42 protein-coding genes and 1 tRNA gene are annotated in these 46,175 nt (G+C 70.6%); 11 read left to right on the top strand and 32 right to left on the bottom strand.

The genetic code is table 11. From position 1 onward, the window contains the following. Positions 1–118 precede the first annotated feature (118 nt). Together ACLQ2S_RS22160 and ACLQ2S_RS22155 are read left to right on the top strand one after the other, a co-directional pair. A complete protein-coding gene (locus tag ACLQ2S_RS22160; RefSeq protein WP_155221222.1) occupies positions 119–967 on the top strand; it encodes an ABC transporter ATP-binding protein in 849 nt (282 codons plus the stop codon). Next, entirely contained in the window at positions 964–1,812 is an 849-nt protein-coding gene (locus ACLQ2S_RS22155; RefSeq protein ID WP_155221224.1) for an ABC transporter permease, read from the top strand. Before ACLQ2S_RS22160 ends, ACLQ2S_RS22155 begins: the two co-directional genes overlap by 4 nt. Positions 1,813–1,849: 37 nt before the next feature. Here the strand turns inward: ACLQ2S_RS22155 and ACLQ2S_RS22150 are convergent, their stop codons facing one another. Then, the gene (locus ACLQ2S_RS22150; RefSeq protein WP_425702602.1) at positions 1,850–2,698 is read right to left on the bottom strand and encodes a 3-hydroxyacyl-CoA dehydrogenase family protein; all 849 of its coding nucleotides are present in this window, start codon (positions 2,696–2,698) and stop codon (positions 1,850–1,852) included. 74 nt (positions 2,699–2,772) lie between these two features. Further along, a complete protein-coding gene (murA, locus tag ACLQ2S_RS22145) occupies positions 2,773–4,215 on the bottom strand; it encodes a UDP-N-acetylglucosamine 1-carboxyvinyltransferase (RefSeq protein WP_425702600.1) in 1,443 nt (480 codons plus the stop codon). Here murA and ACLQ2S_RS22140 point away from each other — a divergent pair. Both ACLQ2S_RS22140 and ACLQ2S_RS22135 read left to right on the top strand, forming a co-directional pair. Next, positions 4,214–4,786, top strand: coding sequence for a cob(I)yrinic acid a,c-diamide adenosyltransferase (locus ACLQ2S_RS22140; protein ID WP_155221230.1), 573 nt, complete (start codon positions 4,214–4,216; stop codon positions 4,784–4,786). The two genes, murA and ACLQ2S_RS22140, sit on opposite strands and share 2 nt — an antisense overlap. Beyond that, the gene (locus ACLQ2S_RS22135) at positions 4,762–5,178 is read left to right on the top strand and encodes a VOC family protein (RefSeq protein WP_155221232.1); all 417 of its coding nucleotides are present in this window, start codon (positions 4,762–4,764) and stop codon (positions 5,176–5,178) included. Before ACLQ2S_RS22140 ends, ACLQ2S_RS22135 begins: the two co-directional genes overlap by 25 nt. Positions 5,179–5,266: 88 nt before the next feature. Here the strand turns inward: ACLQ2S_RS22135 and ACLQ2S_RS22130 are convergent, their stop codons facing one another. The 15 genes from ACLQ2S_RS22130 to glyA all read right to left on the bottom strand — a co-directional run bounded on the left by ACLQ2S_RS22130 (position 5,267) and on the right by glyA (position 17,996). Beyond that, positions 5,267–5,515 (bottom strand): hypothetical protein, encoded by a 249-nt coding sequence (locus ACLQ2S_RS22130; RefSeq protein ID WP_155221234.1) that lies wholly within the window; start codon positions 5,513–5,515, stop codon positions 5,267–5,269. A 148-nt stretch (positions 5,516–5,663) separates the two neighbouring features. Continuing rightward, complete coding sequence (locus tag ACLQ2S_RS22125; protein ID WP_425702597.1) at positions 5,664–6,251, bottom strand: hypothetical protein; 588 nt, start codon at positions 6,249–6,251, stop codon at positions 5,664–5,666. A gap of 663 nt (positions 6,252–6,914) precedes the next feature. Beyond that, a complete protein-coding gene (locus tag ACLQ2S_RS22120) occupies positions 6,915–7,370 on the bottom strand; it encodes a DUF2550 domain-containing protein (protein WP_155214756.1) in 456 nt (151 codons plus the stop codon). 12 nt (positions 7,371–7,382) lie between these two features. Next, entirely contained in the window at positions 7,383–7,667 is a 285-nt protein-coding gene (locus ACLQ2S_RS22115; protein ID WP_309222576.1) for a F0F1 ATP synthase subunit epsilon, read from the bottom strand. 89 nt (positions 7,668–7,756) lie between these two features. Next, positions 7,757–8,905, bottom strand: coding sequence for an LCP family protein (locus ACLQ2S_RS22110; RefSeq protein ID WP_425702594.1), 1,149 nt, complete (start codon positions 8,903–8,905; stop codon positions 7,757–7,759). Between the two features lie 287 nt (positions 8,906–9,192). Beyond that, entirely contained in the window at positions 9,193–10,647 is a 1,455-nt protein-coding gene (gene atpD / locus ACLQ2S_RS22105) for a F0F1 ATP synthase subunit beta (RefSeq protein ID WP_155214754.1), read from the bottom strand. Continuing rightward, a complete protein-coding gene (locus ACLQ2S_RS22100; protein WP_425702591.1) occupies positions 10,647–11,585 on the bottom strand; it encodes a F0F1 ATP synthase subunit gamma in 939 nt (312 codons plus the stop codon). Before ACLQ2S_RS22100 ends, atpD begins: the two co-directional genes overlap by 1 nt. Positions 11,586–11,594: 9 nt before the next feature. Further along, positions 11,595–13,241 (bottom strand): F0F1 ATP synthase subunit alpha, encoded by a 1,647-nt coding sequence (atpA, locus tag ACLQ2S_RS22095; RefSeq protein ID WP_425702589.1) that lies wholly within the window; start codon positions 13,239–13,241, stop codon positions 11,595–11,597. Between the two features lie 92 nt (positions 13,242–13,333). Further along, entirely contained in the window at positions 13,334–14,155 is an 822-nt protein-coding gene (locus ACLQ2S_RS22090; RefSeq protein ID WP_155214751.1) for a F0F1 ATP synthase subunit delta, read from the bottom strand. Beyond that, entirely contained in the window at positions 14,155–14,685 is a 531-nt protein-coding gene (locus ACLQ2S_RS22085) for a F0F1 ATP synthase subunit B (protein ID WP_155214750.1), read from the bottom strand. The genes ACLQ2S_RS22090 and ACLQ2S_RS22085 overlap by 1 nt, the downstream gene beginning before the upstream one ends. A gap of 29 nt (positions 14,686–14,714) precedes the next feature. After that, positions 14,715–14,936 (bottom strand): ATP synthase F0 subunit C, encoded by a 222-nt coding sequence (atpE, locus tag ACLQ2S_RS22080; protein ID WP_013735640.1) that lies wholly within the window; start codon positions 14,934–14,936, stop codon positions 14,715–14,717. Positions 14,937–15,030: 94 nt separating this feature from the next. Further along, entirely contained in the window at positions 15,031–15,852 is an 822-nt protein-coding gene (gene atpB, locus ACLQ2S_RS22075; RefSeq protein ID WP_425702586.1) for a F0F1 ATP synthase subunit A, read from the bottom strand. Further along, on the bottom strand, positions 15,853–16,074 hold the full coding sequence (locus ACLQ2S_RS22070; protein WP_155214749.1) for a hypothetical protein: 222 nt from the start codon (positions 16,072–16,074) through the stop codon (positions 15,853–15,855). Positions 16,075–16,239: 165 nt separating this feature from the next. Further along, on the bottom strand, positions 16,240–16,713 hold the full coding sequence (locus tag ACLQ2S_RS22065; protein ID WP_155214748.1) for a hypothetical protein: 474 nt from the start codon (positions 16,711–16,713) through the stop codon (positions 16,240–16,242). Continuing rightward, the gene (gene glyA / locus ACLQ2S_RS22060) at positions 16,710–17,996 is read right to left on the bottom strand and encodes a serine hydroxymethyltransferase (RefSeq protein ID WP_425702584.1); all 1,287 of its coding nucleotides are present in this window, start codon (positions 17,994–17,996) and stop codon (positions 16,710–16,712) included. The genes ACLQ2S_RS22065 and glyA overlap by 4 nt, the downstream gene beginning before the upstream one ends. Positions 17,997–18,030: 34 nt before the next feature. Between glyA and ACLQ2S_RS22055 the strand changes: the two genes are divergently transcribed. Next, entirely contained in the window at positions 18,031–19,512 is a 1,482-nt protein-coding gene (locus ACLQ2S_RS22055) for an SDR family oxidoreductase (protein ID WP_425702582.1), read from the top strand. Between the two features lie 21 nt (positions 19,513–19,533). Here the strand turns inward: ACLQ2S_RS22055 and ACLQ2S_RS22050 are convergent, their stop codons facing one another. The 4 genes from ACLQ2S_RS22050 to prmC all read right to left on the bottom strand — a co-directional run bounded on the left by ACLQ2S_RS22050 (position 19,534) and on the right by prmC (position 23,974). Then, the gene (locus ACLQ2S_RS22050) at positions 19,534–21,645 is read right to left on the bottom strand and encodes a transglycosylase domain-containing protein (RefSeq protein WP_155214746.1); all 2,112 of its coding nucleotides are present in this window, start codon (positions 21,643–21,645) and stop codon (positions 19,534–19,536) included. A gap of 95 nt (positions 21,646–21,740) precedes the next feature. Then, a complete protein-coding gene (locus ACLQ2S_RS22045) occupies positions 21,741–22,352 on the bottom strand; it encodes a phosphotyrosine protein phosphatase (RefSeq protein ID WP_425702578.1) in 612 nt (203 codons plus the stop codon). Continuing rightward, positions 22,353–22,997 carry an L-threonylcarbamoyladenylate synthase gene (locus ACLQ2S_RS22040; RefSeq protein ID WP_155214947.1) on the bottom strand — a complete coding sequence of 215 codons (645 nt, stop codon included), beginning with the start codon at positions 22,995–22,997 and terminating at the stop codon, positions 22,353–22,355. It abuts the gene before it with no gap. Next, on the bottom strand, positions 22,997–23,974 hold the full coding sequence (prmC, locus tag ACLQ2S_RS22035) for a peptide chain release factor N(5)-glutamine methyltransferase (RefSeq protein WP_425702576.1): 978 nt from the start codon (positions 23,972–23,974) through the stop codon (positions 22,997–22,999). Before prmC ends, ACLQ2S_RS22040 begins: the two co-directional genes overlap by 1 nt. 67 nt (positions 23,975–24,041) lie before the next feature. Here prmC and ACLQ2S_RS22030 point away from each other — a divergent pair, with 67 nt between their 5' ends. Continuing rightward, the gene (locus ACLQ2S_RS22030) at positions 24,042–25,592 is read left to right on the top strand and encodes a GGDEF domain-containing protein (protein ID WP_309222594.1); all 1,551 of its coding nucleotides are present in this window, start codon (positions 24,042–24,044) and stop codon (positions 25,590–25,592) included. 13 nt (positions 25,593–25,605) lie between these two features. Here the strand turns inward: ACLQ2S_RS22030 and prfA are convergent, their stop codons facing one another. The 7 genes from prfA to ACLQ2S_RS21995 all read right to left on the bottom strand — a co-directional run bounded on the left by prfA (position 25,606) and on the right by ACLQ2S_RS21995 (position 37,083). Further along, a complete protein-coding gene (prfA, locus tag ACLQ2S_RS22025; RefSeq protein WP_155214745.1) occupies positions 25,606–26,694 on the bottom strand; it encodes a peptide chain release factor 1 in 1,089 nt (362 codons plus the stop codon). 94 nt (positions 26,695–26,788) lie between these two features. After that, a complete protein-coding gene (gene rpmE, locus ACLQ2S_RS22020; RefSeq protein WP_155214744.1) occupies positions 26,789–27,013 on the bottom strand; it encodes a 50S ribosomal protein L31 in 225 nt (74 codons plus the stop codon). A 280-nt stretch (positions 27,014–27,293) separates the two neighbouring features. Further along, positions 27,294–29,297, bottom strand: a complete 2,004-nt coding sequence (gene rho / locus ACLQ2S_RS22015) for a transcription termination factor Rho (RefSeq protein ID WP_425702573.1) — start codon at positions 29,295–29,297, stop codon at positions 27,294–27,296. Positions 29,298–29,594: 297 nt separating this feature from the next. Further along, entirely contained in the window at positions 29,595–30,548 is a 954-nt protein-coding gene (gene thrB, locus ACLQ2S_RS22010) for a homoserine kinase (RefSeq protein WP_155214742.1), read from the bottom strand. Between the two features lie 44 nt (positions 30,549–30,592). After that, the gene (locus ACLQ2S_RS22005) at positions 30,593–31,831 is read right to left on the bottom strand and encodes an MFS transporter (protein ID WP_309222569.1); all 1,239 of its coding nucleotides are present in this window, start codon (positions 31,829–31,831) and stop codon (positions 30,593–30,595) included. Between the two features lie 87 nt (positions 31,832–31,918). Continuing rightward, entirely contained in the window at positions 31,919–35,212 is a 3,294-nt protein-coding gene (locus tag ACLQ2S_RS22000) for an efflux RND transporter permease subunit (protein WP_155214740.1), read from the bottom strand. A gap of 8 nt (positions 35,213–35,220) precedes the next feature. Next, positions 35,221–37,083: an ABC transporter ATP-binding protein gene (locus tag ACLQ2S_RS21995; protein ID WP_425702570.1), complete on the bottom strand. Its 1,863-nt coding sequence runs from the start codon at positions 37,081–37,083 to the stop codon at positions 35,221–35,223. Between the two features lie 72 nt (positions 37,084–37,155). On the opposite strand from ACLQ2S_RS21995, the gene ACLQ2S_RS21990 reads away from it, so the two are divergent. Then, positions 37,156–37,722, top strand: a complete 567-nt coding sequence (locus tag ACLQ2S_RS21990; RefSeq protein ID WP_425702568.1) for a TetR/AcrR family transcriptional regulator — start codon at positions 37,156–37,158, stop codon at positions 37,720–37,722. Between the two features lie 34 nt (positions 37,723–37,756). Here the strand turns inward: ACLQ2S_RS21990 and thrC are convergent, their stop codons facing one another. The 4 genes from thrC to argS are packed head-to-tail and all read right to left on the bottom strand — an operon-like array spanning position 37,757 to position 43,269. Beyond that, positions 37,757–38,806: a threonine synthase gene (gene thrC, locus ACLQ2S_RS21985; RefSeq protein ID WP_425702566.1), complete on the bottom strand. Its 1,050-nt coding sequence runs from the start codon at positions 38,804–38,806 to the stop codon at positions 37,757–37,759. Positions 38,807–38,841: 35 nt separating this feature from the next. Then, positions 38,842–40,164: a homoserine dehydrogenase gene (locus ACLQ2S_RS21980; RefSeq protein ID WP_155214737.1), complete on the bottom strand. Its 1,323-nt coding sequence runs from the start codon at positions 40,162–40,164 to the stop codon at positions 38,842–38,844. Then, positions 40,161–41,546, bottom strand: coding sequence for a diaminopimelate decarboxylase (lysA, locus tag ACLQ2S_RS21975; protein ID WP_155214736.1), 1,386 nt, complete (start codon positions 41,544–41,546; stop codon positions 40,161–40,163). Before lysA ends, ACLQ2S_RS21980 begins: the two co-directional genes overlap by 4 nt. A gap of 58 nt (positions 41,547–41,604) precedes the next feature. After that, on the bottom strand, positions 41,605–43,269 hold the full coding sequence (gene argS, locus ACLQ2S_RS21970; RefSeq protein ID WP_309222566.1) for an arginine--tRNA ligase: 1,665 nt from the start codon (positions 43,267–43,269) through the stop codon (positions 41,605–41,607). 100 nt (positions 43,270–43,369) lie between these two features. Between argS and ACLQ2S_RS21965 the strand changes: the two genes are divergently transcribed. The 4 genes from ACLQ2S_RS21965 to ACLQ2S_RS21950 all read left to right on the top strand — a co-directional run bounded on the left by ACLQ2S_RS21965 (position 43,370) and on the right by ACLQ2S_RS21950 (position 45,928). After that, complete coding sequence (locus ACLQ2S_RS21965; protein ID WP_155214735.1) at positions 43,370–44,188, top strand: DUF3105 domain-containing protein; 819 nt, start codon at positions 43,370–43,372, stop codon at positions 44,186–44,188. A gap of 1 nt (position 44,189) precedes the next feature. Next, positions 44,190–44,843: a DUF305 domain-containing protein gene (locus tag ACLQ2S_RS21960; RefSeq protein WP_155214734.1), complete on the top strand. Its 654-nt coding sequence runs from the start codon at positions 44,190–44,192 to the stop codon at positions 44,841–44,843. 171 nt (positions 44,844–45,014) lie between these two features. Further along, a complete protein-coding gene (locus tag ACLQ2S_RS21955; protein WP_309222565.1) occupies positions 45,015–45,707 on the top strand; it encodes a winged helix-turn-helix domain-containing protein in 693 nt (230 codons plus the stop codon). A 149-nt stretch (positions 45,708–45,856) separates the two neighbouring features. Continuing rightward, positions 45,857–45,928, top strand: a tRNA-Arg gene (locus ACLQ2S_RS21950). The last annotated feature ends 247 nt before the right edge of the window (positions 45,929–46,175 follow it).

The raw sequence follows: 46,175 nt of genomic DNA, 5'->3' as shown, positions 1-46,175 counted from the left end.
GCCCAACGGCCATACCAGCCCAAAACGGCGGCCGAACCCCGCCTCGCCGCTTGACACAACCCATAGGGACACCCCCCGGTGCCGACGCCGGATGCGGGTGGGCCGCACACTTGACGGCATGAGTGACGACGCCGCGATCCGCGTCCGAGGGCTGCGCAAGACGTACGGCGAGAGTCTCGCGGTCGCCGGGCTCGACCTGGACGTCCACCGGGGCGAGGTGTTCGCCCTGCTCGGGCCGAACGGCGCCGGCAAGACGACCACCGTCGAGATCCTGGAGGGCTACCGCCAACGCGACGCCGGCGAGGTGCGCGTCCTGGGCGTCGACCCGGCCGACCCGCCCCGCGACTGGCGCGAACGGGTCGGCATCGTGTTCCAGGGCACCGGGGAGTTCGACGAACTCTGCGTCGCCGAGGTGGTACACCATTTCGCCGGCTTCTACGCCGACGCCGACGACCCCGACAAGGTGATCGAGCGGGTCGGACTCTCCGCCAAGGCCCGCGCCCGTACGCACACCCTCTCCGGCGGTCAGAAGCGTCGGCTCGACGTGGCGCTCGGCATCGTCGGCCGCCCGGAGTTGCTCTTCCTCGACGAGCCGACCACCGGCTTCGACCCGGAGGCCCGGCGGGAGTTCTGGGAGCTGATCCGCGACCTCGCGGCGGCCGGCACCACCATCGTGCTGACCACCCACTACCTGGACGAGGCGGAGGCGCTCGCCGACCGGGTGGGGGTGATCGCCGCCGGCCGGCTGGTCGAGGTGGCCGCGCCGAACCGCCTCGGCAACCGGCAGGAGGCGCTGGCCACGGTCTCCTGGCGTACGCCGGAGGGCACCCTGGAGAGCGCGCAGAGCGCGACGCCGACGGCGCTGGTGGCGGAACTCGCCGCGCGCTTCGGCGGTGAGGTGCCCGGCCTGACCGTCACCCGGCCCACCCTTGAGGAGATCTACCTGACGATGATCGGACACCGATGACCACCACGGCGAAACCGGCGCAGCCGGTCACCACGGCCTCACCTGCCCGGCGCCGCGGCGCAGCCGGCCTCGCCCTGCGTCAGGGACGGCTGGAGATCCGGCAGTTCCTACGCAGCCGCGAGTCCGTCGTGTTCACGCTGGGCTTCCCCCTCATCATGGTGCTGATCTTCGCGTCGATCTTCAACGAGGAGATCGCGCCCGGGGTGAGTTACACGCAGTACTTCATCACCGGCATGATCGCGACCGGCCTGATGACCGTCAGCTTCCAGAACCTCGGCATCTGGATCCCGATCGAGCGGGACCGGGGGGTGCTCAAGCGCTATCGCGGCACGCCGATGCCCAAGTGGGTCTGGTTCGCCGGAAAAGTGATCATGGTACTGGTGATCAGCGTGGTGATGACCGCGCTGCTGCTCGCGGTGTCGGTGACGCTGTTCGACCTGGACCTGCCGAGCACCACCACGGCCTGGTTGACCTTCGGCTGGGTCAGCGGGTTGGGCGTGACCGCCTGCACGCTCTGCGGCATCGCCATCTCGTCGCTGGCCCGGACCGCCCGCAGCGGCTCGGCGGTGGTCACCCCGGTCGCGCTGGTGCTCCAGTTCATCTCCGGGGTCTTCTTCGTCTTCACCAACCTGCCGTCCTGGATGCAGCAGGTCGCGGCGTTGTTCCCGCTCAAGTGGATGTGCCAGGGGCTGCGGTCGGTGTTCCTGCCGGAGACCTTCGGGGCGGACGAACCCGGCGGCTCGTTCGAGCTGACCCGCGTCGCCCTGGTGCTGGGCGTCTGGTGCGTGATCGGTCTGGTGCTCTGCCTGACCACCTTCCGCTGGACCACCCGCCGCGACGGCTGAGCCGGGGAGGGCCCGGCCGGGCCCTCCCCGCAGCGGGTCAGTACGAGTAGAAACCCTGGCCGGTCTTGCGGCCCAGGTCACCGGCGGTGGCCATACGCTGCAACAGCTCCGGCGGGAAGAACTTCTCGTCGGCGGTGTCGGTGTAGATGTTGCGGGTCGCGTTGAGCAGCACGTCGACACCGGTCAGGTCGACGGTGGCCAGCGGACCCATCGCGTGCCCGAAGCCGAGCTTGCAGGCGGTGTCCAGGTCCTCGGCGGAGATGACACCCGCCTCGACCAGCTTGACCGCCTCCATGGCCAGGGCACAGATCAGCCGGGTGGTGACGAAACCGGCGATGTCGCGGTTCACCACCACGACGGTCTTGCCGATCCCCTCGGCGAAGGACTTCGCCCGCTCCAGGGTGGCATCGCTGGTCTTGTAGCCGCGAACCAGCTCGCAGAGCTTCATCATCGGCACCGGCGAGAAGAAGTGGGTGCCGACGACCGCCTCCGGACGCTCGGTGGCCGCCGCGATCTGGGTCACCGGGATCGCCGAGGTGTTGGTGGCCAGCACCGCGTCCGCCTGACAGATCTTGTCCAGCGCGCGGAACACCTCGTGCTTGATCTCCAACTTCTCGAAGACCGCCTCGACGACGATGTCCGCGTCGGCGGCTGCCTCCAGCTCGGTGGTGGGGGTGATCCGCCCCAGCGTCGCCTCGACGTCGTCGTCGGAGAGCTTGCCCTTCTCGGCGAACTTCGCCAGCGACCGTCGAATGCCGTCCAGACCGCGCTTCGTCGCCGCGTCGTCCAGGTCCCGCAGTACCACGTGCCAGCCCGCCTGGGCCGCCATCTGGGCGATGCCCGAACCCATCAACCCGGCACCGATGACCGCGAGTCGACCCGCCATGCTGCTTCTCCCTCGCTACGAATGAGTGTCTGTCTGCACCCTAGTCGGCGAGCCTGAACGATAGCTAAGGCAGCTCAGATGGTCAGTTCGGGTTCCTCCGGTGCGGTGGCCCGCTCCACCTCGATGCCGAGCGCCCGCAGGTCGGCCACGAAGTCGGGATATCCCCGGTCGACGTGGTGCACGTGGGACACCTCGGTCACCCCGTCGGCGCAGAGCCCGGCGATGATGAGCCCGGCACCGGCCCGGATGTCGGTCGCGCGTACCGGAGCGCCGGAGAGCCGCTCCCGGCCGCGTACCACCGCGTGATGCCCGTCGGTCTTGATGTCCGCGCCGAGGCGCATCATCTCGTTGGCGAACATGAACCGGCCGTCGAAGATGTTCTCGGTGATCAGCGAGGCGCCCTCGCTGAGCGCGGCGAGGCCGATAGCCATCGGCAACAGGTCGGTAGCGAAGCCCGGATACGGCAGAGTCACCACGTCCACCGCCCGGGGCCGCTCCTCCATGCGTACCCGGAAGGAGTCCGCCCGGGTCTCCACCATGCCGCCGGCCATCACCAGCTTGTCGAGCGCGACCTCCAGGAACGCGGGGTCGACACCGGTCACCGTGACGTCGCCCCGGGTCATCGCCGCACCGAACGCCCAGGTCCCCGCGACGATCCGGTCCCCCACCGTGGCGTGCCGGACCGGGTTCAGCCGGGGTACGCCGACGATGGTGATGGTCGAGGTGCCCTCGCCGTCGATCAAGGCGCCCATCCGCTGGAGCATCGTGCAGATGTCCACGATCTCGGGCTCGCGGGCCGCGTTGTCGATCACGGTGGTGCCCTCGGCCAGCACCGCCGCCATGATGAGGTTCTCGGTCGCCCCGACGCTCGGGAAGTCCAACACGATCTCCGCGCCGCGCAGCCGGTCGGGCGTCGACGCGATCACGAAGCCGTGCTCGCCGGAGATCTCCGCGCCCATCCGGGTCAGCCCGGAGATGTGCATGTCCAGGCCCCGCGAGCCGATCGCGTCACCACCGGGGTGGGCCACCCGCACGTACCCGCGCCGGGCCAGCAGCGGGCCGAGCACGCAGATCGACGCCCGCAGTCGGCGGACCAGGTCGTAGTCGGCCTCGACGCCCGGCTGCTCCGGCACGTCGATGGTGACCGAGCGGGAGCGGGCCACCCCGCCGGCCGTGACCATCGGGTCCACCGGGTCGTCGGCGTCGAACCGTACGTCGCACCCGAGGCGGCGCAGCACCTCACCCATGATGGCGATATCGGTGATCCGTGGCACGTTGGTGATCACACTCCGGCCCGGGGCGAGCAACGCGGCGGCCATCAACTTCAACGCCGAGTTCTTCGCCCCCACCACGTGCACCGTCCCGGCCAGCCGGGCACCACCGTGCACCCGGATGACGTCGACGTCGGTGATCGCGGCGTCACCGGCGTCTCCCGGGCCGACACCCGCAGGCCAACCCGTGCCGGCGTCCGGCCGCGCCGGGATCGTCAGGTCCGGTATCCGTAGGCTGTGCGTCATGGCCGTCCACCTCACGCGCATCTACACCAAGGCCGGCGACGCCGGCATGACCAGGCTGAGCAACAACGAGCAGGTGCCGAAGAACGATCCGCGAATCGCCGCGTACGCCGACGTCGACGAGTGCAACGCCGCGCTCGGCGTGGCACTCGCGCTGGGCCAGCTCGACGACGAGTTGCGCCGGGTGCTGGGGTTGATCCAGAACGACCTGTTCGACGTGGGGGCCGACCTCTCCACCCCCGTCGAACCGGAGCCCAAGTACCCGCCGCTGCGGGTCACGGAGGAGTACGTCGAGCGCCTTGAGGGCTGGTGCGACGAGTACAACGCGCGCCTGAGCAAGCTCGACTCCTTCATCCTCCCCGGCGGCACCGCGGGCGCGGCGCTGCTGCACGCGGCGCGGACGATCGCCCGGCGCGCCGAGCGGTCGGCGTGGGCCCTCGTCGCACACGACCCCGACCGGACCAGCCACCTCCCGGCAAAGTATCTCAACCGCCTGTCAGATCTGCTCTTTATCCTGTCAAGAACGGCAAATCCGGACGGAGACGTGCTATGGGTGCCGGGCGGAGGCCGGTGACGTTCGGTGCGCTGCACCACGTGGAGGTCTGGATACCCGACCTGAACTCGGCAATGCGTAGCTGGGGCTGGCTGCTCGGCGAGTTGGGCTGGACGTCGTTCCAGCAGTGGCCGAACGGCCACTCCTGGCGGCTCGGCTCGACCTATCTCGTGCTGGAGGAGTCACCCGCCCTCTCCGGCCGCCGTCACGACCGGCTCGCCCCGGGCCTCAACCACCTGGCCTTCCACGCGGGCTCGACCACCGTCGTGGACCGGCTGGTCGAGCAGGCACCGGCGTACGGGTGGGAGCTGCTCTTCGCCGACCGGCACCCGTACGCGGGCGGGCCCGACACGTACGCCGGGTACCTGACGGACGGTCAGGGGTACGAGGTGGAGTTGGTCGCCTCGGGCTGAGGTGGCTTGATCGGTGGTTCGGCTGGGGGCGACCTTGGCCAGCCGCTCGCCCGGAGGGCATCGGCCAGCCTGGGCGGTGCGGGTGGGGTCAGTCTGGGGGGCGGTTGCGGGCGAGCTTGATGAGCAGCACCACCAGCAGGCCGATGCCGAAGACCGCCATCAGGCAGCAGTCGACGCCACTGAACCCGGGCTTGGCGGGGCGGGCGTTCTGTCCCGCCCGCACCACGATCTCGCCGCCGCCCGACGATGCCCAGGCCGTGACCGGCATGAACACCGAGAGTCCGGCTGTACCGACGACCGTGCCCAGGCGGCCCCGCCACTTGTCCCACGCAGACATCGCCCCATCCTCGCCGGGACCCGCAACCGGGGCGCACGGCGGATCGGGCCCGCACGGCATGCACCGGCCGTCAGACGCCGAACTGGCCGGACCCCAGGGTGCGGGGTCCGGCCAGTTCGGGTGTTGAGTTCTCACCACGGGGTAGAGGTCAGCTGTTCCAGTGCTCGGCGACCAGGTCGGCGGCCTGCTGTTCCCACTGGGCGTAGTGGTCCGGGTAGGCCGACACCTGCACGGTCTGCGCGGCCTTGGTCAGGGGCATGTCCTGCCAGCCGTCGACCTGCTTGAGGCCCTTGAGGAACGCCAGGGTCGAGTACTCCGGGTCGGTGATCTGCTCGACCGTGCCCCAACCACTGGACGGACGCTGCTGGAACAGACCCTGCGAGTCATGGTCGTTGCGGTCACCCAGATGACCCAGGTTCTCCAACTTCGACTCCTGCAACGCCGTCGCGATCGCCACCACCGCAGCCCGCTCATCCATACCGGCCTTCTTCGTCGCCGCGATGATCGCCTTCACGTTCCCCACCTGCTCATCGTTCAGGTCGACATGCGACTGACCCGCCGGAGCACCATGCGGCAACAGCTTGCCGGTGTCCGGCTTCTCAGCCTGCACCGCAGCGACAGGAGCGGACGCCACCGGGGCGGCGTCAGCGAACGCGGCCACCGGACCGGCGACCAGACCACCGGAGACAGCCAGACCAGCAATACCCAGCACGCTCTTACGCAGCATCGAGTTCATGACAAAGCTCCAATCGGGGGTCACGCGCACACCCAAGGGGGACAGGCACACGCACGCAAGCACCACAACAGGCACCCAAAAGAAGAGGAGAAAAGAAAAAGGGGGGAGACCTTCTCGATCTCGACCCGACACGCGGGGCGTGTATCGCCACATCACGCCGCCGGAACCAGGTACAACGACCGACCGCCCGCCATCATTCCCGACAGCACACACCCACCATGGCGGGCCGTCGTCCTCGGCCGTTCAGGGATATGCAACGACCACCACTCCGCCGTCATTCCCGACGGCACGGGCGCGGTCGTCGGCCGTTCACCCGTCTACAACGCCCCCGACCCGCCACCCATTCCACCCCCAGCCAACCACCGCACCCGCTCCGCACAGCGCCAACCGGACACCCGGACCGACACCGCCCACCACGACCACACCACCACACCACAATCCACAAACCCCGGACACCCAGCCGCACTCGGCCGAAACCGCACACCCGGCACACCGATGCCGAACCCACGCACAACAACCGAGGCGCGGCCCGCCGTGCCCGACGCAGGGATCAAGCCTGACCGCCCGAAGCCGGGCACGGCGGGCCACACCCAAGAGCGCACGTTCGGAAAGACCGCAGCCCACACCCAAGAGCGCGCCCACACCCCTAAAGCGCACACACGGTCAGGCAGCCGGCCAGTCCTGGGAGGCAACAGGCGGCGAGGCCGCCCCCGGAGGGGCGGCCTCGAGCCAGGAGAGGAACCCGGTGACGGTGGATCGCGCCATGGCGATCTCGACCGGGGCGTGCCGACTGGTACAGCGAAGAATGATCCAGTCGGCGGGCATGGACATTCGTTCCTGCCCTTCGGGCAGCCGCCGTCGCTCGACGGTCAGCCCTTTGCGGGAGAGCACCCGCTTGGGGCGTACGGCGAAACTGAACATCCGGTACCAGCGAAGCTCGTCGCCGACGAAACGGCCGAAACCGGGCGACCAGCCACGGCCGTCGAGCATGGTGGTGGTCCGGACACTGAGCCGGATGATGCCACCGCTTCGGGTGACCAGAGCCCGCCGGATGAAGAGAAACAGGATCGCGCCGAGGATCACGGCGACGCCGATTCCGACCCCTTCGACGATCTCCATCGGCGGGTCGGCTCAGTTACCCGTAGCTGCGGCGGCGGGAGTGGCCTCCTCGGCCAGCACGGTCACGCCCCGGTCGCTGACCGAGAGGAAACCGCCCGCCACGTCGTAGGTGAGCTGCTCACCCCCGGCAAGCTTGATGCGTACCTGGCCGGGCTCGGCGAGCTGACCGAGCATGGGCGCGTGCCCCGGCAGCACACCCAGCTCACCTTCGGTCGTCCGGGCCATGACCATATCGGCCTTGCCCGACCAGACCTTCTCCTCGACGGCCACGAGCTGGACGTTTAGCTGCTCTGCCACGCTGTCTCCTTGCTGAGGCGGCGGATTGGGAAAATTCTAGTCGCGCCCCTGACCTGTTCTTCAGGCGGGTGCCAAGACCTGCGCCATGGTCAGCTCCGGTTCACCAGCTTCGGGTGTTCGAGGAGGAACGGGTCGAGTAGTTCCCGCTCCAGGGCGACGAAGAAGTCATCGACCTCGGGCGCGAACCGCTCGCCGCGGTACTTGCCGCCCTCCACCACGGCACCACCCGGCAACTTGATCATCTGGATGTTGCCGGGGCGGATGTCCTTGAGGGCCAGGCCGAAGTCGATCACGCTGTGCCCCCGGCCGCTGAAGATCAACGACTCTCCGGCCGCTCGGAGCACCTTGTCCAACTTCACCGGGTTGGTCACCACGTCGGCGCTCAGCGCCTGCGCCGCCATCGCCTTGACGAACTGCTGCTGGTGCCGCTGCCGACCGTAGTCGCCGTCGGGGACGCCGTTCTCCGGGTACCGCTGGCGGACGTAGTCCAGCGCCTGCCAACCGCTGAGGTGCTGCTTGCCCTTCGGGTAGACGGCCTGGGGCCCGATGTAGCCGTCGCCGTTGGGGTTCCCCTTGCGGTGCTTGCCGTTCGGCTCGCGGTGCTCGGAGCGGACCTCGCGCTCGATGTTCATCGTGACGCCGCCCATGGCGTCGACGATCTTCTTGAAGCCGTTGAAGTTGATGATCGCGCCGGCGTCGAACCGCTTGATGCCGGTGACCTGCTGCACGGTGATGGCGAGCAGCTCGAACCCACGGGCCGGATCCGGCTTGCCGCCCGGCACCCGGCTACCGAACGACATCGCGGCGTTGAGCTTGGTGGTGGCGCCACCGAACTCGGCCTTGGGGAACTGCGGGATATCCACATAGAGGTCGCGCGGAAGGGAGAAGAGGTACGCGCGGTCCATCTCCTTCGGCACGTGCAGGACCATGATCGCGTCGGAGAGCGGCAGGGTGTCGTCGTCTCGGGGGTCGATGCCGACGAGCAGGATGTTGAGCGGTCCCTTGATGTCGCTCTTCCGCGCACTGGCACCGGCCGCCTGGTCGCCGAAGAGATCGGCCTTGCCGATCGCGCCCTCGTAGCGCGCCATCAGCGCCTCCGCGCCCACCAGGCTCGTCCCGCTGAGCACCATCAGGATGACTCCGAAGATGGTGCACACCTGTGCCCAGCGGGGCACGCCCCGCCACACCGATGACCGTCCACCACGCTTGCCGCGCCTGCCGGCCTTACCCACAAGCATCTCCGTTCGTCGCGCCCACGGGGGAATACGGGCACGCGGGTCCGAATGGTTTAACCGACCAACGCCCATCAGGAAATGAGCGCGGCTGTGCGATGTCCAGAAACCTCACCGGGCCGTATGCCGACCCGACGCCGCCGCTGGCATCGCACCTGACGGTATCTCGCGTTCGCCGTGATCGCCGAACACGGGAATCCGGCCAGCGGCGATGGTACGTCGTCGAGATGGGCAGAAGGCCGCCCCGGGGTCACCGGGACGGCCTTCTGTTTCGTGTCTGTGCAGGTGAAGGGTCAGCCCTTCATCAGCTCGGCGGCCTTCTTCTCAAGGTCGTCGAGTCCACCGCACATGAAGAACGCCTGCTCGGGGAAGTGGTCGTACTCCCCCTCGCTGATCTTGCGGAAGGCCTCGATGGTCTCCTTGATCGGGACCGTCGACCCCGGCACGCCGGTGAACTGCTCCGCCGCGTAGGTGTTCTGCGACAGGAAGCGCTCGATCCGCCGGGCCCGCTGGACCGTGATCTTGTCTTCCTCGGAGAGCTCCTCGATACCGAGGATGGCGATGATGTCCTGCAGGTCCTTGTAGCGCTGGAGGATCCGCTTCACCTCGCTGGCCACCTGGAAGTGCTCCTGGCCGACGAACTCGGGGGCCAGGATCCGCGACGAGGAGGCCAGCGGGTCCACCGCCGGGTAGATGCCCTTGTCGGAGATCGACCGCTCCAGGTTGGTGGTCGCGTCCAGGTGGGCGAAGGTGGTGGCCGGAGCCGGGTCGGTGTAGTCGTCCGCCGGCACGTAGATCGCCTGCATCGAGGTGATGGCCTGGCCCCGGACGGAGGTGATCCGCTCCTGGAGCTCGCCCATCTCGTCGGCCAGGGTCGGCTGGTAACCCACCGCGCTGGGCATCCGGCCCAGCAGGGTGGAGACCTCGGAACCGGCCTGGGTGAAGCGGAAGATGTTGTCGATGAAGAGCAGCACCTCCTGCTTCTTCACGTCCCGGAAGTACTCGGCCATGGTCAACGCGGAGAGCGCGACCCGCAGCCGGGTGCCCGGCGGCTCGTCCATCTGGCCGTAGACCAGGGCGGTCTTGTCGATGACGCCGGAGTCGGTCATCTCGTGGATGAGGTCGTTGCCCTCACGGGTGCGCTCACCCACACCGGCGAAGACCGAGGTACCACCGAAGTTACGGGCAACGCGGGTGATCATCTCCTGGATGAGCACCGTCTTGCCCACACCCGCGCCACCGAACAGGCCGATCTTGCCGCCCTTCACGTACGGGGCGAGCAGGTCGATGACCTTGATGCCGGTCTCCAGCATCTCGGTCTTCGGCTCCAGGTCGGCGAAGGCCGGGGCCTTGCGGTGGATGCCCCAGTGGTCGTCAGCCTGGATGGTCTCGCCCTCGGTGAGGTTGAGGCACTCGCCGATGGCGTTGAAGACGTGGCCCTTGACCGCGTCACCGACCGGCACCCGGATCGGGAAGCCGGTGTCCCGCACGTCGGCACCGCGCACCAGGCCGTCGGTCGGCTGCATCGAGATCGCGCGGACCAGGTTGTCACCCAGGTGCTGGGCGACCTCCAGGGTCAGCGTCTTCTGTCCGCCGGACAGGGTCACGTCCACGTGCAGCGCGTTGAACAGGTCCGGCATGGCGTCGCGCGGGAACTCGGCGTCGACGACCGGGCCGATGACCCGGACCACGCGACCCGTGGCCGTCTTGGTCTCAGCTGGTCCACCAGCAACTGCGGATACAGTCATCACACTTCACTTCCCGACGCGGCCAGCGCGTTCGCGCCGCCGACGATCTCACTGATCTCCTGGGTGATCCCGGCCTGGCGGGCCGAGTTCATCTCACGCGTGTACTTGTCGATCATCTCTTCGGCGTTGTCGGTGGCGCTCTTCATCGCCCGCCGACGGGCCGCCGACTCGCTCGCCGCCGACTCCAGCAACGCCGCGTAGATCCGCGTGTTGATGTACTTCGGCAGCAGCGCGTCGAGCAACGCCTCCGGGTCCGGCTCGAACTCGTAGTCCGGCAGCACACCGGATGCCGCCTCCGAGCGGGGCCGCTCCTCGACCTGCAACGGGCCGATGATCCGGGTGACCGGGTTCTGGGTCATCAGGGACTTGAACTCGGTGTAGACGATGTGCAACTCGTCCACCCCGCGTACCCCGTCCGGGCCGGGACCGTCGTCCTCGTCGTCCGCGCCGGAAACGAACGCCTTGATCAGCGTCTCACCGACCTCGCGGGCGTCGACGAAGGACGGCTGCTCGGAGAAGCCCGTCCAACTGGCCTCGATCGGCCGATTCCGGAAGCGGTAGAACGACACCCCCTTGCGACCGACGACGTAGAGCACCGGCTCCTTGCCGTCGGCCCGCAACCGGGCGATCAGCGATTCCGCCGTACGGATCGCGTTCGAGCTGTAGCCACCGGCCAGGCCCCGGTCCGCGGTGACCAGCAGCACGCCCGCCCGCCGCACCCGCTCGCGCGGGGTCAGCATCGGGTGGTCGATCCGCGCGTTGGAGGCCAGCGCCGTGAGGACGCCGGTGATGGCCTGGGCGTACGGCAGGGACGCCTCAACCCGGGCCTGAGCCTTGGCGATCCGGCTCGTCGCCACGAGCTCCATCGCCTTGGTGATCTTCTTCATCCCCTTCGCCGAGCGAATGCGTTGACGAAGAACACGTACCTGCGCCGCCATGGCCCGGCCCTATCGCTTCTCGGCCGGAGCACCGCCGCTGTAGCGAGTGACCGTCTCGTGCTCGGACTCGCCCTCCAGCGGCTCCGCCGGCGCCTCGTTGATCGTGCGCTCGTCCTCGCGGCCGAGGAAGCCCTGCTTGAACTCGGTGACGGCCGCGTCGAGGGTCGCGATGATCTCGTCGTCCCACTTGTTGTCCGCGATCGCCTGGAGGGTGGCGTTGTGCTTGCGCCGCAGATGCTCAAGGAACTGCGTCTCGAAGCGCCGCACATCGCCGACCGGGACGTCGTCGAGCTTGCCCTCGGTGCCGGCCCAGACCGAGACGACCTCCTCCTGCACCGGGTACGGCGAGTAGTTCGGCTGCTTGAGCAACTCCACCAAACGGGCACCCCGCTCCAGCTGGGCACGGGAGGCCTTGTCCAGGTCGGAGGCGAAGGCGGCGAACGCCTCCAGCTCACGGAACTGGGCCAGGTTCAGCCGCAGCGAGCCAGCGACCTTGCGCATCGGCTTCACCTGCGCCGCACCACCGACCCGGGAGACCGAGGTGCCGACGTTGATGGCCGGCCGGACGCCCTGGTTGAACAGGTCGGTCTCCAGGAAGATCTGGCCGTCGGTGATCGAGATGACGTTGGTCGGGATGAAGGCCGAGATGTCGTTGGCCTTCGTCTCGATGATCGGCAGACCGGTCATCGAGCCGCCGCCCATCTCGTCGGAGAGCTTCGCGCAGCGCTCCAGCAGCCGCGAGTGCAGGTAGAAGACGTCACCCGGGTACGCCTCGCGGCCCGGCGGGCGGCGCAGCAACAGCGACACGGCCCGGTACGCCTCGGCCTGCTTGCTCAGGTCGTCGAAGACGACCAGGACGTGCTTGCCGCCGTACATCCAGTGCTGCCCGATGGACGAGCCGGTGTAGGGGGCGAGGTACTTGAAGCCGGCCGGGTCCGAGGCCGGGGAGGCGACGATGGTGGTGTACTCCATCGCGCCCGCCTCCTCCAGCTGCCCCTTGATGGAGGCGATGGTGGAGGCCTTCTGGCCGATGGCGACGTAGATGCAGCGGACCTGCTTCTTCGGGTCGCCGGAGGCCCAGTTCTCCCGCTGGTTGAGGATGGCGTCCAGGGCGACGGTGGTCTTGCCCGTCTTCCGGTCGCCGATGATCAGCTGCCGCTGGCCCCGGCCGATCGGGGTCATCGCGTCGATGGCCTTGATGCCGGTCTGCAGCGGCTCGAAGACGGACTGCCGGGCCATCACGTTGGGAGCCTGCAGCTCCAGCTCGCGGTAGCCCTCGTCGGCGATCTCACCGAGGCCGTCGATCGGCTGGCCGAGCGCGTTGACCACGCGGCCCAGGAAGGCGTCGCCCACCGGCACCGAGAGCACCCGGCCGGTGCGCTTGACGCGCTGCCCCTCCTCGATACCGGCGTAGTCGCCGAGGATAACGACACCGATCTCCCGGACGTCGAGGTTCAGCGCCACGCCAAGCGTGCCGTCCTCGAACTCCAGCAGCTCGTTGGTCATGGTCGAGGGCAGGCCCTCGACGTGGGCGATGCCGTCGCCGGTGTCGGCGACGGTGCCGACCTCCTCACGGGAGACGTCGGGCGAGTAGGAGGAGACGTAGCGCTCCAGAGCGCCGCGGATCTCCTCCGTCGAGATGGTCAGCTCGGCCATCCTCTGCTTCCTTAAGTATCAGGGGCCCGGGATACCTAGTACCGACCGGTCCTCGGGTCGACTGTCTTTCCGGGCGCTTCGCTGGGTGCTGATCAGCGCTTTGCGAGCGCGTTGCGGGTTTCGTTGAGGCGGCGCAGGATCGTCCCGTCGTAGAGGTCCGAACCCACCCGTACGCTCACTCCACCGAGGATCGACGGGTCAACCGTAAGCTTGACAGCAACCGGTCGACCGTATATGGCGGACAGCCGATCGCTCAGTCGCCGCTCCTCTTCCTCGGTGAGCGGTGCGGCGACCGTCACGTACGCGACCTGCCGGTCCCGCCGCTCCGCCGCCAACTCCACCAGCCGGGACAGCGCGGCGGTGAACGAGCGCCCACCGAAGCCGGCAAGCGCCGCCTCCGTCAGCCGCACCGTCACCGGTCGAGCCTTGCCCGTCAGGAGCATCCCGACCAGCTCGGCCCGCTGCGCCACCGGCGCCATCGGGTCGGACAGGGCGTTGGACAGCTGCGGGTCCGCGGCGACCACCTGGCCGAAGCGGAACAGCTCGTCCTCCACCTCGCCCAGCTCGCCGGCGCGGTCGGCGCTGGCGAGCAGGGTCTGCACGCCGAGGCTCTCCGCCCCGTCGAGCAGTTCCGACGGCGCGGACCAGCGACCGGAGACCAGGGCCCCCAGCAGGTCGAGCGTGTCCGCACCGACCTTGCCGGAGAGCACCGTGTTCAGCAGGCCGGTGCGGTCCGCGCCCTCACGGGCCGGGTCGGAGAGTGCCCGACGCAGCCGGACCTCCCGCCGCAGCAGGTCCGCGACGGCGAGCAGCTCCGCGCCGGTGCCGGCCACGGTCGACGGCTCGGCACCGGCGACGTACGCCTCCAGCCGCGCGAGCGCGGCTGCGTAGGACTCCCGGCTGGCGGCCTGCATCAGCGGGCCCCCGCGCTCTCGAGATCGGTGAGGAACCGCTCGACGGTGCCCTTACGGCGAGCCTCGTCAGCGAGCGACTCGCCCACGATCCGGCTGGCCAGGTCGACCGCGAGGCCGCCGACCTCCGCGCGCAGCTCGCGCACGATGGTCTGGCGTTCCACGGCCAGCGACTCCCGACCGGCGGCGATGATCCGGTCCGACTCCTCCCGGGCCTTGGCCAGGATGTCGGTCCGGATCGACTCGGCGTCCGCACGGGCGTCGTCCCGGATCCGTGCCGCCTCGGTACGCACCTCGGCGAGCTGGGCCCGGTACTGCTCCAGCAGTTGGTTGGCCTCGGCCTGAGCAGCCTCGGCACGCTTGAGACCGCCCTCGATCGCGTCGACCCGCGCCTGATACATCGCCTCCATGCGCGGCATCACGAACTTCAGCAGCACGAAGCAGAGCAGGGCGAAGGCGATCGTCCCGACGACGAGCTCCTGCCAGATCGGCACGAGCGGGTGGTGCTCTGCACCTTCAGCGGCGACATACATGTCAGACCTCCGGGTCGCGTCGGGCTACGTCAGACTGCGAACGCGAGCACCAGGCCGAACAGGGCGAGCGCCTCGACCAGCGCGAAGCCCAGGACCAGCCAGGTGCGGTTGTAACCGGCGGACTCCGGCTGGCGGGCGCTGGCCTGAATGTAGGCCGCGAAGACCAGGGCGACACCGATACCGGGGCCGATGGCGGCGAGGCCGTAGCCGATGGTGTTGACGCTGCCCTCGATGGCGGCAATAACGTCCATTGCGGGTATTCCTCCTAGTAGAGGCGTGAGTTCTCACGCGTACGCGGTCGTACCGGAGCTTGGTCGGGCCGGGCGGCCCGCCGAGGTCTGTGGATCAGTGCCCGTCTGCGAGCGACGTGCCGATGTAGTTGGCGGTCAGGGTGACGAAGACGTATGCCTGCAACAGCGCGACGAGCACCTCGAAGAAGGCCATCAGGATCGCCATCAGGAACGAGAAGACCGACGTCACCTGGATGAAGATGTTGTCCGAGGCCAGCATCACGAAGCCGCCGACGGTGAAGACCAGCAGGATCAGGTGACCGGCGAACATGTTGGCGAAGAGTCGCACCGCCAGGGTGACCGGCCGGACGATGAAGGTCTGCAGGAACTCGATCGGGATCAGCAGGATGTGCATCGGCCACGGCACGCCCGGGATGATCAGGCTCTGCTTGAGGTAGCGGCCCAGGCCCTGCTTGCGAACACCGATGTAGAGGTACATCACGTAGGAGATCGCGGCGAGCACGATCGGGAAGGCGATGTGCGAGTTCGGCGAGATCTGCAACCCGGGGGTGATACCGAAGAGGTTCGTCACCACGATGAAGCAGAACAGCACGGTGAAGTAGGGCGCGAACCGGATGCCGTCCTTGCCCATCTGTTCCCGGGCGATGTTGTCCCGGACCAGACCGTAGATCGACTCCGCGTACCACTGGCCCTTGCTCGGCACCAGCTTCGGGTTCCGGTAGGTCGCCATGAAGAAGATGATCAGAAGGCCGACGGCCAGCCAGATCATCAGGGTGAACTTCGTGACCCACGGGCCGGCGAGATCCGGCAGGTAGAAGTCATCGACCTTGGGGGGCCAGGGCAGGCCCTCTGCGGCGATAAACTGTCCGCTCACCGTGTCATCCTCCGCACTCGACAGACCCGCGCGTGCCGGCACTCAGGCACTGAGCCTCTTCATGATCAGGTAGATCGCTCCGGCTGCGCCGAGCATCATGCCGACGGCGATTCCGACGCCGGTCGGCAGGCCCAGGAAATCCCCCGCCAACCAGCCGAGGAACCCCCACACCACGATGCCGGCGAGCAGGTAGCCGAGGACGGCTCCGGCGACACCTTCCGACGAGTTCTCGTCGGGGCTTCTGCGGTGAGGGTTGTCGGCCATGACGAGGCGAACACTATCAGTCGGGTGTCCCGTGAGTGTGCGGCACCCCCCACACTGCAAGCAGCGTGCGGGCGGCGGGTGCGGCGCATCAAACCGGATTCAGCCTACTCCTGTCCGGCCAGTCGAACAGGCCGACGAAACGCCCGGGAAACGCCAGCCGTACGGTCAGTGACCGGACGGTGGGTCCACCCTGGGCAGCGGGGTACGCAAAGCCCAGGTCAGATGGGCGCCGGTCCACACCACCACGGCCGCGATGATGGCCACGCCCATGTCCGGCAGGCCGGGCCAGCCGGTCGCCGCGACGGCGGCCATCGCCACCCCCAGGATCACGATCTTCGTGACGTAGGTGACCAGCCCCACCGACATGATCAGTCTTGGGTGGACCGCGTCCGCCCAGGCCACCGACAACCCCGAGATCACGTAGCTCGCGACCACCAGGGCGATCCCGGCGGCCACGCCGGCCGCCCCGGTCGGGCCGCGCAGCCAGGCGGCGCCGGGTACCGCGATCACCGCGAGCGCGGCGCAGGCGAGCAGCGGCAGCCGCAGGTGCGGCAGCCGGGCCCGGATGGCACCCGGCTGACCCGCCGGTGGCGCGGCCGTCGGGGATGCGCCGGGCTCGTCGGCACGGGCCCCGCTCATCTGGGGTACGCCGGGAACTCGACGGCCAGCTCGGCCACGTCGGCGGCGATCCGGGCGAGTTCGTCGGCCCCACCCGGGGCGGACGGGTCGGTCCGCACCGCCCGGGCGATCAGTCCGGCGACCGTGCGCATCTGCGCCTCCCCCATGCCCTGCGTGGTGACGCTCGGAGTGCCCACCCGGATCCCGGAGGCGACCATCGGTCGCTGCGGGTCGTACGGGATCGCGTTCTTGTTCAAGGTGATGGTCGCCGCGTCGCACCGCGCCTCGGCCTGCGCGCCGGTGACCGCCAACTCCCGCAGGTCGACCAGGGCCAGGTGGGTGTCGGTGCCACCGGAGACCGGCCGCATCCCCTCGGCCGCCAGCCCGTCGGCGAGCGCCCGCGCGTTCGCCACCACCTGCGCGGCGTAGTCCCGGTACGCCGGTTGGGCCGCCTCACGCAACGCGACCGCCTTGGCCGCCACGGTGTGCATCAGCGGCCCGCCCTGGGTGAACGGGAAGACCGCCTTGTCGATCCGCTCGGCCAGCGACTCCCGACAGAGGATCATGCCGCCGCGCGGGCCGCGCAGCACCTTGTGGGTGGTCGCGCAGACCACGTCGGCGTACGGCACCGGCGACGGGATCGCCTGCCCCGCGACCAGCCCGACGAAGTGCGCGGCGTCCACCATCAGGTACGCGCCGACCTCGTCGGCGATCTCGCGGAACCGGGCGAAGTCGATCAGCCGGGGATAGGCCGTCGCCCCACAAATGATCATCTTAGGCCGGTGGACGAGCGCGAGGTCCCGTACCTCGTCGTAGTCGATCAGCTCGGTGTCCCGCCGGACGGTGTAGCCGACCGGGTTGAACCAGCGGCCGGAGAAGTTCACCCGGCTGCCGTGGGTCAGGTGCCCGCCGTGCGGCAGCTCCATCGCCAGCACCGTGTCGCCCGGCTGCACCAGGGCGGCGTACGCGGCGAGGTTGGCGCTCGCGCCGGAGTGCGGCTGAAGGTTCGCGTGCTCGGCGCCGAAGAGGTCCTTCGCCCGGGCGATGCCGAGCTCCTCGGCCCGGTCCACCTGCGCGCAGCCACCGTAGTAACGCCGACCCGGGTAGCCCTCGGCGTACTTGTTGGTCAGCGTGGAGCCCAACGCGGCCAGCACCGCCGGCGAGGCGAGGTTCTCGCTGGCGATCAGTTGCAGACCGCCGCGCAGCCGATCCAGCTCACCGAGCACCACCTCCGCGATCTCCGGGTCGGCCGTGCTGAGCTGCTCGAAGTCGGGCCCCCAGAAGGTGCCCTCGGCGGTCTCCACAGCGCCAGAGTCTATGAGACCGCAGACTGGAGGCGTGAAATGCCTGGTGACCGGCGCGACAGGGTACGTGGGCGGGCGGTTGGCGCCGCGCCTGCTGGCGGAGGGACACACGGTGCGCTGCCTGGCGCGGCGCGCGGGTCGGCTACGCGACGTGCCGTGGGCATCGCAGGTCGAGGTGGTCGAGGGTGACCTGAGCCGACCGGAGAGCCTGACCGGCGTCTTCGACGGCGTCGACGTGGCGTACTACCTGGTGCACTCGCTCGGCCAGACCGGCTTCGAGACCGCCGACCGACAGGCCGCGACCACGTTCGCGGCGGCGGCCCACGCGGCGGGCGTACGCCGAATCGTCTACCTCGGTGGGCCGGAGCCGGCGGCCGACGACGAACACTCGTCGGCGCACCTGCGCTCCCGCACCGAGGTGGGGCGGATCCTGCTGGACAGCGGAGTGCCGACGGTGGTGCTCCGCGCAGCCGTGATCATCGGTTCCGGGTCGGCGTCGTTCGAGATGCTGCGCTACCTGACCGAACGACTGCCGGTCATGGTCACCCCGCGCTGGGTCACCAACCGGATCCAGCCGATCGCGGTCCGCGACGTGCTGCGCTACCTGGTCGGCTGCGCGGGGCTACCGGCGGAGGTCAACCGGGCCTTCGACATCGCCGGGCCGGACGTGCTCACCTTCGGCGACATGATGCAGCGCTACGCCCGGGTGGCCGGACTCTCCCGCCGCCTTCTGCTGCCGGTACGGCCGCTGACGCCCACGCTGTCGTCGTACTGGGTCGGACTGGTCACCCCGGTGCCGAACGCGCTCGCCCGACCGCTGGTGGAGAGTCTGGTGCACGAGTCGGTCGCGCACGAGCACGACATCGCGGCGTACCTGCCGGACCCGCCGGGCGGGCTCACCGGATTCGACCAGGCCGTCGAGCTGGCGCTGACCAAGGTACGCGACGCCCAGGTGGAGACGCGCTGGTCGAACGCGGCCGGGGCGGACGCGCCCGCCGAGCCGTTGCCCAGCGACCCGCACTGGAGCGGCGGCACCGCCTACACCGACCTGCGGCGGCGGGCGGTGGCGGCACCGCCGGAGGCGTTGTGGCAGGTGATCGAGGGAATCGGCGGCGAGAACGGCTGGTACTCGTTCCCGCTGGCCTGGTCGGTGCGCGGCTGGTTGGACCGGCTGGTGGGCGGGGTGGGGCTGCGGCGGGGCCGACGGCACCCGCACCGACTGCGCGTCGGCGAGGCGCTGGACTTCTGGCGGGTGGAGGAGATCGTCCCCGGTGAGCTGCTGCGGCTACGTGCCGAGATGCGGGTGCCCGGCCGGGCCTGGCTGGAGATGCGGGTACAGCAGGACGACACCGGGCAGGTCTGCTACCGGCAGCGGGCGGTGTTCCTGCCCCGGGGCCTGGCCGGGCATGTCTACTGGGCTGCGGTGGCACCGTTCCACTCGCTGGTCTTCGGCGGGATGGCCCGCAACATCGCCCGGGACGCCGAGCGGATCGAGACCCCCACGCGGGCCCACTGACGGGTTCGGCGGTGGCGTCGGTCAGTTGCCGGTGCGCTCCCCGGTGACCCGCCAGGCGGTCGCCTCGCTCGGTGGCACGAAGTCGCGGACCGGCTCGTCGCGCAACGCGTAGGAGAGGATCTCGCCGACGCCCTCCACCATGGCGCTCTGCACCGCGCGACCGACCGCGTCCTGCGGCTCGTCGGGGTTGGCCGCCATCGCCGCCACCACCAACTGCGGGGTGAAGGCCACCACGGTCTCCGTGGCGTACTCCTCGGAGCTGCCCGTCTTGCCCGCCACCGGCCGGCCGAGCTGACCACGCAACCGGGTCGCCGTGCCGCCCTCGCAGGCGTGGTACATGGACTGGTCGCCGACCGGGCAGCGGGCCGCGTCCGTCGCCGCACGGGCCACGTCGACGTCGAGCACCTGCCGACAGTCCGGCTGCCCGGCAGCCACCCGGCGACCGGCGGCGTCGGTGATCGAGACGACCGGCGTGGGCGCGCACCAGGTGCCCTCCGCGCCCAGCGTCGCGTACGCGCCGGCCAGGTCGAGCGGGGTGGTGGCGGAGACTCCCAGGGTGAACGGCCCCCACTCACGTGCGCCGTGCCGGGCCAACTGGGCGTCGTCGTCGGCCCGGAACACGATGCCCAGCCGTTCGGCCATCTCCACCACCCGGTCGGCGCCGACCCGCTCGGTCAACCACGCGAAGTACGTGTTGACCGAGTCGCCGAACGCGGTCCACATGTCGTGTCGACCGCTCACCGAGGCGCTGGCGTTCTGCGGACACCAGTACCCTCCGCAGCTCGGCTCGCCGCTGATCCGGAAGTCGGTGACGATCCGCCGGGGCGCGTCGAAGACCGTGTTCAGCGGCAGTCCGGCCTCCAGCGCGGCCAGCATGGTGAAGAGCTTGAACGTGGAACCGGCCTGGTAGCCGACGATGGTGCCGCCACCGGCGACGAGCTGGTTGACGGTGTTGGGATGGTTCTGCTGGCCACCCGGGTTGGCGGCCACGCTGTAGACCCGGTTGACCGACATGGCGAGTACGCGGCCGGTACCGGGCTGCACCACGGCGGTCGGCATGGCGTGCGGGTGTTCGGCCGGGTAGACCCGCCGCACCTGCTCGGTGGTGGCCCGCTGCACCCCCGGGTCCAGGGAGGAGACGATGCTGAACCCGCCCCGGCGCAGGGTGCGCTGCCGCTCGTCGACGGTGCCGCCGAACGCCTTCTGGCTGTTCCACCATCGGGTGAACCAGTCGCAGAAGAAGCCCCAGTCGTTGTGTCCCTCGGGTACCGCGGTGCAGTCGTTCGGAGTCTCGCTGGGCCGCAGGTTCAACGGTTGGGCCGCGGCGCGGGCCGCCTCCTCGGCCGCGATGACGCCAGACTCGACCATCCGGTCCAGCACGTAGCCGCGTCGGGCGGTCGCGCTGTCCGCGTCGCCGTTGATCGGGTCGTCGGTGTGCGGGGAGCGGACCAGTCCGGCCAGCAGCGCCGCCTGGGCCAGCGTGAGCTTCGCCGGTGAGGTGGAGAAGTACCGCTTGCTGGCGGCGGCGATGCCGTACGCACCGGCGCCGAAGTACGCGATGTTGAGGTATCGGGTCAGGATCTGGTCCTTGCTCAGCTCCCGCTCCAACGCCAGGGCGTACCGGATCTCCTGGATCTTGCGGGCGGTGCTCACCTCGGTGGCCGCGGCTCGCTGCGCCTCGGTGAGCCGGGGGTCCGTGCTCAACACGTTGCGGACGTACTGCATGGTCAGTGTGGACGCGCCCTGCCGGGTCGCGCCGTCGCGCCGGTTGACGGTGAACGCCCGCACGATGCCCCGCAGGTCCACCCCGCGGTGCTCGTGGAAGCGGGCGTCCTCGGCGGCGATGATGGCCTGCCGCATCACGACGGCGACCTCGTCCAACGGCACGTCGACCCGGTCCTCCTGGTAGAAGGAGGTGATCAGGGTGGTCCCGTCGTTGGCGTAGAGGTTGGACCGTTGGGCCGTCGGCGGTGTCCGCAGGGTGTTGGGCAGCTCCGCGTACGGTGCCGCGAGCGCCGAGAACCCGATGCCGAACACCAGCGCGGCCGGCAGCGCCGCCACCGCCAGCACCAGGCCGGCCAGCGTGCCGGCCAGCAGGACGGTGAACATCTTCGGCAGGAACGCCCGGGTCATCAGCTCTCCCCGCAGGAGCCGTCAGGACTCCCCCAGAATGGCGCTAATCACCCCTTCTGCCGCGCCTTTCATGAAACCCGGATGAAATTCGCCGATCAGGGGAGCAGTAGCGCCGCGAGCGGCTGCACCGTCTCCTCGATCTCGTCAGCCACCCGGCTGAAGCACTGGTCACCGCGTCCCCACGGGTCGTCGAGGTCGTCGGTGGGCAGGGCAGTGGCGCCCTGGCGGCTCTCGTGGGCCGCCTCGACCAGGGCCACACCCCGAGCGTGGAGCGCCTCGGCGGTGGCGTCGGCCGCCGGCAGCACGGTCGCGTCGAGCCCAGCCAGCAGCCGTCCGAACTCGCCGAGCACGAAGGTGCGCGCGGCGGCGTCGGGCCGCAACGCCGTCACGTACTCCTGTTGGTCGGCGGTGGCGGTCAGCACCAGGTCGGCACCGTCGATGTGGTCGCTGCGCAGCTTGCGCGCGGCGAACCCGGCGACGTTGCCGCCCCGGCTGACGATCTGACGGGCGGCCGGCGGGTTCATCTCCTCACCGGCGTGCCAACCGCCGGTGCCGGCGCTGTGGCTGTGCAGCAGTTCGTCGACCCGGGTCGGATCGGCCTCGCGCCGGGCCAGCCGCTCGGCCACCGCGAGGGTGAGCAGCCGCTCGGCCATCGGCGAGCGACAGATGTTTCCCATGCAGACGTGCAGGACGGTGAAGGGAGGCACCTAGACCACCTCGCTCTCGCGCAGCTCCGGCACCACGTCACGGAGTCGGGCCAGGCTGACCGCACCCTCCCGGACGAGCCGAGGCTCGTCGCCGGTGAGGTCCACGATCGTGCTCGGCACCGGATCCACCGCCGGCCCCGCCTCCAGGTAGGCCCGCACGGAGTAGGCCAGCTGATCACGCGCCTCTTCGGCGGTGAGCGCGGCCGGTTGACCGATCTTGTTCGCCGAGGCCACCGCCATCGGTCCGGTCTCGCGCAGCACCTCCAGCGCCACCGGGTGCAGCGGCATCCGTACCGCCACCGTGCCGCTGTCGTCGCCGAGATCCCACCGCAGGCTCGCCGAGTGCTTCACCAGAATGGTCAGCGCTCCCGGCCAGAACGCCTCCACCAGGTCTCGCGCCGCCGTCGGCAGCGTGTAGGACAGCCCGTCGAGGGTGTGCCGGGAACCGATCAGCACCGGCGGCGGCGAGTGCGGGACACCCTTGGCGTCCAGCAACGCCTTGACCGCGTACGGAGTGAACGCGTCCGCGCCGACTCCGTACACCGTGTCGGTCGGTAGGACGACCAGCTCGCCGTTGCGGACCGCCTCGATGGCCGCAGCGATGCCGCGGTCCCGGTCGGCGACCGACCGGCAGTCGTAGAGCATCACGATGAGCCAGTCTGCCACGTCACCGACGGGCCGGCGGGTGGGCGGTCCGCGAGGCGGGACGCGGTGACGAATCGGGGCCGCCCGGCGAGATCACGATGATCGACGATCGTGGCGTACCGACCGTCGGCGGCGAGCAGACCGGGCAACGCGTCACCGTGGGTGTCGTCGTGCTCGATGCCGAGCACCCCACCGGCACGCAGCAGGAACCCGGCCCGGTCGACCACCCGACGGATCACGTCCAGCCCGTCGGCCCCACCGAACACGGCCTCCGCCGGGTCGTGGTCGGCCACCTCCGGCGGCACCGTCACCCCGAGCGGCACGTACGGCGGGTTGCACAGCAGTACGTCCACCCGGCCGGTCAGCTCGTCGAGCAGGGCCGGATCGGTGACGTCCGCCGCCACCACCTCGATCGGTCGGTCGCCGACGCTGGCCCGGGTCGCGGCGTTGCGCCGCAGCCAGGGCAGGGCGTCGGCAGAGCGTTCCACGGCCACCACCCGAGCCTCCGGCACCTCGTACGCCACCGACAGGGCGATCGCTCCGGAGCCGCTGCACAGGTCCACCACCAGTGGCTCCGGCCGTTCCGGGGCCCCTGTTCCGGCTCCGGCGATCTGCCGGGCCTGGTCGACGCCCCAACCGGCGAGGAGTTCGGTCTCCGGGCGCGGCACGAAGACGCCTGGCCCGACGGCCAGCTCCAGATGCCGGAACCCGGCGGTGCCGGTGAGATACTGCAACGGCTCCCGCCGTGACCGGCGGGCCGCCAGCTCCCGGTAGCGGTCCCGTTGCTCGTCGGTGAACCCGTCCGCCACGGCCAACTGTCCCCGACCGATCTGGAGCACGTACGCGGCCAGCAACTCGGCCTCGGCGCGCGCCGAGGTCACCCCGGCGGCGGCGAGCATACGGGCCACGTCGGCGATCAAGGGACCGGGGCGATGACGTCTCGTCCCTTCGGACGGGTGTTGCGGCGCGGTGGTCACGCAATAATCATGAGGCGTCGCCGTGCACGTGCATAAGCGGGTGCAGGCACATCGACAGGAGGTGCGGGTGGGCTGGCTCGACCGGGTCGAGGACCAGGTTGACGCCCTGACGAAAGCGCGGGCGTTACAGGAGGTCAGCCGGTCCACCGAGGCGTACGGGCTCCTGGAGCGGGTGCTGTGTGCCACCCGTGACCCGAACGCCCGCGCCGACGCGCTCGTGCAGCGGCTCTCGGCTCTGATCAACCTCGGGCGCACCGCCGAGTACACCCGTGCCATCGAGGAGGCGTCCGCGGCGGTACGCGACCTCGCCGAGCCCTACCTGCACGGGCACCTCAACGCACTGGCCGCGCTGGCCGCCCACCACCAGGGCGCGCTGGACCGGTGCGTGACCCATCTGGTCAGGGCGGCACGGGCACTCGGGGCGGTGGAGGACCCGGACCGGGACACCGCCTGGGGCTGGCACGACCTGGCGATGGCCTACTCGTACCTCAGCTTCCACGGGTACGCGTTGGGCGCGATCGAACGCGCCCGGCAGCTCGGCAACGCCGCCGGGATCCCGGAGGAGACCTTCGCCGCGCCGGGCATCCGGCTGCGCAACGCGGTCGCCCTGGACCACACCGGTGACAGCGACGGCTGTCTGCGCGTACTGCGGGATGTCGGCGGTGACCTCGACCGGTTCGTCAGCACCGGGCGGGCGGATCGGCTGCGCCCCAGCAGTCTGGCCGCCTACGGTTACGCCGCCGCCCGCCGCTGCGCGCTCGGCGACGACATCTCCCCCGCCCCGGGCCGGGACCCGGTCCGGCTGCTCGACTACGGCGCGGACAGTGCCCGCGCCCGTGACATGCGTCAGCTCGGTCAGGTGTGCCTCGCCATCGCCAGCGGACGGCCGGTCGAGGCGATCACCCGGTTGGACGGCGTCCAGGTGTCCGCCGAGACACTCGGCGCGGCCGAACCGGCGCGGCTGCGCAGCATGGCACTGGGCCGGGCCGGCGACCACGCCGCCGCGCACCGGGCCGACCGACTGGCCTTCCGGCTCGCCGCGCAGCGTCACGACCGGCTCCGCGACGTCTACATCGACGGCATCGCCGCGCGGATCGACCACGAGGAGATGCGTCGTGAGGCGGCGCGGTTCGAGGGGGAGGCACTGACCGACCCGCTGACCGGGCTGCCCAACCGGCGTCGGCTGGAACGCTACATCGCGGCCGTCGTCGCCCGGGGCGAGCGGGTGGTGATCGGCGTCTGCGACCTGGACGGCTTCAAGGCGGTCAACACGCGGCACGGCCACCACTCGGGGGACCTGGTCCTGCAACGCGTCGCCGGAGTGATCAACCGGGTGATGCGACGGGGTGACTTCGTGGCCCGCTACGGCGGGGACGAGTTCGTGGTGGTGCTACCGGGGACGGGGATGAGCGAGGCGGCCGACGTGGCGCGGCGCATCGACGCCGCCGTTCGCACCGAGGACTGGGAGTCTCTGGTGCCCGGCACCCCGGTCGGTGTCAGCATCGGCTTCGCCGAGGTGGGTGCCGGTGGCCCAGGCCAGCGGGACGCACTCAGCGCGGCCTTCGAGGCCGCCGACCGCGAGATGCTGCGGGCGAAGACGCGACCGCGTATCGCCTGACCGACGCGGAAGGTCAGCGGCGGGCCAGCTCCGCGTCGCCCGCCAGGCGCGCCGCCCGGTCCGCCTCGGTGAGGGCGTCGAGCACGCCGTCCAGCTCTCCGGCGAGCACCAGATCAAGGTTGTACGCGGTGAAGCCGATCCGGTGGTCGGTGATCCGGTTCTGCGGGAAGTTGTAGGTGCGGATCCGCTCCGAGCGGTCCACCGTACGCACCTGGGCCTTGCGGGCGTCCGACGCTGCCGCGTCGGCCTGCTCCTGGGCGGCGGCGAGCAGCCGGGCGCGCAGGATCCGCAGGGCCTGCTCGCGGTTCTGCAACTGGGACTTCTCGTTCTGGCAGGAGACCACGATGCCGGTGGGCAGGTGGGTGATCCGCACCGCCGAGTCGGTGGTGTTCACCGACTGGCCGCCCGGACCGGACGAACGGAAGACGTCGATCCGCAGCTCGTTCGGGTCGATGGTGACGTCGACCTCCTCGGCCTCCGGCAGCACTAGGACACCGGCCGCGCTGGTGTGGATGCGTCCCTGTGACTCGGTGACCGGCACGCGCTGCACCCGGTGCACGCCGCCCTCCCACTTCAACCGGGACCAGACGCCGTTGCCCCCCTCGGGCACGCCCTTCGTCTTGATCGCCAGCGAGACGTCCTTGACCCCACCGAGGTCGGACTCCTGGGCGTCGATCACCTCGGTGAGCCAGCCGCGCCGCTCCGCGTACCGGGTGTACATCCGCAGCAGGTCACCGGCGAACAGCGCGGACTCCTCACCGCCCTCGCCCGCCTTGATCTCGACGATGACGTCCTTGGCGTCATGCGGGTCACGCGGGATGAGCAACTCGGCGAGGCGTTCCTCCAGTGCCGGCAGCGTCGCCGCGATCGTCTCGGCCTCGGCGGCGAAGGAGGGGTCCTCGTCGGCCAGTTCCCGCGCGGCGGCGAGATCGGCCCGAGCCTGCTCCAGTTCACCGGCGGCCTTGTGCAGCGGCACCAGTTCGGCGTAGCGCCGACCGATCCGTCGGGCGGTCCCCTGGTCGGCGTGGATAGCGGGGTCGGCCAGCCGCTTCTCCAACTCGGCGTACTCGTCGAGGAGGGCGGCCAGGCGCTCGCTGCTCATGCTCGGAATCGCTCCTTCGACGGCGGGTGACCGGGACACAGACGGACGACGCCCGCGCCCGGCGGAAAACCGGACGCGGGCGTCGGACGAGGAGCTACTTGGCCTTCTTGCCCTGGGCCTTGGCGTACTTCTGCTGGAACTTCGCGACCCGGCCAGCGGTGTCCAGCACTCGCTGCTTGCCCGTGTAGAACGGGTGGCAGGCGCTGCACGTCTCGACGTGGATCGAGCCGCCCTTGGCGGTGCTGCGGGTGGTGAAGGTGTTACCGCAGGAGCAGGTGACCTCGGTGGTCACGTACTCCGGGTGGATGTTGGGCTTCATGTCGCCTCGGTCCTCTCGTCTGTGGTCGCCGGGTCGCCCCAGTGCTCGCTGATGTGGGCGTGAACCGGAACCGGTGGCCGATTGACCAGTCTGCCATGGGCCTCGACCGCCCCTGGAGGCGGGCCGTGCCGCGCGGCTGTACCGGCCGAGCAGGTCAACACCGCGCCATCCGAGCGCATTCCCGCCGCACCGGCGAAGCATTCCTACCCGTTCGATCCCGGACACGGCGAGGGGCGGGGCCGGTCTCGGCCCCGCCCCTCGCCGTGCTCTGCCTGGAAGGTCACTCCCCCGGCGTCGACTTGGCGATCTGCATCAGGAACTCGATGTTGGTCCGGGACTGCTTCAACCGGTCCAGCAGCAGGTCGAGTGCGGCCTGCGAGTCCAGCGAGTGCAGCACCTTGCGGAGCTTGTGCACGATGGCCAGCTCCTCCGGCGCGAGCAGGATCTCCTCCTTGCGGGTACCGGACGGGTGGATGTCGATGGCCGGGAAGGTCCGCTTGTCAGCGATCTTCCGGTCCAGCTTCAGCTCCGCGTTACCGGTGCCCTTGAACTCCTCGAAGATGACCGTGTCCGCCATGGAGCCGGTCTCCACCAGCGCGGTGGCGAGGATGGTCAGCGAGCCGCCGTTCTCGATGTTGCGCGCCGCGCCGAGGAACCGCTTCGGCGGGTACAGCGCGGTGGAGTCGATACCACCCGACATGATCCGGCCGCTGGCCGGCGCCGCCAGGTTGTACGAGCGACCGAGCCGGGTCACCGAGTCGAGCAGCACGACCACGTCGTGGCCCAGCTCGACCAGGCGCTTGGCCCGCTCGATCGCCAGCTCGGCGACGGTGGTGTGGTCCTGCGGCGGGCGGTCGAACGTGGCCGCGATGACCTCGCCCTTGACCGACCGCTGCATGTCGGTGACCTCTTCGGGCCGCTCGTCCACCAGCACCACCATCAGGTGGCACTCCGGGTTGTTGTGCGTGATGGCGTTCGCGATCGCCTGCAACACCATGGTCTTACCGGCCTTCGGCGGCGAGACGATCAGCGCCCGCTGCCCCTTGCCGATCGGCATGACCAGGTCGATCACCCGGGTGGTGAGGATGTGCGGCTCGGTCTCCAGCCGCAGCCGCTCCTGCGGGTACAGCGGGGTGAGCTTGTAGAACTCCGGTCGGCGCTTGGCCTCGTCCGGCTCCATCCCGTTGATGGTGTCCAGCCGGACGAGCGGGTTGTACTTGTCGCGCCGCTGCTCGCCGTCACGCGCCGCCCGGACCGCGCCGGTGATCGCGTCACCGCGTCGCAGGCCGTACTTCTTGATCTGGGACATCGACACGTAGACGTCGTTCGGACCGGCCAGGTAACCGGTGGTCCGCACGAAGGCGTAGTTGTCCAGCACGTCCACGATGCCGGCCACCGGCACGAGCACGTCGTCCTCGCCGACCTGCGGCTCACGGCCGCCGTCGCCGGACTCGTTGCGGTCACCGCGACCCCGCCGACGGTCCCGGAAGCGGCTGCGCCGGCTGCGCCGACCGCCGTTGTCGCCGTCGTCGTCGCCGTCGTTGTCCCGCTCGGCGCGCTGTCCCCGCTCGCCACGGTCACCACGCTCGGCCCGGTCGCCACGCTCGCCACGCTCGGCCCGGTCGCCACGGTCGGCGCTGCGCTCGGCCCGGTCGCCACGCTCGGCGCTGCGCTCGGCACGGTCGCCACGCTCGGCCCGGTCACCGCGCTCGGCGGTGCGCTCAGCCCGCTCGGCGGTGCGCTCTCCGCGCTCAGCGCGCTCGGCACGGTCACCGCGCTCAGCGCGCTCGGCGCTCCGGTCGGCACGCTCGGCGCCACGATCACGGCCGGACCGGCCCTCGGGCCGCTCGCCCTCGGCGGTGGCCTCCTCGGCGCGCGGTTCCGCCACGGCGGTCCGGCTACGCCGGGTACGCCCGCGACCCTCGCTTTCCACGCTCGCTGCCGGCTGTTCGGCGCCACGGCGCTCAGCCTCCGGCCGCTCACCGGTGTCCCGTACCTCCGCGTGGACCTCCTCGCGGACCGGTGCGGCGGCCGCCGCGACCTCGGCCCGTGGTCGAGGGGCTCCGGCAGCGCCGCCCTGCCGCTCGGTGATCGCGCTGATCAACTCGCCCTTACGCATGCGAGCCGTCCCCGAGATGCCGAGCGACGCGGCCAGGCTCTGCAGCTCCGGCAGCAGCATCGCCGACAGTCCCGTACCGCTGCGCCGACGGCGGGTGGGGGCAGCGGTGGTGGCATCGCCAGCGACGTTGGAAACATCCGACGTCACGTCGGTGGTGTCGCTCAATGGATTCCTTCCCTCGATAGGCCGGGACTGCCCGGAATCGACAACAGGTGGCCGGGCGGCCTCGGTACACCCGCCTCGCATGACGCTTCGCGGGGTGTCTGTAACACAGCAGCCGGTCGGTCGCCCGACCCACCAGGTGGAGCGGTGAGCGGGGTTTCGCCGTCTGCGGCGACCAGTGAAGACTGCGGTGCGGCGTGGGCCTAGGCAGGGGTGACGGGCTACCGCCGAAAGCTTCGGGGGTGCGCCGACCCGCAGAGAGATCGCATGCTTCGCGGCTGTGCTAAGTCTAGAGCGTAATCAACTCTTGCGACCTGCGGCAACAGGGTCCCGCTCCGCGTGTTTGAGTCTACCCCGCTCGACCTGCGCCCCGCATACATCTACCGGCAACCGTAGCAGCCGCCAATCTGTTCCCGCGTCGAAGTCTACGGGCAGCTCAGACAGGGCGAGCACGGTGGGTCCGGCCCCACTGACCACTGCCGCCACACCCGCTTCACGCAACCCATCGACCAGGGCATTCGTCTCCGGCATCGACGCCGCGCGATAGTTCTGGTGCAGCCGGTCCGCGGTCGCCGCCAGCAGCAGTTCGGGCTGCGCGGTCAACGCGTGCACCAGCAGCGCCGCACGGCCGGCGTTGAACGCGGCGTCACCGTGCGGCACGGCGGCGGGCAGCGCGGCGCGGGCCGAGGCGGTCAGTCCTCGCTGCGCCGGCACCAACACCGTGGGGCGTACGCCGTCGGCCACCGGCAGCGTCACCGCACGGGCACCGGCCGACTCCGTCCAGGCCACGGTGAAGCCGCCGAGCAGGCAGGGGGCGACATTGTCCGGGTGGCCCTCGATCTCGGCGGCCAGCCGCAACACCGCGTCGTCGTCGAGCCGGCTCCCGCCGTCCGTCACCAGACCCCGGGCCAACAACACCCCGGCGACGATTGCCGCCGACGAGGAGCCGAGCCCTCGCGCCTGCGGGATGCGGTTGACGCACTCCACCGCCAGCCCCGACGGTTGCCCGCCGAGCACGTCGAAGGTCGCCCGCATCGCGCGTACCACCAGGTGCGTGTCGTCGACCGGCAGGTCGCCGGCGCCCTCGCCGGTCACCGTCACCGTCACGCCCTCGGCCGTCACCTCGGCGGCGACGTCGTCGTACAGCGCGAGGGCCAGCCCCAGCGCGTCGAAACCTGGCCCCAGGTTCGCGCTGGTGGCGGGGACCCGGACTCGGACCGGTTCCGCGACGAATGTGGTCGGCACGTCGCCCATGCTAGATGGGTGAGGTGTCGCCGCCCTCCATCGGGCCGGGCCGATCACCGGGTCTCGACGACGGCGGGGGGCGACGTGGCGAGCGAGAGACGCCGCGTCGCGATCCGCCATCCGATCGCGTAGACCAGGGTGACCAGTCCGCAACCGGCCAGTACGACACGTTCGTCGACCACGTCCACCACCAAGGCCACCACCAGTTGGCTGACGGAGATCGCCAGGGTCGCCAGCATCATGTCGGTGGCGAAGACCCGCCCGCGCAACCGATCCGGCACCTCGCCCTGCAACGCGAAGTTCGACATCACCCAGTTACTGCCACCGGCGAAGTGGGCCACGAAGACCAGCACCAGCACCAGCGGAAACCACCCGACCACCGAGGTGCCGAGGTAGGCCAGACCGTAGGCTGACATGGACAGTGCCAGACCGGGCAGCAGCCACGCCCGGTTGGTCAGCACCCGACGCATCATGATGGGGCCGACCAACGCGCCGGCACCGCGTACCGCGAACAACAGTCCCGCGCCGAGCGAGCCGACGCCGTAAACCCCGGCCAGCAGCGGGAAGACGGTCAGCACGCCGTTGCCGAGACCCACCGCCGACTTGACCGTCACCAGCGCCAGCACGCGCGGGCGGTGCCCGATGTACACCAGCGCCTCACGGATGGCCGCCCAGGTCTGCGGCGGTCGCGCACCCTGCTCGCGAGGTGCCTGCAACGGGCGGCGGATCAGCAGGGCCAGGCCCGCGGCGAGCACCAGCCCGACGGCGCCGACCCAGAAGCACACGTACGGACCGGCCGCCGCACTGAGCACGCCACCGAGCGACGCGCCGACGATCGTCATCGTGCCCCAGGCCGACCCGGCCACCGCGTTACCCGCGGCCAGTTCCTCCGGATCGAGCACGTTCGGCAGCGCCGCCTGCGCTGCCGGGGAGTAGAACGCCTTGGCCACCGCGACCACGCCGATGCCGAGCAGCGCCAGCCAGGCGGTGCCGGCGTCACGTACGCCGAGCAGTAGCAGCACACCCACCAGCGCGGCGCCGTTCGAAAGGATCATGATGGTGCGGCGGTCGAACCGGTCGGCGATGGTCCCGGTGTACGGCAGCAGCAACGCCAGGATGCCGGTGTCCACCGCGAGCACCAGGGCACCCCACACGCCACTGCCGGTCAGCTTCGGCAGCAGCACCAGTAGCGGCACCATCACGAACCAGTCGGCACCGAAGACCACCAGCTCGGCCAGGAAGAGATTACGGAAGTTCCGGTTGCGGGTGAGGACCGAGAGGGTGGACGCCACGGAGCGGACCATACCCGCCCGGCGTCGGCTGTTACGTCAGAGCATGGACAACCCCGGAGGGCCCGAGGGCCCTCCGGGGTGCGGCGGTCACCCGTTCGGTGGGAACGGTGAGTTGCGGCTCTTCGGCAGCCGGAGCACCTCGAACTGGTCGGTGTTCTCGATCAGCGCTCCGGCGGGGGCCGCTGGCACGGGCCGGCTCTCCGGCCGCACCGCGTCGGCCGCACCGGCGCCCCCGGCGCCCACCGCCGCCAACGCGGTGGCGTCCGCCCCGGAGACGTCGTCGGCCGCACCGCCACCCGTCTGGCCGTCGACCGGGTCACCGTTGCGGCGGCGTCGCCACGCCCGGACCGACGCCTTGGTGTCCTCCACCATGGCGTACAGCGTCGGCACCAGGATCAGCGTGAGCACGGTCGAGGTGAGCAGGCCACCGATCACCACGATCGCCAGCGGCCGGGAGATGAAGCCACCCTCCCCGGTGAGCCCGAAGGCCATCGGCGTCAACGCGAAGATGGTGGCGATCGCGGTCATCAGGATCGGACGCAGCCGGTGCCGCCCGCCCTCGACCACCGCTTCCCGCACGCCCATCCCCTGGGCGCGGTACTGGTTGACCAGGTCGAGCAGCACGATGGCGTTGGTCACCACGATGCCGACCAGCATGAGCACGCCGATCAGCGCCGGCACGCTCAGCGCGGTACCGGTGACCAGCAGCAGGGCGACCGCTCCGGTGGCCGCGAACGGAATGGAGACCAGCAGGATCAGCGCCTGGATCACGCTGCGGAACGTCGCCATCATGATCAGGAAGACGATCGCGATCGCGGCGAGCACGGCCAGCCCCAGATCGGCGAAGGTCTCGCGCTGCTCGGCGCTGACCCCGCCCAGGGTGACCGTGGCCCCCGGTACGTCGATCGCGTCGAGACGGCTCTGCAACTCCCGGCTGATCGCGCCCAGGTCGGAGCCGGTGACCGTGCCGGTCACCGAGACGCTGCGCTCACCGTCGATCCGCCGTACCTGCTGCGGGCCGGTGGTCTCGGTGACCTCGGCGATGTCGTCCAGCGTGACCGCGCCGACCGGCAGCGCCCGAAGCTCCGCAATGGACACCGGCGGCGTCGCCGACAGGCGCAGCACCACGTCCCGGGCGGCGCCGTCGACGGTCACCTGGCCCAGCGGCGTACCCCGGAACGCCTGCGACACCAGTTGCCCGACGGCGGCCTCGGTGAGCCCGGCCCGGCTCGCCGCCACCCGATCGACCGTCACGTCAACGCGCGGCACCCGCTCGGCCAGGGTGGTCGAGACGTCCTCGACGCCGTCGATGCCGGTCAGCGCCGACTCGGCCTGCTGGGCGGCAGCAGCCAACGCCTCGGGGTCGGCGGCCCGGACGATGACCGCCAACTCGTTGGCCGACGCCCCGCCCTGACCCGCCGGGAAGGTGATCTCACCGGCTGCCGACCCGAGCGCCGCGAACCGCTCCCGCAGCACGCCGCGCATCTCCTTGGCGTCGGTCTCCCCGTCGAGGCGCAACGAGTAGTTGGCCACGTTGTTGCCGGCGCTGCCGGCCCACGGCGTGTCCCCGCCACCGGCGGTCACCTGGTACGACTCGACGCCCGGCGTGCTCGCCAGCACCGCCTCGACCCGCCGGGCCGCCGCGTCGGTGCCGGCCAGCCCGGTGCCCACCGGCAGTTCCTGCCGGATGTTGAGGGTGTCCTGCCCGGAGTCGTCGAGGAAGTTCGTCTCCAGTTGCCGGGCCAGCCCGAAGGTGCCGAACAGCACCAGCAACCCCATCGCCAGGGTGGCCCACCGGTAGGCACGACGGCCGGTGGCGAACCGGATGACCGGCAGGTACGCCCGCTGCAACGGGCTGCGCAGCTCACGCTCCTCGGCCGCCTGACGGACCGCCGCCCCGTCGGCCGCACCGCTGACCGGCTTGAGGAACCAGTACGCGAGCACCGGGATCACCGTCAGCGACACCAGCAGCGAGGCGAGCAGCGCCACGGTGACGGTGATCGCGAAGGGGGCGAAGAGTTGGCCGACGAAGCCACCGACCAGTGCGATCGGGGCGAAGACGGCCACCGTGGTCAACGTCGACGCGGTGACCGCACCGGCCACCTCGCGTACCGCCGTGAGAATCGCCTGCTGCTTCGGCTCGCCGTAGGTCAGGTGCCGCTTGATGTTCTCCAGCACCACGATCGAGTCGTCCACCACCCGGCCGACCGCGACCGTCAGCGCACCGAGGGTGAGCAGGTTGAGCGAGTAGTCACCGACCCAGAGGGCGATCAACGCGACCACCACCGACAGCGGGATGGAGACCGCGGTGACCACTGTGGAGCGTACCGAGAGCAGGAACACCAGGATCACCACCACGGCCATGATCAGACCCAGCAGACCCTCGGTGCTCAGCGTCTTGATCGACTTCTCCACGAAGGGCGCCTGGTCGAGCACGACGGTCAGCTCGGCTCCGGTTTCGGACCGCAGGTCGTCGAGCCGGTCGGCGACCGCGTGCGAGATCTCCACCGCATTGCCGTCCGGGTCGGCGGTGACCGCGATGCCGAGACTGTCCCGGCCGTTGGTACGGGTGATCGCGGTGGCCGGGGCGAGCTGCTCCTCGACCGTGGCGACGTCGCCGAGGCGGACCGGACCAGCCTTCTTGACCGGCGGGGCGACGACCACGTCGCGCAGCTCGTCCAGGCTGGTCAGTGGGGCGCCGACCTGCACCGGCAGGGTGCGCTCGCCGTCCAGGACCGCGCCGGCCGGCACCGCCACGCCGTTGGCCTGCAAGGCGGTGCCGATCGCGGTCGGCTGCACCTTCGCCTTCGCCAGCTTGGCCGGATCCGGTGTGATCACCACCAGTTCGTCCCGGACGCCGGTCAGCTCGACACTGCGGACGCCGTCGATCGCCGCCAGCTCCGGCACCACGGTGTCGCGCAGCTTGCCGGCGAGGGTCCGCTCGTCGTCACCGCCGGACGCGGCCAGCACCACCGCGGGCAGGTCGTCGGTGCTGCCCGCGATCACCTGCGGGTCCACGCCATCCGGCAGCCTGGTCCGGTTGATCGCGGTCTGCATCCGGTTGACCATGTCGTCGAGTTCGGTGCCGAACTCGTACTGCACCACGATGGTGGTCAGGCCCTCGCGGGAGGTCGAGACGACCGAGTCGAGGCCGGGCAGGCCGCGCAGGCTGTTCTCGATCGGCTCGGCGACCTCGGACTCGACGACCTCCGGCGCGGCACCGGGATACTGCGCCACGATGAACGCGGCCGGGAACTCCAACGACGGTAGGAGTTGCTGCTTCAGCGACGGCACGGCGTACACACCGAACGCCGTGGTCACCACCGCGATGAGGGCTACCAGCCCTCGGTTGGCGAGACTGAATCTGGCGAGCAGCGACATCGCGTGACTCACTCCTGGGGAAGACGATCGAGGGGTACGAGCAGTGTGCCCGACCCCGTCGCCCTCCCGGCCTCCGGGGCGGCCGGGGTGCCGGAGGTGCCGATCCGCAGGGACGCCACCAGGTCGCGGTACAGCTCGTCGGTGCCGAGCAGGGTGGCGTGGTCACCGACGGCTCGGATCCGGCCACCCTCCATCACGACGATCTGGTCGGCATCGAGCACGGTGGAGAGCCGGTGCGCGATGGTCACCACCGCGCCCTCCGTGGCCCGCTGCCGCACACATCGACCGACCGCCGCCTCGGTCAGGCCGTCGACCTGCGAGGTGGCTTCGTCGAGTAGCAGCACGTCGGGCGTACGCAGCACCGCTCGGGCCAACGCGATGCGCTGCCGCTCGCCGCCGGAGACGGTGGTGGCGCTCAGCGGCGTGTCCAGGCCCTGGTCGAGCGAACTGACCTTGTCGTACAGGTCGACCGCGCGCAGTGCGGCCCAGAGTTCCTCGTCGGCGGCATCGGGGTGGGTGAACCGCAGGTTGTCGGCGATGGTGCCCGGCACCACCGGCGCCTCCTGCTCGACGTAGGCCAGTCGGCCACGGATCTCGGCAGGAGTGTGCTTCGGGTAGGGGCGACCGTAGAGCAGCACCCTGCCTCGCTCCGGTTCGAGGAAGCGCAGCAGCAGGGAGAACAGGGTGGTCTTGCCGGCACCGGAGGGACCGACGATCGCGGTGTGGCCACGCCGGGGAATCTCCAGGTCGACACCGCGTACGGCGGGTGCCACTCCCGGGGCGTACCGCGCGGTGACGCCCTGGAAGGTCAGCACGGCAGCGCCGGATGCCGGTGTGGCGGGTACGGGTGCCGGCCGACCGGTCGGCTGGGAGCCGGGCTCGACGGCGATGTCCTCGATCTCCCGCAGCCTGCCGGCGGCCGCGATGCCGGCCTGCATGGCGGTCATGTTCTGGGTCAACTCACTGATCGGCCCCATCAGCTGGAAGGCGTAGAGCAGGAAGGCGATCAACGTGGAGACCTCGATGAGCCCCCGTTCGGCCCGCGCCGCCCCGAATCCGAGGATGACGATCACGGCGAGCTGGATGCCGGTCCAGGAGATGGTCCAGACTGTCGCAGCACGGCGGGCGGCGCGGATGCCATGCCGGGCCGAATCCTCGGCGTGCCTGGTGATCAGGCTTGCCTGGCGCTGCTCGGCGCGGCTGGCCTTGACCGTACGGATCGCGCGCAGCGAACCCTCCAGCGCCCCGCCGAATCGTCCCACGGATTCCTGCGCCGCCTCCTGCGCCCGCCCGATCGACGGCAGCAGCACGCCCATCAGCACCGCGACGACGACGACCGCGACCATGGTGGCACCCAGCAGCACGACGTCGAGGACGCCCATCAACACGAGCGTCCCGACCAACGCCACCCCGCCGTTGATCAGCCCGACGAGGCTACCGGACGCCGCGTGCAGCAGACCCGGATCGGAGGTCGCCCTGGTGACCAGCTCGCCGCCGGGCCGACGCGTCAGCTGGTCGATCCGGGCGGCGAAGTAGCGGCGGATGACCCCGGACCGCGCGTCGAGCACCACCCGTTCGGCGACGCCGCCCATCAGCATCCACTGCCACAGCGAGATGCCGGCACCGATGACGACGAGGGCGAACAGCATGGCCACCGGCCGGGACAGCGAACCGCCGGCACCGAGGGTGTCCAGCACCCACTTGGTCACCAGCGGGGTGGCCAGCCCGGCGGCGTTGGCCAGCAGACCGAGCAGCAGGCCGAGCAGCATGGCCGGCACGTGCGGGCGTAGGTAGGCGAACAGGAGGCTGGTCCTGCCTCGGGAAGCGGCCGGCTGAGGGTCGACGGATTCGACAACGGCGGTCTCAGTCACTCCGGTATGGAACACTAATGTTCCAGTACGGACAAGATAAATTCCAAAACCAAACATTGGTAAGTTCTGACCGTGGTGACCACCGAGGAGACCGGCAGCCGGGCGCGGACCCGGCAGGCGATCCTGCAGGCGGCGATCGAGGTACTGAGCCGCAACCCGGCGGCCAGCCTGGGCGAGATCGCCGCCGCAGCGCAGGTCGGCCGGACCACCCTGCACCGGTACTTCGCCGAACGGTCGGACCTGCTGGCCGGCGTGGCGGAGGAGGGCGTGACCCGACTCAGCCGGGCGACCGCCCGCGCCCGGTTGGCCGAGGGCACCGGCGCGGAGGCCCTGCACCGGCTCTGCGCCGAGTACTTCGACCTGGGGGACCTGCTCTCACTGGTCTTCGCCGAGCCGCAACTGGTCACCGACCCCGCCTGGACCACCGGTGTCTGCGACGACGACTTCAACGCCCTGGTGGCTCGGGGACACGCCGACGGCAGCATCGATCCGGCGCTGCCCGCCGCCTGGTTGCAGTCCGTGCTCTGGGCACAGCTCTACGCGGGATGGAGCTATCTGGTCGAGCACGACGTGTCCCGCCACGAGGTGCTCGGCCTGGTCACCCGGACCGTCGTCGGCGCGGTCACTCCCCACCCCTGACACCCGATCCGGTCAAGACGGGAGGTGCCGCTCCTCAGGCGAGATCGAGCGAACGGGCGGCGACGAGCGGATCGTTGGCGATGGTGACGGGGGCCGGAGCGGTGGAGATGGCCCACTCGGGGTCCTTCAGGCCGTGCCCGGTGACCGTGCAGACCACCGTGGACCCGGCCGGCACCTGCCCGGCGGCGGCCTGCTGGAGCAGACCGGCGACACTGGCCGCGCTGCCCAGTTCCACGAAGACACCGATCTCTCGGGCCAGCAGCCGGTACGCCGCCAGGATCTCCCGGTCGGTGACCGCCTCGATCAGGCCGCCGGAGGCGTCCCGCGCGTCCAGGGCCTTCGTCCAACTCGCCGGGTTGCCGATCCGGATGGCGGTGGCGATGGTGGACGGCTCGGCCACCACCTTCCCGGTCACGATCGGTGCCGCGCCGGCCGCCTGGAAGCCGTACATCTTCGGTCGGCGGGTGGCGTTGCCCGCGTCCCGGTCCTCCGTGTAGCCCATCCAGTACGCCGAGATGTTGCCGGCGTTCCCGACCGGCAGGCAGTGGATGTCGGGCGCGTCACCGAGCGCCTCGACGATCTCGAAGGCGGCCGTCTTCTGACCGTGCAGCCGGTCGATGTTGACCGAGTTCACCAGGGCCACCGGATAGTCCTGGGCGAGCTTGGCGGCCAGCGCCAGGCAGTCGTCGAAGTTGCCGTTGACCTGGAGCAGCTTGGCGCCGTGCACGAGCGCCTGAGCCAGCTTGCCCAGCGCGATCTTGCCCTGCGGAACGAGGACCGCGCAGGTCATCCCGGCCCGGGCCGCGTACGCGGCGGCGGAGGCGCTGGTGTTGCCGGTGGAGGCGCAGATGATGGCCTTGTTGCCGTGTTCGACCGCCTTGGAGACGGCCATCGTCATGCCCCGGTCCTTGAACGAGCCGGTGGGGTTGGCACCCTCCACCTTCAGGTAGACGTCACAGCCGAGTCGGGCGGAGAGCACCGGCGCGGGCAACAACGGGGTGTTCCCCTCGTGCAGGGTGACCACCGGCGTGGCCTCGGTGACCGGCAACCGGTCCCGGTAGGCGTCGATCAGGCCGCGCCACATCTTGCTCTCCTCGCCTCTGTGCTTGATCCGGCCGCTCACAGCCCGCCCTCGACCCGTAGCACGCTCGCCACCGACCGGACGATGTCCAGGCCGCGCAGTTCCTCGACGGTCGCCGCGAGCGCCGCGTCCGGCGCGGTGTGGGTCACGATGACCAGCACCGCGTCGCCGGCCGCACCGGCGGCACCGGCGGCCGGCCCCTGACGCACGGTGGCGATCGAGACGTCGTGGCGGGCGAACACCCCGGCCACCGACTCCAGCACACCCGGCCGGTCGGCGACGTCGAGGCTGATGTGATAGCGGGTGACCGCCTCCCCCATCGGTCGCACCGGCAGGTCGGCGTACGCGGACTCACTGGCCGAGCGGACCCCGGCGAGCCGGTTGCGGGCCACCGCCACCACATCGCCGAGCACCGCGCTGGCGGTCGGCGCCCCACCGGCACCCCGCCCGTAGAACATCAGCTGCCCCGCCGCCTCCGCCTCCACGAAAACGGCGTTGAACGCGTCGCCCACGCTGGCCAGGGGGTGGGTCACCGGGATCATCGCCGGGTGCACCCGGACGCTGACCGCTTCCCGCCCCTGCCCGTCGGCTCCGCGTGCCGCGATGCAGAGCAGCTTGATCGTGCAGCCCATCGCCTTGGCGCTGGCCACGTCCGCGGCGGTCACCTCGGTGATGCCCTCGCGGTGCACGTCGGCGGCGGAGACCCGGCTGTGGAAGGCGAGCGAGGCGAGGATGGCCGCCTTGGCCGCCGCATCGAAGCCCTCCACGTCGGCCGTCGGGTCGGCCTCGGCGTAGCCGAGTTCGGTCGCCTCCTCCAGCGCCTCGGCGAAGCCCGCCCCGGTGGCGTGCATCGCGGAGAGGATGAAGTTGGTGGTGCCGTTGACGATGCCGGTGACCCGGGTGATGCGGTCGCCGTGCAGCGACTCGCGCAGCGGGCGCAGCAGCGGGATGGCCCCGGCCACGGACGCCTCGTAGTAGAGGTCACCGCCGCCCTCCGCCGCCGCGTCGTGCAGGGTGCCGCCGTCCTCGGCGAGCAACGCCTTGTTGGCGGTGACCACGCTCTTGCCGGCCCGCAACGCCTCCACCAGCCAGCCGCGCGCCGGCTCGATGCCGCCGACCACCTCGACCACCACGTCGACGTCGTCCCGCTTGATCAGCCCGAGCGCGTCGGTGGTGAACAGGGCCGGATCGACCGGCAGGTCGCCGCGGTCACGCCCGATCCGGCGGACGGCGATACCAGCGATCTCCAGCGGAGCACCGACGCGGGCGGCGAGGTCCGCCGACTGCTCGTGCAGCAGCCGGACCACCTCGGCACCGACGGTGCCACAGCCGAGCAGGGCGAGGCGTACAGGTGACGTCATCCCACATCCAAAGCGAGCAGGTCCTCTTCGGTCTCCGGTCGAACGATCAGCCGGGCCCGGCCGTTACGAACCGCGACCACACCGGGGCGCGGCACATGGTTGTAATTGCTGGCCATGCTGCGGCAGTACGCCCCCGTGCCGGGCACGGCTACAAGATCTCCGGGCTGCACGTCGGCGGGCAGGAATTCATCCTTCACCACGATGTCCCCGGACTCACAATGCTTTCCCACCACGCGGGCGAGCATCGGTCCGGCGGCACTCGCCCGGGAGGCCAGGGTCGCCGAGTACGACGCGTCGTACAGGGCCGTCCTGATGTTGTCACTCATCCCGCCGTCGACGCTGACGTACGTGCGAATGCCATCGACGTCCTTGACCGTACCCACCTCGTAGAGAGTGAACACAGCCGGGCCGACGATCGCCCGGCCGGGCTCGATGGACAGGCGCGGAACCGCCAGCCGCTCCGCCGCGCACTCGAACTCCACGATCTTGCGCAGCCGGTCCGCCAGGTCCTGGGGGGCTGCGGGGTCGTCCTGCGAGGTGTACGCGATACCGAACCCGCCGCCGAGGTCCAGCTCGGGCAGTTCCACGCCGCGCGCGTCGCGGATCTGGGCCCCGAGGGTGAGCACCCGTCGGGCGGAGACCTCGAACCCGCTGGTGTCGAAGATCTGCGAACCGATGTGCGAGTGCAGGCCGCGCAGCTCCAGGACGTCGTCGTCGAGCACGCGCAGCGCGGCCGTCAGGGCCGCGCCACCGGCGAGGGAGAACCCGAACTTCTGGTCCTCGTGGGCGGTGGCGATGAACTCGTGGGTGTGCGCCTCCACGCCCACGGTGACCCGGATCAGCACCCCGGGCCGGACCCCCCGCTCACGGGCCAGCGCGGTGAGTCGATCGAGTTCGGTGAAGGAGTCGACGATGATCCGCCCCACTCCGGCGTCCAACGCACGGCTCAGCTCGGCCACCGACTTGTTGTTGCCGTGGAAGCCGATGCGTTCCGGCGGCATTCCGGCGGCCAGCGCCACGGCCAGTTCGCCGCCGCTGCACACGTCGAGGAACAGGCCCTCCTCGGCGATCATGCGTACCACCGCGCGGCAGAGGAACGCCTTGCCCGCGTAGTACACGTCGTCGGTGGCGAAGGCGTCCCGGAAGGCCCGGCAGCGTGCGCGCAGGTCGTCCTCGTCGAGGACGTACAGCGGCGTGCCGAACTCGGCGGCGATGTCCGCCACGCCCAGACCGGCGACGGTGAGCGCGCCGTCCGCGCCGCGCCTCACGTTACCCGGCCACAGCTGCGGCACCAGGGCGTTGACGTCGGTCGGGGTACGCAGCCAGGCCGGCCCCCGGCTGCCGATGTCGCCGTGCAACGCGCCCGCTTCGTGAGCCCGCATCAGTGCCTCCCTGGATTCGCGTTTGCGGGGCTCGCCAGCTCACTCCTCGCGCTCACGGCTACATCCGCTCCGGCGCCGAGACGCCGAGCAGGCGCAACCCGTTGGCGATGACCACCCGGGTGGCGTCGTTGAGCCAGAGCCGGGCCCGGTGCAGGTCGGTGATCGGCTCGTCGCCCCGGGGCAGGATCCGGCAGTTGTCGTAGAACCGGTGGTAGGCACCGGCCAGGTCCTCCAGGAAGCGGGCGACCCGGTGCGGCTCCCGCAGCTCGGCGGCGGCGGCCACCACGGCGGGGAACTCGGCGAGCGCCTTGAGCAGCTCGTTCTCCTTCTCGTGGTCGAGCAGTTCGGGCCGGAACGACGCCGCGTCACCCCGGACCAGGCCGACCTCGGCGGCGTTGCGGCCGACGCTGGCCGTACGGGCCGCCACGTACTGCACGTAGTAGACGGGGTTGTCCCGGGTGGCCCGGGTCCACAACTCGATGTCGATGTCGATCGGCGAGTCGCTGGAGTACCGGGCCAGGGCGTAGCGGGCCGCGTCCACCCCGATCGCGTCGACCAAGTCCTCCAGGGTCACCACGGTGCCGGCCCGCTTGCTCATCCGCACCGGCGCGCCGTCGCGGACCAGGTTCACCAGTTGGCCGATGAGGATCTCCAGCGTGCGGTCCGGGTCGTCACCGAAGCAGGCCGCCATCGCCTTCATCCGGCCGACGTAGCCGTGGTGATCCGCCCCCAGCATGATCACGATGCGGTCGAAGCCGCGTTCCCGCTTGTCCAGGTAGTAGGCGCAGTCGGCGGCGAAGTAGGTCCACTCGCCGTTGGACTTGCGCAGCACGCGGTCCTTGTCGTCGCCGAAGTCCGTGGTCCGCAGCCAGGTGGCGCCCTCGGACTCGAAGATGTGGCCCTGCTCGCGCAGCCGGGTCAGGGCGTGGTCCAGTTCGTTGCGGTCGTGCAGGTCCTTCTCGTTGAAGTAGGTGTCGAACTCGACCCCGAACTCCCGCAACGAGGTCTTGATCTCGGTGAACATCAACGCGACGCCCTCGACCCGGAACACCTCCTGGGCGGCGGCGTCGTCCAGGGTCAGCACGTCCGGCCGGCGGGCCTTGACCTGCTCGGCGATCTCGGCGATGTACGCCCCGCCGTAGCCGTCCTCCGGCGGCGCCTCGTGGCGGGCGGCGGCGAGCAGCGAACGGGCGAAGCGGTCGATCTGCGAGCCGGCGTCGTTGAAGTAGTACTCGGTGCCGACCTCGGCGCCGGTCGCGCGCAGCAGACGGCTCAACGCGTCACCGACCGCGGCCCAGCGGACGCCACCGATGTGCACCGGTCCGGTCGGGTTGGCCGAGACGAACTCCAGGTTGATCTTCAGACCGGCGAGCCGGTCGCTGCGGCCGTACTCCGCACCGGCCTCGACGATCGAGCGGGCGAGCTGCCCGGCCGCCGCCGCGTCGAGCCGGATGTTGAGGAAGCCCGGACCGGCGATCTCGACGGATTTGATTCCCGGGGTGTTGGCCAACTGCGCGGCGAGCGCGGCGGCCAGCTCCCGTGGTGGCAGGCCGACCTTCTTGCTGAGCTGAAGGGCCAGCGTGGCAGCGTAGTCGCCGTGCTCCGGGTTGCGCGGGCGCTCGACCGTGGTGTGCTCCGGCAGGGCGGACCGGTCCAGCTCTCGGTCGGCGAAGACGGCGTGAGCGGCGGCTAGGACGGCGGCGGCGAGTTCTGCAGGAGTCACCGATCCATGTTATCGGGGGTAGACTCGGTCCCCGCGGCGGCGACCCAGCATCCGAACCCAGCCCGCCAGACCCCCTGACCGACCGACCTGACGAGGCACGATGAGTATCAGCACACCGGGCGGCCCGGAGCGCCGCCCGACCGTGGTCAGCACCGGCAAGAAGCCGGCGGCGGGACGGCCGGCCGCCGGCGCCAAGGCGACCGGAGCCAAGGCTGGCCCCAACAAGTCCGGATCGGCCCAGCGCGCGGGGGGCGGCAAGGGGCCGCGTAAGCCGATCACTCCAGTCAAGGTCAGCCAGGGCCGGTCGTGGGGGCCGATCGCGCTCTTCGTCGCCGTCGGCGTGCTCGCCACGTCGATCATCGGGTTCGGCGCGTGGGCGACCTTCAAGGGCAGCCAGTCCTGGCAGGACAAGGCGGCCGGCATCGACGGCATCGTCAACTACCGCAAGACCGACCCGGAGAGCCTCAACTACGAGTCGCACCAGGCCGGCAAGATCGAATACAAGTACAGCCCGCCGGTCGGTGGCGCGCACAACAACGCCTGGCAGCGGTGCCTCGGTGACGTCTACGACGCGCCGATCGCGTCCGAGCACGCGGTGCACAGCCTGGAGCACGGCGCGGTCTGGCTCACCTACCGCCCCGACCTGCCCGCCGCGGACGTCGAGAAGCTGGCCAGCGTGATCCGGGGCAACGACTTCATGCTGATGAGCCCGTACGAGGGCCTGGACGCCGCCGTGTCGATCCAGGCGTGGGGTTACCAGCTCAAGGTCGACAGCGCCGACGACCCCCGGATCAAGGAGTTCGCCACCACGCTGGCGCAGAACGCCTCGATCGAGCCGGGCGTGCCCTGCTCCTCCGGCAACTACACCACCGGCACCGGCACCGAGCCGCGCGAGTTGGCTCCCCCGACGGGCGGCTGACATGCCGACCGCGACCCAGGAGGCGCCTCCGGCGGAGCGCAACGGCACGGACCTCCACCGGTCGCCTCGGCTACTGCGCTACCTGACCCTGGTCATGGCGGCGGTGCTGCTACTCGGTGTCGGCTGGACGGCTGCGACGCTGACCGCGAACCGGACGCCCGGTGACGAGTCGGCCGAGGCCGGCTTCGCCCGGGACATGTCCCGCCACCATGCCCAGGCGGTGGAGATGGCGATGATCGCGTACGCGAAGGGCCAGGATCCGGCGATCCGGCAGTTGGGCTACGACATGGCCCTGACCCAGCAGGCGCAGATCGGTCACATGCAGCGCTGGTTGCAGGAGTGGGATCTGCTGCCCACCGGTACGCGACCGGCGATGGAGTGGATGCCCGACGCCGTGCCGGTGGGGCCGGACGGACTCATGCCCGGCATGGCGACCCGCGAAGAGATCACCCAACTGCACGAGGCCCAGGGTGCGGCGGTCGACCAGCTGTTCGTGAAGCTGATGATCAAGCACCATCTCGGTGGAGTCCACATGGCCGACGGCCTGTTGAAGGTCTCCGACCGGGCCGAGGTGGTGCGGATGGCCGAGGCGATGAAGCAGACGCAGCAAAAGGAGATCAACGAGCTGCGGCGGATGGGGCTCGCCGACGGTTGATCCGCCCCGTACCCGGACTCCTCGCCGCCCCGCTCGAACTCACGAGCGGGGCGGCGTTGTCCTGGTCCGCCCCCACACCACCGGAATCGCCCCTCCGCCCCACCTTGGTGCCATACGACCGATTTTCCCTCTAGGGGTTACTTGGAGCGAAGTGCACTCGTTGTCCGGGACGTGGGGGTTGCACTCAGAGACGCGCGGCGTTCGGTCACCAGCTGGTGCCGACGCCACACCATCGGCGGTGACGGAGCGGTGGCAGCCGTCCGTCGCGGACAGCGGCAGGGTGAGCCGGGAACACTCAGCCGCGTACAGGAGCTGGAGCTGATCGACGCCCTCCGGGGCGTCCACCCCGACGCGTACGGCCTGGACGAGGAGCTGTGGACCCGACAGAGCCTGCACGCGCTCATCCAGCAACGCTTCGACCTGACGCTGGACGTGGGAGTCGTCGGGGCGTACCTGCGGGCCTGGGGGTTGGGTCCCCGGGAGCCCCGCGAACGCGCCTGCGGGCTCTGCGTCGGCGCGGTCGAACGGTGGGTACGCAGCGAGTACCCGGCGATCACCCGAGCCGCCCAGGAACACCTGGCCGAGGTCTACTGGGTGGGTCGGGTCCGGTTGCGGGGCACCATGCCAGCCGCGGACGTCATCTCGGCGGTCTCCTCACGCGGCCGGGTCCGGTTCATGGTCACCACGCCGTCGGTCGACCCGCCGCTGCCCCGGGAGTTCCTGTACCGGCTCAGCGGCACCGAGCAGCGCACCGTACACCTGATCGTGGACGGCTCCTGGGCCCGCAACGAATGGCCGCGCCGGCTCCCCCGGCGGATCGTGCCGCACCCGCTGCCCAGCTGCGGACGCGCGCTCGCCGCCTGAGCCACACCACCGACACCCGTCGAGCCAGCCGACGGAACCGGCCCGTCACCGACACCGGGCCGGTTCCGCTGAGCCGACACCCGTCCACGACCCACCGATACCGATTCGGCGATCGAGTGGGGGGTTTGCTAGTCTTCTCCAGTCGCTGAGCCCCCGTAGCTCAGGGGATAGAGCACCGCCCTCCGGAGGCGGGGGCGCAGGTTCGAATCCTGCCGGGGGCACAAGCTTTAGCGCCCCATGTCCGCTGAGAAGCGCGGACCTGGGGCGCTTGTCATTTCTGTCTGGGGCCGAGCCCCAGACCCCACGCTCCTTGGCACGGTCCGCGGTTTCGTCCCGCTGCGCGGCTCCTCAGCCTCCGGCGTCCAGACGCCAACCACGGCCCATCCCGCTGCGCAGCTCCGTCAGCCTCCGGCGTCCGGACGCCGTCCGCAGCTCGCGCCGCTGGGCGATCTCCGTCAGCCTCCGGCG

The organism is Micromonospora sp. DT48, assembly GCF_049844495.1.
Classification (GTDB): Bacteria; Actinomycetota; Actinomycetes; order Mycobacteriales; family Micromonosporaceae; genus Micromonospora.
Note: the sequence above shows the minus strand (reverse complement) of the source record. Positions and strands in the feature narration are given on the sequence as shown.

Excerpts from the sequence above, each read along its gene's own strand:
- ACLQ2S_RS22160 (WP_155221222.1), top strand. The coding sequence starts at position 119 with ATGAGTGACGACGCCGCGATCCGCGTCCGAGGGCTGCGCAAGACGTAC.
- ACLQ2S_RS22155 (WP_155221224.1), top strand. The coding sequence starts at position 964 with ATGACCACCACGGCGAAACCGGCGCAGCCGGTCACCACGGCCTCACCT.
- ACLQ2S_RS22150 (WP_425702602.1), bottom strand. The coding sequence starts at position 2,698 with ATGGCGGGTCGACTCGCGGTCATCGGTGCCGGGTTGATGGGTTCGGGC.
- ACLQ2S_RS22140 (WP_155221230.1), top strand. The coding sequence starts at position 4,214 with ATGGCCGTCCACCTCACGCGCATCTACACCAAGGCCGGCGACGCCGGC.
- murA (WP_425702600.1), bottom strand. The coding sequence starts at position 4,215 with ATGACGCACAGCCTACGGATACCGGACCTGACGATCCCGGCGCGGCCG.
- ACLQ2S_RS22135 (WP_155221232.1), top strand. The coding sequence starts at position 4,762 with ATGGGTGCCGGGCGGAGGCCGGTGACGTTCGGTGCGCTGCACCACGTG.
- ACLQ2S_RS22130 (WP_155221234.1), bottom strand. The coding sequence starts at position 5,515 with ATGTCTGCGTGGGACAAGTGGCGGGGCCGCCTGGGCACGGTCGTCGGT.
- ACLQ2S_RS22125 (WP_425702597.1), bottom strand. The coding sequence starts at position 6,251 with ATGAACTCGATGCTGCGTAAGAGCGTGCTGGGTATTGCTGGTCTGGCT.
- ACLQ2S_RS22120 (WP_155214756.1), bottom strand. The coding sequence starts at position 7,370 with ATGGAGATCGTCGAAGGGGTCGGAATCGGCGTCGCCGTGATCCTCGGC.
- ACLQ2S_RS22110 (WP_425702594.1), bottom strand. The coding sequence starts at position 8,905 with ATGCTTGTGGGTAAGGCCGGCAGGCGCGGCAAGCGTGGTGGACGGTCA.
- atpD (WP_155214754.1), bottom strand. The coding sequence starts at position 10,647 with ATGACTGTATCCGCAGTTGCTGGTGGACCAGCTGAGACCAAGACGGCC.
- ACLQ2S_RS22100 (WP_425702591.1), bottom strand. The coding sequence starts at position 11,585 with ATGGCGGCGCAGGTACGTGTTCTTCGTCAACGCATTCGCTCGGCGAAG.
- atpA (WP_425702589.1), bottom strand. The coding sequence starts at position 13,241 with ATGGCCGAGCTGACCATCTCGACGGAGGAGATCCGCGGCGCTCTGGAG.
- ACLQ2S_RS22090 (WP_155214751.1), bottom strand. The coding sequence starts at position 14,155 with ATGCAGGCCGCCAGCCGGGAGTCCTACGCAGCCGCGCTCGCGCGGCTG.
- ACLQ2S_RS22085 (WP_155214750.1), bottom strand. The coding sequence starts at position 14,685 with ATGTATGTCGCCGCTGAAGGTGCAGAGCACCACCCGCTCGTGCCGATC.
- atpE (WP_013735640.1), bottom strand. The coding sequence starts at position 14,936 with ATGGACGTTATTGCCGCCATCGAGGGCAGCGTCAACACCATCGGCTAC.
- ACLQ2S_RS22070 (WP_155214749.1), bottom strand. The coding sequence starts at position 16,074 with ATGGCCGACAACCCTCACCGCAGAAGCCCCGACGAGAACTCGTCGGAA.
- ACLQ2S_RS22065 (WP_155214748.1), bottom strand. The coding sequence starts at position 16,713 with ATGAGCGGGGCCCGTGCCGACGAGCCCGGCGCATCCCCGACGGCCGCG.
- ACLQ2S_RS22050 (WP_155214746.1), bottom strand. The coding sequence starts at position 21,645 with ATGACCCGGGCGTTCCTGCCGAAGATGTTCACCGTCCTGCTGGCCGGC.
- ACLQ2S_RS22040 (WP_155214947.1), bottom strand. The coding sequence starts at position 22,997 with ATGCTCTACGACTGCCGGTCGGTCGCCGACCGGGACCGCGGCATCGCT.
- prfA (WP_155214745.1), bottom strand. The coding sequence starts at position 26,694 with ATGAGCAGCGAGCGCCTGGCCGCCCTCCTCGACGAGTACGCCGAGTTG.
- rpmE (WP_155214744.1), bottom strand. The coding sequence starts at position 27,013 with ATGAAGCCCAACATCCACCCGGAGTACGTGACCACCGAGGTCACCTGC.
- thrB (WP_155214742.1), bottom strand. The coding sequence starts at position 30,548 with ATGGGCGACGTGCCGACCACATTCGTCGCGGAACCGGTCCGAGTCCGG.
- ACLQ2S_RS22000 (WP_155214740.1), bottom strand. The coding sequence starts at position 35,212 with ATGTCGCTGCTCGCCAGATTCAGTCTCGCCAACCGAGGGCTGGTAGCC.
- thrC (WP_425702566.1), bottom strand. The coding sequence starts at position 38,806 with ATGTGGCGCGGCCTGATCGACGCCTACCGGGACCGGTTGCCGGTCACC.
- ACLQ2S_RS21980 (WP_155214737.1), bottom strand. The coding sequence starts at position 40,164 with ATGACGTCACCTGTACGCCTCGCCCTGCTCGGCTGTGGCACCGTCGGT.
- lysA (WP_155214736.1), bottom strand. The coding sequence starts at position 41,546 with ATGCGGGCTCACGAAGCGGGCGCGTTGCACGGCGACATCGGCAGCCGG.
- ACLQ2S_RS21965 (WP_155214735.1), top strand. The coding sequence starts at position 43,370 with ATGAGTATCAGCACACCGGGCGGCCCGGAGCGCCGCCCGACCGTGGTC.
- ACLQ2S_RS21960 (WP_155214734.1), top strand. The coding sequence starts at position 44,190 with ATGCCGACCGCGACCCAGGAGGCGCCTCCGGCGGAGCGCAACGGCACG.